This is a genomic window from Modestobacter sp. VKM Ac-2984 (assembly GCF_026967985.1).
Lineage (GTDB): Bacteria > Actinomycetota > Actinomycetes > Mycobacteriales > Geodermatophilaceae > Modestobacter.
The window spans coordinates 57672-114883 of record NZ_JAPVBJ010000009.1 but is presented as its reverse complement, the minus strand read 5'-3'; the positions used below and the strand labels follow the sequence as shown (position 1 = coordinate 114883).

Below are 57212 nucleotides of genomic sequence, written 5' to 3'. Positions count from 1 at the left end.
GCGACGAACTTCGCCGTCCGCGACTTCGCCGGTGGCGGCGGACCGCACGACGTCCCGGCGACGCCGGCCGACGACGACCCGCCACCGCCGGTCGAGCACCCCTCCGTCGTGCTGCTGGGCACCGCGGCCGACGACCGGGCGGCCTGGGTGCAGGCCGGGACGGCGCTGGGCCGGCTGCTGTTGTCGATCACCGACGCGGGGCTGGCTGCCTCACCGCTGACCCAGGCCCTGGACCAGGGCTGGGTGCGCAACCGGCTGACCGCCCGGCTCGACCTGGTCGGTCACCCGCAGATGATGCTGCGGCTGGGGCGCCCGTCGGGCGAGCAGGTGACCACCGGACGGCGGCCGGTGGCCGAGGTCCTCCAGGTCGGCTGACCCGGCTCAGACCTGCGCCTCGTCCCGCTGGGGCTCGGTCAGCCGGTCCAGCTCGCGGGGCAGCTCGCCGGGGTGCAGCACGGTCAGCCGCTGGGTGGGCCGGGTCAGCGCCACGTACAGGTCGCTGTGCCCGCGCACGCCCTCGGCCAGCACCGCCGCCGGGTCGACGAGCAGCACGGAGTCGAACTCCAGGCCCTTGGCGTCGGCGGGCACCAGCACGACCGGCCCGGCGGAGGAGTCCGCGGCCGGGCCGCTGGAGACGGCCGGCCAGCGGGTCCGCAGGCAGTCGACCGCGTCGTCGACGCGGCTCGGCGGCACGATCACCGCGACCGTGCCCCCGGCGGCGGCCAGCTCGGCGGTCACGTCGGCGAGCCGGGGCAGCAGCGTCGCCTCGGTCACCCGCTCGGCGACCGGCGGCACCCCGGTGCTGCGCACCGACCGGGGTGCGGTGGTGCCGGCCCCGCCGGCGGCCAGCACGTCGGCGGCGACCGCCATGACCTCCGCCGGGGTCCGGTAGTTCACCGTCAGCTGGGCCAGCCGCCACTGCACGCCGGCGTGCGGCGTGAGCACCGCGCCCCAGTCGGTGGCGCCGGCCAGGCTGCCGGTCTGGGCCAGGTCGCCGACGACGGTCATCGACCGGGTGGGGCACTTGCGGGCCAGCAGCCGCCAGGTCATCGCCGACAGCTCCTGCGCCTCGTCGACCACCACGTGCCCGAAGGTCCAGGTGCGGTCGGTCGCGGCCCGTTCGGCCGCGGACCGGACGTCGACCTCGGCCTCGCGGTCGGCGAGCATCTCGGCGTCCAGCAGGTCGCCGGCGGTCAGCTCCTCGCCATCCTCGTCGTCGTCGAGGTCGGTGGACCGGGAGCCGTACAGGAGGTCGAGGGTCTCCTGCGCCTCGTCCCGGGCCTGCCGGCGGCGGCGCGCCTCCTGAGCCCGCTCGGCGCTGTCGTCGTGACCGAGGAGCTCGTCGGCCTCCTCCAGCAGCGGCACGTCCGCCGGGGTCCACGGTGCCCCGGCCGGGCGGGCGAGCAGCGCGCGGTCCTCGTCGGTCCAGCCCTTGGTCGCCCGCTGGATGCGCTCGGGGGAGGACAGCAGGTCGCCGAGCAGCTGCTCGGCGGTGAGCACCGGCCACATCTCGTCCACCAGCGCCCGGACGGCGGTCTCCCCGGCGATCTCCTGCCGCAGCGCGTCCAGGTCGCGGGAGTCCAGCAGGCTGCCGCCGCCGCGCACGTCGGCGCCGATCCGGTCGGCGTAGCGCTGGGCCACCAGGTCGACCAGTGCCCGGCGGAACGCCGGCCGGCCCAGGTTGTGCAGCCGGGACGCCCGCCGGCCGGCGGTGCGGCAGCGGGTGAGGTCGACCGAGCGCAGCTTGATCGACACCCCGTCGATGCGCAGCTCCCGGACGCCGCGGGGCACCGTCTCCCGGTCGCGGACGGCGGCCTTGAGCACGTCGACCATCGCCAGCCGGCCCTTCACCTCCGCCACCTGCTGGCTCTCCTGGCCGCGGGCGTCCAGGCCGGGGCGCAGCTGGCCGAGCCCGGCGAGCAGCACCCCGGTCTCACCGAGCGCAGGCAGCACGTCGGCGATGTAGCGGAGGAAGGTGGGCGTGGGCCCGACGACGAGCAGTCCGCTGCGGGCCAGCCGGTCGCGGTGCGTGTAGAGCAGGTAGGCGGCGCGGTGCAGGGCGACCGCCGTCTTCCCGGTCCCCGGGCCGCCCTGCACGACCAGCACCCCGCGCGCGTCGCTGCGGATGATCGCGTCCTGCTCGGCCTGGATGGTGGCCACGATGTCGGCCATCCGGCCGGTGCGCTGCGCGGTGAGCGCGGCCATCAGCGCCGCCTCGCCGGTCAGCGCCGGCCCGTCGGTCTCCTCGGGGCGCACGGTGAGCACCTCGTCGTTGACCGCGGTGACCGCGCGGCTGCGGGTGCGGATGTGCCGGCGGCGCACCACGCCCTCGGGCCGGAACGGCGTCGCGGTGTAGAAGGGCCGGGACGCCGGGGCGCGCCAGTCGACCAGCGCCGGGTCGCCCGCGGGGTCGTCGGCGGGCAGCCCGACCCGGCCGATGTAGAGCGGGGCCGGCTGCTCCTCCCGGTCCAGCCGGCCGATCACCAGCCCGTGGTCGGCGGCGTCCAGCGCGGTGATCCGCTGCGAGTGGAAACGCGCGGCGGCCTCCCGCTCGCCGAGGGACTGCGGGTTGATCACCGGGCTGGCCAGCGCCTGCCGGAACCGGGTCACGGCGAGCTCCCGAGCGGCGTCCAGCCGTCGGTAGAGGTCGGTGACGGCGGCCTGCTCGGCGGAGACGGCCGGCTCGGGGGCGGCGTCCTGGGACGGGCTCGACAACTTCGGCTGCTCCTCGGACGGGGTGGCACGCGGACGGGGCGCTGCGGCGACTGGCAACCGTACGTGCTTCAGGGGTCTTCCCCGACCCCGCGGGCGACTGGACTGCGGGTGGACTGGTCCGCACCCGGCCCGTGGCGGGCAGGATGCCGGCATGGCCGCTGCGCACGCCGGACACACCCACCGCCTCGACCTCGCCGACGCCACCGTGCGGGAGTGGGACGCCACCGTGGTCGCCGCCGACCCCGAGCAGGGGATCGTGCTGGACCGCTCCGCGTTCTACCCGGGCGGCGGCGGGCAGCCCCCGGACCAGGGGGTGCTGCTGTGGGGCGGGGTGCGCACCCGGATCGCCGGCACCCGCCGTGGCGACGAGCTCTACCTGCTCCCGGTCGAGGGCGACCCGCTGCCACCGGCCGGGACGGCGGTGCGCGGCGCGCTGGACGACGAACGCCGCACCGCGCTGATGCGCACCCACTCCGGGCTGCACGTGCTCACCGGCGTCGTCTTCCGTGACTTCGGCGCGCTCGTCACCGGCGGCACCATGGAGCCGCTGACCGCCCGGATGGACTTCGACCTCGCCGAGGTGCCGGCCGACTTCAAGGACCGGGTGGCCGAGTCGGTGAACGCCGAGCTGGCCGCCGACCGCCGGATCGAGGTCCGGGAGCTGCCGCGGGAGAAGGCGTTCGCGATCCCGGACATCATCCGGACCGCGACCAATCTGCTCCCGCCGGACATCGAGGTGGTGCGGATCGTGGACATCGTCGGGCTGGACACCCAGGCCGACGGCGGCACCCACGTGGCGTCGACGGCGATGGTCGGCCGGGTCGAGGTGGTGAAGGTGGAGAACAAGGGCCGCGGCTTCCGCCGCCTCCGCGTCCGGATCGTGTGACCACCACGATGGCCATTTTGGTGGCTGCGGGGTGGGTCAGCCGACCGGGCGGTGGCCGACCCGGGGGTGCCAGCCGGGTGGGGGGTCCTCACCGACCAGGCCGTCGACGGCCTCACGGAGCAGGTCGGCGTGCCCGGTGTGCCGGCCGTACTCCTCGATGAGGTCGCACAGCAGGCGGCGCAGACCGGCGTGCTCGCCGTCCGGGCCGGTCAGCTCGACCCGCTGGTCCATCCCGCCGGCGGCCAGGGCGGCGTCCCACCGGGCGCGGGAGCGCGCGACGGCGTCGTCCCACAGCGCGTAGAGCCGCTCGGGGGAGTCGTCCGCGGCGGAGGTGAAGGCCCAGTCGCCGCCGCCCCACTCCGACTCCCACGGCTCACCGATCGGCGCGCCGCTCAGCCGTCCGGTGGAGCAGTCGTCCTCCACCAGCGCCAGGTGCTTGAGCAGGCCGCCGAGGGTGAGGGCGGAGGCGCCGATCCGGGTCTGCAGCCCGGCGGTGTCCAGGTCGGCGGCCTTCCAGCGGAAGGTGGTGCGCAGCCGGCCCAGCGCCCCGAGCAGGTGCTCGGCCTCGGTGCCGGCGAAGGGCGGTTCCCAGGGCGTGTCCTCGCTCATGGCGGCACCGTAGGGCCAGCGGTCGTCCTACAGCCGGGACGTCGTCGCGGCGTCCTCGGCGCCGGCGAAGTACTGGTCCAGGACCTGGCCGAACAGCGGCTCGTCGGGCGCGGCCCGGGCGAACAACGTCATCGACGAGCGCAGCTTCTGCGCGTCGATCGACCCCAGGACGGCGACCGGGTCGTCGGTGTCCAGCGCGGTGAGCGCCCGGGCGCACTCGCGCAGTCGGGGGTCGAGCACTGGGTGGGCCAGGTACGCGCGGGCCTCGTCGAGCCCGCTGATCGCGTACCGCTGGGCCATCGCGCTGCTGCCGAGACCGGTGAGCTGCGGGAGCACGAACCACATCCAGTGGCTGGTCTTGCGCCCGGCGCGCAGCTCGGCCAGCGCCTGGTCGTAGGTGCCGCCGGAGTCCTGCGCGTCGACGAACCGGGACAGGGAGAAGGGATCGGTCACCCGGCCACCCTGCCCCCCCAGCGGGCCGGGACACACCGCACCCGGTAGAACCGACACCGGACCCAGCACGACCGGGCACCACATCGACGTGGGGAGCACTGCATGGGCAGCAACTCGTTGACGCTGGCGCCTGCGCCGCGATCGGCCGCCGCGGAGGAGGTGCGGGTCGAGGTGCGCGAGTTCCTCGCCGCCGAACTGGCCGCCGGCAGCTTCACCACCCACGTGGACACCTGGCTCTCCGGTGTCGACCCGGCGTTCTCCCGCAAGCTCGGTGAGCGCGGCTGGCTGGGCATGACGTGGCCGAAGCAGTACGGCGGGCACGAGCGGACGGCGATGGAGCGGTACGCGGTCACCGAGGAGCTGCTGGCCGCCGGCGCCCCGGTCGCGGCGCACTGGATCGCCGACCGGCAGTCCGGGCCCAACCTGCTGCGCTACGGCACCGAGGCCCAGCGCGCGGAGATCCTGCCGCGGATCGCGGCGGGGGAGTGCTACTTCGTGATCGGGATGAGCGAGCCGGACAGCGGCTCCGACCTCGCCTCGATCCGCACCCGGGCCACCCGCAACGGCGACGGCGACTGGGTGGTCAACGGCGCGAAGGTGTGGACGTCGAACGCGCACCACTCGCACTACGCGATCACCCTGGTCCGCACCGCGCCGGCCGACCCGGCCAACCGGCACGCGGGGCTCTCCCAGCTGCTGGTCGACCTGTCGCTGCCCGGGATCACCGTCAACCCGATCCGGATCCTGGACGGCGGCCACCACTTCAACGAGGTGGTCTTCGACGACGCGGTCGTCCCCGGCGACATGCTGCTGGGGGAGGAGGGCGCGGGCTGGCACCAGGTGACCGCCGAGCTGGCGTTCGAGCGGTCCGGGCCGGAGCGGTTCCTGTCGACCTACCCGCTGATCGCCGAGTTCGCCCGACGCGCGGCCGAGGACCAGGACCCCGCGCAGCTGGCCACCCTGGGCCGGCTGTCGGCCCGGCTGCTCGCGCTGCGCCAGCTGTCGCTGCGGATCGCCGGCGCGCTGGACCGCGGCGAGCTCCCCGACATCCCGGCCGCCCTGGTCAAGGACGTGGGGACGACGTTCGAGGCCGACGTGATCGACGAGGTGCGCCGGGTGGTCGACGTCCCGGCGTCCCTGGACTCACCCGACCCGCTGGGCCGGGCACTGGCCGAGGCGCAGCTGCACGCGCCGGGCTACACGCTGCGGGGCGGCACCAACGAGATCCTGCGCGGGATCGTGGCACGAGGGCTGGGACTGCGATGACCTCCTCCGACGTGGACCTGGTCGTCGAGACCGTCCGGGACATCCTGACGAAGTTCGAGCCGTTCGTGCTCACCGCCGAACGGCCGTGGGACGCCGGGTTGTGGTCGGCGCTGGCCGAGGCCGGGCTGACCGGGGTGGGGCTGCCCGAGGAGGCCGGTGGCTCCGGCGGTGAGCTCGCCGACGCGGTGGCGGTCGTGGGGGCGCTGGCCGCTGGGGCCGCGGCGGTGCCGGTGGCCGAGCAGCTGCTGGTCGCCGGCCCCGCCGTCCTGGCCGCCGGCCTCGACCTGCCCTCCCCGGACGAGCCGTTGTCCATCGCGGTCGACGGCGCGGTCACCGCCGAACCGCGGGACGACGGCGACGGTCCGGGGAGCTGGACGCTGACCGGCACGGCGACCGACGTCGCGTGGGCCGGGGTCGCCCGGCACCTCGCCGTCCTGGCCACCAGCCCGGTCGGGCCGGTGCTCGCGCTGGTCGACGTCACCGGTCGGGAGACCACGCACGCGGCCAACCTGGCCGGGGAGCCGCGCGGCTCGCTGGTGCTGCAGGAGGTGACCGCGGCCGGGGCGCTGCTGACCGACGCGCAGGCCCAGCAGCTGCGGGCGCGGTACGCGCTGGCCCGGGCGGTGCAGCTGTCGGCGGCGCTGCAGCAGGTGCTGGCCTGGACGGTGCAGTACGCGGGCGAGCGGCAGCAGTTCGGCCGGCCGCTGGGCCGGTTCCAGGCGATCCAGATGGAGCTGGCCGAGATGGCCGGCGAGGTGACCGCGGTGGCGGCGCTGGTCGACGCCGCGGTCCAGGCGGTCGAGCGCGGGGAGTCGCTGGTGCTGGCCGCGGCCGCGGCGAAGGTGCGCGCCGGGGCAGCCGTGGAGGTGGTGGCCCGGCTGGCCCACCAGGTGCACGGCGCGATCGGCTTCACCCAGGAGCACCGGCTGCACCACCTCACCCGGCGCTGCTGGTCGTGGCGGGACGAGGCCGGCACCGAGACGGCGTGGGCCCGGGTGCTCGGGGCCGGGCTGCTCGCCGACGGCCCCGACGCCCTCTGGCCGGCCCTGACCCGCGCGGTCTGACACCGGGCGCCGCGACCCAGGGACGTGCCGGAGCGGCCACCTCGCAGGGGGCGAGGTGGCCCGTCGTCAGACGGTCTCGGGGATGCGCAGGTGGGCGACGACCAGGTCGAGCTCGGCGACCTCGGTGATCCGGCCGCCCATCGCCCGGCCGTACTCCGTGCGCAGCGCGTCGGCGCGCTGGCCGGCGACCAGCATCGCCTCCCGGTCGGCGTAGGCGATGGCCAGCACGGTGTTGCCGGACACCCGGTCGATCATCAGGTTGGCGCTGCAGAAGCCGGTGAGCTCCTCGATCCGGGGCAGCAGGGCCATCCGGAAGGTGGCGACGTCGTCGTCGAGCGCGGCCGGGTTCGGGCGGGAGCTCCAGATGAGCCGGCAGACGGCGTCCTCGCCGGTGGGCTGCACCCGGTGCATGACGGCGACCTCCCACTGCGCGACCACCGGCACGGCCCCGAGCACCTGGCCGAGGCGGGCGCGGTCGCGGCGCATGCCCTCGGCGCTGCCGAGCATCGCCTGCTCGTCCGCCCAGCCGCTGGCGACGATGCACCGACCGGTGCGGCGGCCGACGAGCATCGACAGCCCGGTGCAGCCCGGCAGGTCGGTCGTCGCCGGGAGCCACTCCTCCCGGACGAACGCGATCGCGTCGTCGAGGGCGCGCGGGTTGCCGCGGAGGGTGGTCGTCCGTGCGTACATGGGTGCCTCCTCGCCTCCGGCGCCGCCCCCGGCGGCACCGCCGTGCAGGGAACTGTGCTCGTCTGCCCGGGCCGCGGTCAGCCGGGGAGCGGGCCCTGGTCCCGGACTCCGGCGTTGCGTCACGGGCTGCTCAGCGACGGCGCACCCTCCGCTCCGGGACGGGATCGGGCCCGGCTGGTCCGGTCCGCCGGCCGGTCAGTGGATCGCGCTGGGCGCACGCCGCCACTCCTCGGTGGCCTCGCCCAGCGCCACCGCGGTGCACAGCCGCAACGTGCCGCTGAGCCACACCAGCACGTCGTGCAGCCGCAGCCGGGTCAGCGGGGCGTCGAGCAGCTCGGCAGCCGCCTCCTCGAGCGCGGCGAAGGCGGCCTCGTTCGCCCGGAGCTCGCGGTGCACGACCGCCGCCGTCCCGCTGTCGCCCTCGCGCAGGTGCGGCACCGTCTGCAGCCAGGTGGCGCGGTGCAGCACCGGCACCAGGTCGGGACGGCGGTGGTGCAGCGCGGCCGACACGTGCCGCCGCTGGGGTTCGGCCAGCTCGCCCAGACCGCGCAGGGCGGCGCCGACGGTGCCCGGTTCCCCGAGCACCGAGAACTCGTCGTCCGGCAGCTCCCAGAAGGTGCGCCCGGCGGCGCGTCCGGCGAGCGCATCGGCCACGGGCTGGGCCGCGTCGAGGGCCGCGCGGACCACCGACCACCCGCCGGGGTCGAGCCGGCCGTGCAGCCCCTCGGCCACCAGCACGTCCTCGTCGCCCAGCGGCCCCGTCCGGACCGGCCGGGCGTCGTACCGGTCGTAGCCGAAGGCCGGCACCTGCACCCACCGGCCGTCGCGCTCGTTGGGGGAGCGGTACCGCAGCGGCCGCCGTCCCCGGGCGTACCCGAGGACGGCGGCCAGCGCGGTGCTCCACGGCAGCGGGTCGGGCCCGGCGCTGGGGAGCACCAGGTCCGGCCGGCCGGTCAGCACGTCGGTGGGGTCAGCCCGCCGGGCTGAGGTCGTCGAGGTCGAGGCTCGACATGGAGGCCCCGCCGGTGGCGAAGGTGGCCACGTCGGCACCGGCGGCCCGGCCGGCCTCGGAGCCCATGCCGGCCCCCATCGCGTCGGCGGACTCGAAGTCCAGCTCGGCGATCAGGTAGGGGCCGGCGGCGGTGGGGTCCATCGACCGGGGGTGCCCGACGGTGAACCGGAGCAGGCCGGGGATGGCCTGCGCCAGCCCGACGTGCACGTCCCGGTAGTGCCGGTCGAACTCCGCCGGGTCGGTCGGCTGGCCGTACTGGACGATCAGTCTGTGCACCACTGCGCCACCTCTCCTCGGTCCGCGGGCTCCGCTGCCCGGGACGCCGTGGTCAGCCAACCAGGGGTCCCGGGCCGCGGCGCGCTCAGCGGTGGCCGATGCCGCCGGGGCCGTGCTCGGGCGGGATGACCTCACCCGCGACCGGCGGGCCGGGCGGGGTGCCGTCGCCGAAGGGGCTGCCACCCATCTCCTCGCGGCCGTGCGGGGTCAGCCAGACCGACGTGTCCGGGCCCATCGGGATGATCTGGGTCGGGTTGATGTCGGCGTGCACCACGTAGTAGTGCTCCTTGATCTGCGGGAAGTCGGTGGTGTCACCGAAGCCCGGTGTCTGGAACAGGTCGCGGGCGTAGCCCCACACCGCCGGCAGCTCGGTCAGCTTGTTGCGGTTGGCCTTGAAGTGGCCGTGGTAGACGGCGTCGAACCGGGCCAGCGTGGTGAACAGCCGGACGTCGGCCTCGGTGATGGTGTCGCCCATCAGGAACCGGCGGGTGGTGAGCCGCTCCTCCAGCCAGTCCATCGCCGTCCAGAGCCGCTCGTAGGCCTTGTCGTAGGCGTTCTGCGACCCGGCGAAGCCGCAGCGGTAGACCCCGTTGTTCACCTCGGTGAAGATCCGCTCGATCACCTCGTCCATCTCCGCCCGCAGGTGCTCGGGGTAGAGGTCGGGGGCGCCGTCGCGGTGGAACGCGGTCCACTCGGAGGAGAAGTCCAGCGTCATCTGCTTGAAGTCGTTGGTGACGACGGCCCCGGTCGGGATGTCGACCATCGCGGGCACGGTGATGCCGCGCGGGTACTCCGGGTCGCGGGCGAAGAACGCCTCCTGCAGCCGCTCGTACCCCAGCACCGGGTCGCGGCCGCCGGGGTCGAGGTCGAAGGTCCAGCTGCGCTCGTCGTGCGTGGGCCCGCAGATGCCCATGCTGATGGCCTGCTCGAGGCCGAGCAGGCGCCGGACGATCGCCGCGCGGTTGGCCCACGGGCACGCCCGGGCGATGACCAGCCGGTACCGACCGGCCTCCACCGGCCACCGGCTGTCGCCGTCGGCGGTGATCCGGTCGGTGATGTAGTTCTCGTCCCGCTGGTAGTCCTGGCCGGGTTCGACGTAGCCGCTGCCGCTCTGCTTCTTGGTGCTCACCCCTCCAGCCTCCTCGACCGGACGCGCCACCGCAGGGTGTGGCGCGCGGTGCCAGGCGATCCACCGTCGCCGGGCGCCCGGGCCGGGCTAGCCTCTGGGCATGGCCGCCCCCTTCCGCCCGCCCTGGTTCGGCAACCGGGGAGTGCAGCTGCTGGCGGGCGTGGCGGTGGCCTACAACCTGGTCGCGCTGGTGCTGCGGCTGGTCGACGGCGAGTGGGGCGAGGCCTTCCTGAGCTTCGCGTGGACCGTCGTGTTCGGTTACGTGCTGGTGGAGTCGCTGCGCTTCCGCACGCAGCAGGACGCCACCCGGGACGACGCTCCAGTGGACCCCACCGACTGACCCGGTTCCCGGCGTCCGTTGGGCGTCGTGGGTGCAGGGGATCGGGACCCCGAGCCGGCCGGCGAGGGCAGCGGCGCGGGCCGGTCGCGCGACACCCGGGCGCCGCGCCGGGGTGGGGCAGCGCAGTGCGGCGTGTCACTGCGTTGACACATACCGTCAGCGTGTCGTTCACGGTGCGAGCCCACGCTGTGCCCGCTGACCGCTCGTCCCCCTCCGAGAGGAACCTCCGTGCCCCTCCCTCCAGGCACTGCCCGCACGTCTGCGAGGCGCGCCGCCCTGGGCGCCGCCGCAGCCTCCGCGGCGGTCCTCGGCGTCGTCGCCGTCCCGGCCGTCGCGGCCGCGGCACCGCCCACCGCGCCGTTCGTCTCCGAGGTGCACTACGACAACACGGGCACCGACGCCGGTGAGTTCGTCGAGGTCCAGCTCCCTGCCGGCACCACCTCGGCCGGGCTGAGCGTGGTCCTCTACAACGGGAGCAACTCCTCGGCCTACGACACCGACGCGCTCCCGGTCGTGACGGCGCCGGCTGACGCCCCCGCCGTGGCCGTCGTCGACTACCCGGCCAACGGCGTGCAGAACGGGTCACCGGATGCGATCGCCCTGGTCCGCGGCACGGAGGTGCTGGAGTTCCTCTCCTACGAGGGGACGCTGACCGCCGCCGGCGGCCCGGCCGCCGGCTTGACCAGCACCGACATCGGCGTGAGCGAGGCAGGCACCGAGCCGGTCGGGCAGTCGCTGTCGCGCAGCTACGACGCCGCCACCGACGCGCTCGTCTGGTCCGGCCCGGCCACGGCCACCAGGGGCGCGGTCAACTCCGCAGCCCCCGGCCCGGTGGACCCACCGCCGGCTGCCGGTGAGGTCTGCGACGTCCCCGTCACCCACGAGATCGGTGACGTCCAGGGCACCGGCGCCACCACTCCGCTGGACGGCTCCATGGTCACCGTGCGGGGCGTCGTCGTCGGCGACACCCCCGGTCTGTCCGGCTTCTACCTGCAGGACGTCGACGGTGACGGGAACGCCGCCACCTCCGACGGGGTCTTCGTCTTCTCCGCCGTCGAGGTGGACCTCGGCGACACGGTCGCGGTGACCGGCCAGGCCCAGGAGTACTTCGAGCAGACCCAGGTCCGGGGCGAGGGGAACGTCGGCATCTGCGCCGACGGGACCATCGCCGACCTCCCGGCGGCGACACCGCTGGACCTGCCGGCCGACGACGCCGCGCGTGAGCAGGTCGAGGGCATGCTGATCGCCCCGGTCGACGCCCTGACCGTCAGCGAGGTCTACGCCCTCACCAGCTACGGCGAGCTGACCTTGTCCGAGGGGGGCCTGCTGGTGCAGCCCACCGAGCTGGCCCGCCCCGGCGCCGGCGCGGACGCGATCGCAGCGGACAATGCGCTGCGCCGGATCGTCCTCGACGACGCGCAGAGCGGCCGGGTCAACGTCACCACCGCCCCCTACCTGACGCCGGAGACCCCGGTGCGGGTCGGCGACACGCTGACCTTCACCGAGCCGCTGGTGCTCGGCTACGGGTTCGGCGCCTGGCGGCTGCAGCCTGCCGACGGCACCGCGGAGGGCGTGTTCGCCCCGCAGGACACCCGGCCGGCCACGCCGGGCGAGGTGGGCGGCGACGTCCAGCTGGGCGCGTTCAACGTGCTCAACTACTTCCTCACCCAGGGCGGCGTCGGCCGGGGTGCCACCAGCGACGCGGAGTTCGCCGAGCAGGCCGGCAAGATCGTGCCGGCGGTCAACGCCCTGGACGCCGACGTGGTCACCCTGATGGAGATCGAGGACACCGACTCCACCGGCTACACCCCGGGCAACGCCGACACCGCGCTGGCGGACCTGGTGGCCCGGCTCAACGCCGACGCCGGCTCGGAGAAGTGGGCGTTCGTGCCGTTCCCGGCGGAGCTGTACACGGTCGACCGGGACGTGATCCGCAACGCGATCATCTACCAGCCCGCCGTCGTCACCCCGGTCGGTCCGTCGGTCGGTCTGGTCGACGAGACCGTGTGGTCGAACGCCCGCGAGCCGATCGCCCAGACCTTCACCGCGGACGGCGACGCCTTCACCGTGGTCGCCAACCACTTCAAGTCCAAGGGCGGCACCGGCACCGGGGACAACGCCGAGACCGACGGGCAGGGGAACTTCAACGGCGACCGGGTGCGGCAGGCGGAGTCGCTGGTGGCCTTCGCCGAGCAGCTGGAGGCGCAGACCGGCGACCCGGACGTGATCCTCATGGGCGACTTCAACGCCTACACCCAGGAGGACCCGATCGAGGCCCTGCGAACGGCCGGCTACGTCGACCTGGGCGAGCAGTTCGACCCGGGCCGGTACAGCTACGTGTTCAACGCACTGTCCGGCTCGCTGGACCATGCGCTGGCCACGACCGAGCTCACCGCGAAGGTGACCGACGTCGTGCACTGGAACATCAACTCGGTGGAGTCCTTCGCCTACCAGTACGCCGGCGACCCGGCGCTGTACGCGGCTGACCCGTACCGCTCCAGCGACCACGACCCGCTGCTGCTCGGCATCGACCTCCAGGAGACCGCTGTGGAGCCGGAGCCGGAGCCGCTGCTCTGCCAGGGCCTGGAGCCCACGCTCGTCGGCACCGATGGCGACGACGTGCTGCGCGGCGGGAACGGCGTCGACGTGATCATGGGGCTGGGCGGCGACGACGTCCTCACCGGTGGCAACGGCGCCGACGTCATCTGCGGCGGCGACGGGGACGACGTGCTCCGCGGCGGCAACGGGGACGACGTCCTGCTCGGTGGCGCCGGGGACGACGAGCTGCGCGGGGACAACGGCGGCGACACGCTGATCGGCGGCCCGGGCACCGACGTCCTCGACCAGGGCAGGGGCACGGGACGCGCGGAGCAGGAGGGTGCGGGGTCCTGACCCCGGGCTGATCGGCCCCGGAACAGCACGACGGCGGCGTCCCACCGAGGTGGGGCGCCGCCGTCGGCGTTCGGCGGAGGGATCAGCCCCGTTCCGCGGGCTCGACCGGCTCCTCGGTCCGCTCCTCCTCGTCCTCCGGCTGGTCCTTCAGGAACAGGTACCAGTAGGACGTCGAGACGAAGACGACCGCGCCGATGAGGTTGCCCGCTCCGGCCAGCAGCCAGTTGAGCGCCGCATCGTCCCAGCCGATGTCGACGCCGGCGAAGATCGCCGCCGGCAGGAAGAACATGTTGGCGATGACGTGGTCGAAGCCCATCGCCACGAAGGCCATGATCGGGAAGAAGATCGCCAGGATCTTGCCCGAGACGGTGGTGGCCGCCAGCGACATCCAGACCGCCAGGCAGACCAGCCAGTTGCACCCCACCGCGCGGAGGAACGTCTGCCACGCGGTCTCCTCCAGCGCCTTGCCCTCCGCGATGGAGGCCAGCCGCTCGTAGGTGAGCCCGCCCGTGCCGGTGGCGTCGGCGTCGCCGATCACCCCGGTCTGCACGGCGAGGAAGAACGCCACGAACATGGCCCCGACCAGGTTGCCGAGCAGCACCAGGGTCAGGTTCTTGACCACGTCGCCGACGTCGATCTTGCCGCGCATCGCGCCGAGCGGGACCAGTGCCATGTTGCCCGTGGCCAGGTCGGAGCCGGCGACGAGCACGAGCACCAGGCCGAGGGTGAAGGTCGCGCCGGTGAACAGCGTCGGCAGCGTCCCCCAGGTCTCCGGGTCCAGGCCGGAGGAGACGACGATGGCGACGAGCCCACCGAAGGCGATGTAGGCACCGGCCAGAAAGCCGCTGACCAGGACCTTGTCCCAGGTGCGGCGGGTCTTCTTCGCCCCGGTCGCGGCGGCGACCTGGGCGATCTCCTTGGGTGCGCGTGCGGGCAAGGCGTACCTCCAGGGTGAACGGGACGGCCCGTGATCTCAGGCCCGGGGGCACCAGCCTCCCGAACACCGCGCCGTCCCGCTCGGTGAGCCCGGCAGCGATCGACTATTCGCCGCTCCCGCGCGGACGGGCCCGCACGTGCATCCGCTCGCCCTGCGGACCGAACAGGGCCAGCAGCTCGACCGGGGCCGGGCCGGGGTTGGTCAGCGCGTGCGGCACGTGGGTGTCGAACTCCACCACCTCGCCCGGGGTGAGCTCCAGCCGCTGGTCGCCGAGGAAGAGCACGAACCGGCCGTTGAGCACGTACAGCCACTCGTAGCCCTCGTGGGTCTTGAGCTCCACGTCGCCGGCGGGGTGACCCGGCGGCATGATCATCTTGTAGGCCTGCAGCCCGCCGGGCCGGCGGGTGAGCGGCAGCATCGTCATGCCGTGCCGCTCGACCGGCCGCAGCTGGACCCGGGGGTCCCGCGAGGCCGGTTCGTCGAGCAGCTGGTCCAGCGGGACCTGCAGGGCGCGGGTGAGCGGGAGCAGCAGCTCCAGCGTCGCGCGCCGCTGCCCGGACTCCAGGCGGGACAGGGTGCTGACCGAGATGCCGGTGGTCTCCGACAGCTGGGTCAGCGTGGTGTCCCGCTGCTGGCGCAGGGCGCGCAGCCGCGGCCCCACGGCCTGGACCACCGCATCGACGTCGTCGCTCATGCCGCACAGTTTGCTGGTGTGGCAAGGTCCTTTGTCAAGCGGCGTCGCGCGGGAGCTCGCCGTCGGGTGGGGCGGCTCCGTCGGTCAGGCCATCTCGGGCACCCGCAGGTGCGCCATCGCCAGGTCGAACTCGGCGACCTCGGTGACCTGCACCCGGGTCGCCGCGACGAACTCCCGGCGCATCGCCGAGCCCATCTGCCGGGACCGCTCCAGCGCGCCGCGGTCGGCGTAGGTGACGGCCGCGGCGGCGCGGCCGCTGTCCCGGTCGACCAGCAGGCTCGTGCTGCAGAAGCCGGCGAGCTCCGTCATCCACGGGATCAGGCTCATCCGGAAGGCGTCGACCATGCCGTCCAGGCCTGCCGGGTCCGCCTTCGCCCAGACGACCCGGGTGCAGGCCCCGTCGTCGGTGGGGTGCTCCCGGTGCAGGACGGCGATCTCCCACTCGGCGACCTCCATGGACTCCGCCCGCATCACCCCGGCGGCGTGGTCACGGAGCTCGCCGACGGCGACCGCGCTGGCGCGCATGGCCTCGTCGGTGGCCCAGGCGGCGGTGACGATGCAGCGGCCGGCGGCCCGGTCGGCCAGCATCGACATGCCCACGCAGCCGCTCATCCCGCGCAGCATCGGCCAGACGGCGTCGCGGACGTGGTCGATCCCGTCGTCGACGGCCTGCGGGTCACCGCGCACCGTGGTGGTCCTGGCGTGCATCTCCGTGCTCCTCCCTGGCGAGGCCCGGGCGGCACCGCCGCGAGGACCAGGGTCCTCCCGCGCCCTCCCGGTCGCCGGGGCCGCGCCGCCTCTGCGCCAGGACCCGGCGCGTGCACACCCTCCGCACCCCGCCCGGCACGCCGCGCTGCCGAGGCGGGGTCGGCGACCTCGGTGCCGCGCCGGGGCGTCAGGGCGTCGGCATCCCGCCGTTGACGTTCAGGGTCTCGCCGGAGACGTAGCTGGACTCGGCGGAGGCGAGGAAGACGTAGACCGGGCCGAGCTCGGCCGGCTGACCGGCGCGCCCCAGCGGGGTCTCCTGGCCGAACTCCGGCAACGCCGACGGCGGCTGGCCACCGGAGGCCTGCAGCGGCGTCCAGAACGGGCCCGGTGCCACCACGTTGACCCGGATCCCCTTCGGCGCCAGCTGCTGGGCCAGCGCCTTGCTCATCGTGTTGATCGCGGCCTTGGTGGACGCGTAGTCGACCAGGCCGGGGGAGGGCTGGTAGGCCTGGATCGAGCTGGTGTTGATGATCGTCGCGCCGGCCGGCAGGTGCGGCAGCGCCTCCTGCACGATCCAGAACAGCGCGTAGACGTTGGTCTTGAACGTCCGGTCGAACTGCTCGGTGGTGACGTCGGCGAGGTCGTCCACGTGCGTCTGCCGGCCGGCGATGTTGGCGATGAGGTCCAGGCCACCGAGCTGGTCGAGCGCGGTGTGCACCAGCGCCCGGGCGGCGTCCTCGTCGGACACGTCGGCGGGGGCCAGCACGGCCGTGCGACCGGCCTCCTGGACCAGCTCGGCCACCTGCTCGGCGTCGGTCTGCTCGCTGGGCAGGTAGTTGAGGACGACGTCGGCGCCCTCCCGCGCGAAGGCGATCGCGGCGGCGCGGCCGATCCCGGAGTCGGCGCCGGTGACCAGTGCCTTGCGGCCGGTCAGTCGGCCGGTGCCGCGGTAGCTCTGCTCGCCGTGGTCGGCACCGGGCTGCAGGTCCGTGGTCAGGCCCGGGGCGTCCTGGGACTGCTCGGGGAAGCCGTCGGTGCGGTACCGGGTGGTCGGGTCGGTGAACGTGAACTGGTCGGCCATGGTGTCCGGCGTGCCCGATCCGGCGGGACACCACACACGTCGGGTCGGGCGGTCAGTCGTCCCGGTCCCGGCGGCGTTCCCGCCAGCGCTCGACGGCCTCCTCGATGTCCTCCTGGTCCAGCTGGGCGTCCTCGTCCGGCGTGGGCTCGGCCGCCGGCGTCGGCGCAGGTGCCGGGGCGGGCGCCGGCTCCGGGGCAGGCGGCGGTGGCGGTGGTGGGGGTGGCGGTGGCGGGGCGACCGCGTGGGTGAGGGTGACCGCCGCCCCCGGCAGCACCTGGCCGACCGGGTCGAGCGCGATCACCGAGCCGTCGGCGACGTCGCCGGTCTGCAGGGGCCGCAGCGTCGGGACGAGCCCCCGCTCGATCAGCTCTGCCTGCACCTCGGTCACCGGTCGTCCCACGTAGTCCACCGTCGACAGCGAGACCAGCTGGACCACCGGCTCGCTCGGGGGCGCCGGTTCGGCGGCGGGGGTCGGCTGGGCGGCAGGCGGCGGGTCCGCGCGGTCGGTGGCGAGCTGGAGCAGGCCGAAGGTGCTCCCCATCGCGACCAGGAAGGTGAGCAGGGTGGCGACCAGGAACGGCCAGCGACGGCGGCGTTCGGCCTCGTCGCCGAGGTCGTCGTCCTCGTCCTCGGCCGGGGGGAGCGGGTAGCCCTGGGTCGCCGGGAAGGGCGGCAGCGGGGTCGGCGTCCGCACCGCGGGGAGCTCCGCCGTCCGGATGGCGGGCATCACCGCCGTCCGCGGCTCCGCGTCCGGCCCGCCGACCGGCCGGCCGGCCAGGACGTCGTCGATGGCGGCGCGGAGGGCGGCGCCGTCGGCGAACCGTTCCGCGGGGTCCTTGGCGATGGCCCGGTCGATCAGCGCGCGCACCGGCGCCGGGACGTCGTCGGGCAGCGGCGGCGGCACCTCCCGGATCCGCCGGAGCGCCACCTCCACCACGTCCCCACCGTCGAAGCCGCGGTGCCCGGCCAGGCACTCGTAGCCCACCAGCCCGAGGGCGTAGACGTCGCTGGCCGGGGTGGCGCGGGTGCCGGCGGCCTGCTCGGGGGAGAGGTAGTGGGCCGTGCCGACGACCTCGCCGGTGATGGTCAGCGGCACGCTGGTGGCCGAGACCGCCACCCCGAAGTCGGTGAGCTTGACCCCGCCGTCGTCGGCGAGCAGCACGTTGCCCGGCTTCACGTCCCGGTGGACGACGTCGGCGGCGTGCGCGACGGCCAGCCCGGCGGCGCACTGCCGGAGCACCTGCAGCGTGCGGTCAGGGGACAGTCGCCGCTCGCGGCGCAGCAGCGTCGCCAGCGACTCGCCGCGGACGAGCTCCATCACCAGGTAGGCCAGGTGCTCGCCGCGGGTGGAGGCGTCGGGCAGTACCTCGCCGTAGTCGAAGAGCGTGGCGATGTGCGGGTGCACCAGGCCGGCGGAGTGCTGCGCCTCGGCGCGGAACCGGGCGAGGAAGGTGGCGTTGGCCGTGTACTCGCTGCGGAGGATCTTCACCGCGACGTCCCGGCCGAGCACGGTGTCGCGGGCCTGCCAGACCTGGCCCATGCCGCCGGAGGCGATCAGCGTCTGCAATTCGTAGCGCCCGCCGAGGAGCTGACCGTTCGGGTGCACCGGCACATCCTCCCCGTTCGCCCGCTGCGATGTGGGACTCGTGGGGCGGGAGTTCCCGCTCGGCGAGAACTGGGTGCTGCGGTGGTGGTCTGCGGGTCAGCCGTCGCCGCTGCCCTGCCCGTCGTCGTCGTCGCCGTCGTCGTCGCCGCCGTTCCCGTTGCCCTGGTTCCCCTGGTCGCCGTTCCCGCCGCCCTCGGTGCCGTTCCCGCCACCTCCGGTGCCGTTCCCGCCGCCCTCGTCGGTCTCCTCCTCGTCCTCGTCCTCGTCCTCGTCCGCACCGCCGTCGTCGGTCGGGGTGGAGGTGGGGGTCGGTGCGGGCGGGGCGGTGGCGTAGGTGACGGTGACGACGCTGCCCTCGGCCAGCTCGCCGACGGGGGAGACGGCGAGGACCTCGCCCTCGTCGGCGTCGGCCGTCTGCCGCGGGACGGCGCTGACCGACAGGCGGAGGCCGATCAGGTCCTCCTCGACGTCGGCGAGCCGCCGGCCCAGGTAGTCGTCGGCGTCCACCTCGACCAGCACCGCGCTCGGGGTGGTGGTCTCCTCGGTGGTGGGCGCGGTCGAGGAGGTCTGCTCGGCGCTCGTCGTCGGCGTCGTGGTGGGGGTGTCCGTCTCGTCGTCGCCGAGCAGCTGGAACCCGGCGACGGCGACGGCGGCCACGATGAGCACCCCGAGCAGCGGCAGCAGCAGCCGGCGGCGCCTGCCCTCCCGTTCCCGTTCCGGTCCCGGCCCGGCCGCGCCGGCACCGACGGCCACCCCGGCAGCGCCCACCCCGGCGGCCGTCGCGGCGCCGCCGACGGCGGGCATGATCCGCGTGCTCGGCGACGATGCGGCGCCACCGGCCGCCGGGAGCACGGTCGTCCGGTCGGTCGCCTGCAGCGGACGGCCGGCGCGCACGTCGTCGATCGCGGCGCCGAAGGCGGCGGCGTCGGGGAAGCGCTGGGCCGGGTCCTTGACCATGGCCGCGGCGACCAGCTGGCGCACCGGCGCGGGGACGTCGGCGGGCAGGGGTGCCGCGGTGTCCCGGATCTGCATGAGCGCGACCTGCACCGAGCTCTCGGCGTCGAACGCATGGTGGCCGGCCAGGCACTCGTAGCCGACGACGCCGAGCGCGTAGACGTCGCTGGCCGCGGTGGCCCGCTCGCCCTGGGCCTGCTCGGGGGAGAGGTAGTGCGGGGTGCCGATGACCTGACCGGCCTGGGTGAGCGGCACGGTGGAACCGGAGACGGCGACCCCGAAGTCGGTGATCTTGACGGTGCCGTCGGCGCCGATGAGCACGTTGCCGGGCTTGATGTCGCGGTGCACGACCCCGGTGGCGTGCGCGGCGGCCAGGCCGGCGGCGCTCTGCCGCAGCACGTCCAGCGTCCGTTCCGGACTGAGCCGGCCGTCGCGGCGCAACAGCGCCGACAGCGACTCACCGCGCACCAGCTCCATCACCAGGTAGGCGAGGTGCTCGTCGCGCGGGCCGGCGGGTGGGATCTCGCCGTAGTCGAACAGGGTGGCGATGTTGGGGTGCACCAGGCGGGCGGCGAGCTGGGCCTCGGCCCGGAAGCGGGCCAGGAACGTCGGGTCGCCGGTGTACTCGCTGCGCAGCACCTTCACCGCGACGTCCCGCTCGAGCACGGTGTCCCGGGCCTGCCAGACCTGTCCCATGCCGCCGGTGGCGATCAGCGAGGTGAGCTCGTAGCGCCCGCCCAGGAGCTGACCGTCCGGGTGCATGTGTCTCCTCCCTGGTGCGGTGCCCGGGGGGTCCGGACGCCCCATCCCACCAAGTCGGTCCAGCCATGGCGACCCCACCCCACCCACCCGGGGCCAAAATCGCGACTTTGGCCCCTCAGGAGGTGAGGGCGGTCTCTCCGGATCAGGCCGCGGCGGGCACCGTGTGCACCAGCTCGGCGATCTCGCGCTTGACCGCGTTGAAGGCCGGGCTGGTCACGTCGCGGTCGGCCAGGTCGACCGGGACGATCCGGCGGACGGAGCCGGGCACGCCGTGCGAGGCGCCGCCGGTCATCACCACGACCCGGTCGGCGAGGTAGACCGCCTCCTCGATCGAGTGGGTCACGAAGACCACCGTCGTCCGGGTGTCGACGTGGATCCGCTTGAGCTCGGTCTGCAGGTCGGCCCGGGTGAGCGCGTCCAGCGCGCCGAACGGCTCGTCCATCAACAGCAGCGACGGGTCGTTGGCCAGCACCCGGGCGATCGCCACCCGCTGCTGCATGCCACCGGACAGCTGCGCGGGGTACTTCCCGGCGAACCGGGTCAGCCCCACCGCGGCGATGAACCGGTCGGTGACCGCGGCGACCTCCGCCTTGGGCAGCTTCTTGCGGGCCGGGCCGTAGGCGACGTTCTCCCGCACCGACAGCCAGGGGAACAGGCCGTAGTCCTGGAAGACGACGCCGCGGTCGGGGCCGGGGCCGGTGACCGGCGTCCCGCCGACCTCGACGACGCCGGCGCTGGGCCGCTCGAAGCCGGCCAGGATGCGCAGCAGCGTGCTCTTGCCGCAGCCGCTGGCGCCGACCACGGCGACGAACTCACCGGAGGCGATGGTCAGGTCGACGTCGGCCATGGCGGCGACGCCGCCGGCGTAGACCTTGCTCAGCCCGGCGATCCGGACGTCGGCGGTGCGGCCGGCGGCGAGGTGTTGGGTGTCCATCGTCGGCTCCTACTTGATCAGCGGGCGGTCGCGGAACAGGACGCGGAAGAAGAGCGTCAGCAACCGGTCGGAGAGGAAGCCGGCGACGGCGATGCAGATCATCCCGACGACGATCTGGTCGGTCTGCACCACGTCGCGGGCCAGGAAGATCGTCGAGCCCAGACCGGTCGGGACGCCGGTGGTCTCGCTGAGCACCAGGATCACCCAGGCCAGGCCGAGGCCGACCCGCATGCCGTTGACGATCGCGGGCGCGGCGGCCGGCAGCACCACCCGCAGCAGCGTGCCGACGCCGGAGGTGCCCAGCATCCGGGCGGCCTCCAGCAGGCGCTCGGGCACCTGGCGGGCGCCGCTGATGGTGCCCAGCACGATCGGGAAGAAGGCGGACAGCGTGATCAGGAAGATCGAGGCCTGGTCGCCGTAGCCGATGAGCAGCGCGACCAGCGGCACCCAGGCGGTCGCCGGGATCGGCCGGAACAGGTTGATCATCGGGTCGAACAGCGAGTTCGCAGTGCGGAACCGGCCCATCAGCACGCCGAGCGGCACGGCGATCAGCGTGGCCAGGGCGAAGCCGGAGACGACGCGCAGCGCGCTGGCCGGCAGGTCCTCCCAGAGCAGGCTGCTGAAGGCGTCGTCCCGGGTGCCGGCGACGTAGTTGACCAGCCCGGCGGCGACGTCGGCGGGGTAGGGCAGGAAGCCCATCCGGAGGCCCAGCGGCAGCTCCCACTCCTGCGCCCGGCCCAGGTGCCAGAGCACCAGGAACAGAACCGGGACGGGCAGGCCGAGCAGCACGGTGCGCAGCCGGCCGCGGCCCCGCCGGCGCGGGGCGTCGGGGACCGTGGGGGCGGCGGCCGCGACGGGGACGGTCGCGACGTCGGTGGTGGTCATGGGGGTCCTCTCCTCCCGCAGGGCGGGAGGGGCGCCGGCGCGGCTGCGCCGGCGCCCCGGGGGGCTCAGGCGGACGGGGCGAAGGAGGTGTCGACGAGGTCGGCCGCGGTGGGGGCGGTGTCGATGACCCCGAGTCCGACCATCGCCTCGGCCAGCGCCTCGACCTGGGTCTGGTACTCCTCGCTCAGGTCGGCGCGCAGCCAGAAGTTGTCCAGCGCCGACTCGAAGACGCCCTGGTCGCCACCGAACTCGGCGACCATCTCCGGCAGCCACTCCTCGACGTTGTCGGCCATGTACTCGGTGGTCTCCGCGTGGGTGTCGACGACCTGCTGCACCAGTTCCGGGTCCTCATCGATCAGCGCACCGGTGGTGGTGAGGCCGAGGTTCACCCGGCCGATCGGGGTGGCGTAGGGGTCGGTGAGCTCGTTCCCGCCGGCGGCGGTGGCGAGCGAGACGGCGATCTCGGTGCCGAAGAAGGCGTCGATCGAGCCGCTGCCCAGGGCCGACGCCATCTCCGGCGGCGGGACGGCGATCAGCTCCAGGCTGCTCGGGTCGATGCCGTTCTCCTCCAGGATCAGCCGCATCGCGATCTCCGGGGCGCTGCCCTGGATGTAGCCGACCGTCTTGCCGGTCAGGTCGGCCACGGTCTCGATGCCCTCGCCGCCGATGAAGCCGAAGCCGCCGTCGGCCGCGGAGGCGACCACGGTGATGTCGCGGTCCTGGGCGACCGAGGCGACCGTCGCGACGACGCCGGTGATCGCGAAGTCGACGGCGCCGGAGATGACGGCGTCGGTCAGCGACGGGGCCGTGTCCAGGACGACGACCTCGAACTCCACCCCCTCGGGGGCGTACTCGTCGTAGAGGAACGGGGCGTAGAAGTGCGGCTGGCCGCGCAGGGTCCCGATCGTGACGGTCTCGGTGCCCCCGTCGCCGCTGCCGCTGGCCTCCGCGGAGTCGGACGAGCAGGCAGCCAGCGCCAGGACGGTGGTGGCTGCGACGGTGCCGGCGATCGCGCGCCGGACGAGCTGGGGGCTCATGGGTCTCCTTCGAGGCCGACGTGGCCGGCCGCCGAACGTGGGCGGCGGACGGACGGAGAGCGCGCTGTGCGTTCTCGAGGGAGACCTCACCTTCCGCGTGTGCGGCAGCGGTGTCCGAGACGTGACGGTGCCGTTACGTGGTGTCCCGGCGGTCGGAGATGTCTCACAGTCGCTGACCGGTACCGGCTCGGTCGTGGGCGACCGATACCTCCCTTGGTCGTTCTGCGAGAGGAATCCACGGATGAGGTCCCGCCCCCGTTCTGCCGGCGATCGGTTGGCCGTGCTGGCCGGCGCCCGGCTCGATCTGCTGCGGGTCGCCCCCGGCGCGCGCGCCAAGTACGTCGCCCTCGGTGGCGTGCTGGTCAGCACCGGTGCACTGGCTGCGCTGTCGATGGCGTTCGCCGTGCACATGGCACTGGGCGCCTGGTGGGCGGTCGCCGTCCTGATCGGCCTCGGCTGGGGGCTGGTGATCCTCAACCTGGACCGGATGCTGCTGGTCGGGATGGGTCACGACCCGTCCTGGCGGCGCAACCTCGGGCTGGCCCTGCCGCGGCTGGCGCTGGCCGTCGTCCTCGGCACGGTCATCTCGACGCCGCTGACGCTGCAGGTGTTCAGCAAGGAGGTCGACGCCACGATCGTGACGCTGCAGGCGGAGGCGGCCGAGCAGTTCACCGACGAGCTGGACGCCGACGCCCGCTACGCGCAGATCCCGGTGCTCACCCAGTCGATCGCCGAGGACCAGGCCGTCGTCGCCAGCGGCGGCGCGACCGACCCGAACGCCGACCCGCGGGTGGCCGCGGCGCAGGCCGAGCGGGACAGCAAGAAGGCCGTGTACGACGCGGCGACCGGCCGGTTCGACGAGCTGCAGGCCAAGGCGCAGTGCGAGCTCGACGGCACCTGCGGCTCCGGTGACGAGGGCCAGGGGGCGGCGTACTTCGCCGCCGCGGCGGCGGCCGGGCAGCAGGCAGCGGTGCGGGAGACGGCGAAGGCCGAGCTCGACGCCGCCGAGGCCGCGCTGCAGCAGACCCGCACCACCGCCGAGAAGGACGCCGTCGGTGCCGCCGCCCGCAGCGTGGCGCTGGCCAAGGCCGCGCTGGTGAGCGACCAGGCCGAGCTGAGCCGGCTGACCGGGGCGCGGCTGGCCGAGCAGGCGGCGTTCGAGGCGGAGAACAGCCAGAGCGACGGCATCCTGGCCCGGCTGGAGGCGATCGACCGGCTGTCGGAGGAGCGGCCGATGGCGCACCTGGCCCACGTGATGCTGTTCCTGCTGTTCCTCAGCGTGGAGATCCTGCCGGTGCTGATGAAGACGCTGATGAACTTCGCCCCGCCGACGGCCTACGACCGGTTGCTGAAGGTGCGCGACGACGAGGAGGTCGAGGCCGAGGAGATCCGCCGCGACGGCCGGCAGCGGGCCCAGCAGGCCCGGGCCGACCTGATCGTCGCCGCCGAGACCGACCGGATGGCGCGGGAGATCCTGGACCGCGAGCTCGCCGCCCGCGAGGAGGCCGCCCGGGCGGCCGAGCGCAAGGCCCGGCGCAAGGAGGCCCGCTCGCTGCGCGGCCTGGCCCGGCGGATCGCCGGTCGCCGTCCCGCCGTGGCGGAGCCGGAGCTCATCGAGCCGACACTGGAGACGATCGAGCCGACGCTGGACACCGGCGAGCTCGAGGCGATGATGGCCGCGCCGTCCGGCGTCAGCCTGTACGGGACGTCGTCGGTGCCCGCCCCCCGGCCGGCCGCCGAGCTGCTGCAGCCGCTGACCGAGGACCGCTGACCCGTCAGCACTGCTCGACCTGACCGCCGATCCGGGCTCTCGCCCCGGGTCGGCGGTCGGCGTCTCCGTGCAGGTCAGAGGCTCACTCCTTCGGGTGAAGGTTGTTTGAACGATAAAGTTGTGCGCTATTGATCAGGGGGTGATGAACAGCGTCGTTCCACCACCGGGCCGCACCGCACCGGCCTCCATCGCCGAGCTCCTCGACGAGCACACCGCCCCGGCGCTGGCGCTGGCCCGGCGGATCCTGGTCGACGAGCGCCTCGCCGAGGACGTCGTCCAGGAGGCGTTCGTGGCCTACTGGCGCGACCCGGCTGCCTATGACCGGGCGCGCGGCTCGTTCCGCTCCTGGTTCCTGGCGCTGGTGCACCACAAGGCGGTGGACGTCGTCCGGCACGAGGCCTCGCAGCAGCGCCGGTCCGACGCCGTGGCAGAACGGTTCCGGGAGGCCTCCTCGCTCGACGTCGCCGAGCTGGTCGCCGGCCGGATGGCCGACGCGCGGGTTCGCACGGCCTTGGCAGAGCTGCCCGCCGCACAGCGGGAGGCGCTGGTGCTGGCCTACTGGGGCGGGTACACGCAGCGGGAGATCGCCCAGCGCACTGGTGCGCCGCTGGGCACGGTGAAGACCCGGATGATGGTGGGCATGCGGCGGCTGCAGAACGGGCTGACCGCCGTCGTCCCGGGGCTGGCGGTTCGGCCCGGCACCCCGCCGGTCGCCACCGCACTGCCGGCGATCGAGGCCTGAGCCCGGTCTGGTGTGATCGCGGCATGCCATCGCCCGGGGTGCCGCTGGAGAAGCTGGGTTTCCTGACCATCGGCCTGTTCGACGAGGCCGATCCGCGCAGCGGGCACGAGTCGACGCTGCGGGTGATCGAGCTGGGGGAGCAGCTCGGCTTCGACAGCGCCTGGCTGCGCAACCGGCACCTGCAGTACGGCATCTCCTCCCCGGTCGCGGTGCTGGCGGCCGCCACCCAGCGCACGTCCCGGATCGAGCTGGGCACGGCGGTGATCCCGCTGGCGTGGGAGAACCCGCTCCGGCTGGCCGAGGACCTCGCCACGGTCGACGTGCTCAGCGGTGGCCGGCTGAACCCCGGCTTCTCCGTCGGCCCACCGATGCACTGGGACGACGTCCGCGCCGCGCTCTACCCCGACACCGCCGACGTCGAGGACTTCTCCTACGAGCGGGTGGCCCGGCTGCTGCGCTTCGTCGAGGGCGCGCCGGCGTCGACGTTCGCCGGCCGGGAGGGCGTGGTGGAGGAGTGGTCGGACCGGGTGCAGCCGCACTCGCCGGGGCTGCGGTCCCGGCTCTGGTACGGCGGGGCGTCGTTGAGGTCGGCGGTCTGGGCCGGGGAGAACGGGTTGCACTTCCTGAGCTCGTCGGTGGTGAAGGCGGAGTCGTCCGAGGACTTCGCCACCGAGCAGGCCGCCCAGCTCCAGGCGTTCAGGGCCGCCAACCCGGCCGGGCGGGCGTCGCAGGGTCTCGTGGTCATCCCGACCGACTCGGCGTCGGCGGAGCAGCGCGCGAAGTACGCCGCCTACGTCGAGGCGCGGCTGCCGCGGACGGCGACCCCGCAGGGCCCGGCCCGGCTGATGTTCGCCGCGGACCTGGTCGGGACCTCGGAGCAGATCGCCGAGCAGCTCTACGCCCACGCCGGGTTCCGCGAGGTGACCGAGGTGGTCTTCGCGCTGCCGTTCAGCTTCGAGCACGCCGACCACGTGCAGATCCTGAGCGACATGGCCCAGCACCTCGGCCCGGCGCTGGGCTGGTCGCCGCTCACCCCCGGGAGGGAGTCCGGGCCGCTCCCGACCGGCTGACCGTCCAGTTCCGGAACCCGGTGTTCGATGATGTGGCATGCAGATCAGCGGGATGGCGCCGGAGCTGGCCACGCCCCGCGTGGTCGCCCGGGTCGCCGGGCTGCTGACCGCCGTCGGCGGGCTGGCGGCGGTCGCCCTGGTGCTCGGCACCCCGAGTGGGTTGACCGGTTTCGACCCCACCGCCGTCACCCTCGGGCCGGTCACCACGCTGCTCGGCCTGGCGGTCATGCGGTGGGGCAGCCGGGTGCCGATGGCCTCCTACCGGTGGCTGCTGGCCGTGGGCTCCGTCGGCATCGGGGTGTTCGCGCTGGCCTCGCCGTCGGCGACCGGTGCGGTGGCCGTGCTGGCGCTGATGGCGTTCGCGTCGATGAACTCCTTCCTCTTCTTCCCGCTGGCCTGGGCCGTGGGCTTCCTCGGCGAGCTGCTGGTGATCGGCACGGTCGTCGTCGTGCTGCGCGGGGACGTGCCGGCCGGGGCCGCCGCCGTCCTCGGTCTGCTCGTGCTCGGCTCGGCGGGGGCGATCGCCGTCCTGGCGCGCCGGGCCGCCAGCGCGCACGAGGACGCGCTGACCGGGCTGGTGAACCGGCGGGGCTTCGACGAGGCCCTGGAGCTCGCCGTGCGCGGCGCGCTGCGCAGCGGCGAGCCGCTGTCGGCGGCGCTGTTCGACCTGGACCACTTCAAGGCGGTCAACGACTCGCGTGGGCACGCGGCCGGCGACGAGCTGCTGCGGACGGTGGCGGCCACCTGGACGCCGATGCTGCCCGCCGGCGCCGTCCTCGCCCGGCACGGTGGCGATGAGTTCTCGTTGCTGCTGCCCGGGCTGGACGGCGAGGCGGCGCTCCTCGTCGCGGAGCAGCTGCGGGCGGCGCTGCCCCGGATCGGCACGTCCGTCGGGGTGGCGGGCATGGAGCCGGAGGACTCCCCGGCCGCACTGATGCGGCGGGCGGACTCGGCGCTGTACCGGGTCAAGTCGCTGGGCCGCGGGCGCAGCGAGCTGGACGCCGGCGGCCGGAGCCCGCTGGGCCGGGACCTGGCGGCCGCGCTGGCCGACCCCGCCTCCGGCGCGCTGCACGTGCACCTCCAGCCGATCGTGACCCTGGCGGACGGCGAGATCGCGGGCATCGAGGCGCTGGTGCGCTGGGACCACGCCGAGCGAGGGCCGGTGATGCCGGCGGAGTTCGTCCCGGTCGCCGAGCGGGAGGGGTTGATCGGCGAGCTGGGTGCGGTGGTCTGGGCGGCGGCGTGCCGGGACGCGCGGGCACTGTGCGCGGCGACCGGCCGCCGGCTGTTCCTGACGGTCAACGTGTCCGGTCGGGAGCTGGACGACGAGGAGTTCCCGGCCCGGGTGCTCGCCACGCTGGCCGAGACCGGCTGGCCGGCCGAGCGGACCGTGGTCGAGGTGACCGAGAGCCTGGTCGAGGCGGAGTCCACCCGTTCGGTGCGTGCGCTGCACGTTCTCCGGGAGCACGGGCTGAGGGTGGCCATCGACGACTTCGGCACCGGCTACTCGTCGCTGTCCCGGCTGGACACGCTGCCGACCGATTACCTCAAGCTGGACAACTCGTTCGTCTCGACGATCACCACGTCCAGCCGGCGGGGTCGGCTGCTGCGCAGCGTGATGGCGCTGACCGACGCGCTGGAGCTGGTGCTGATCGCCGAGGGCGTCGAGACGGCCGAGCAGGCCCGGACGCTCACCGACCTGGGCTGCCCGCTGGCGCAGGGCTGGCTGTTCGGCCGGCCGCAGCCGGTGGCGGAGCTGGTCGCGGCGCTCCGGCCGGTCGCGGCCTGACCGGGTCGGGAGGCCCGGTCCGCGCCGTCTACTGTCGACCCGATAAGCGGACAAGCTGATCCGTTTCCTTGGTCGAGGAGACCCGCATGACCACAGTCCTGCTCGCCGGCGCCAGTGGTGACCTCGGTGCCCGCACGATCCGGGCCCTGGTCGCGAGAGGAGCCGACGTCCGGGCGCTGACCCGCACCGGCGCCGGCCCGGAGAAGACCGCGCGGCTGGCGGGGCTCGGCGCCACCGTCGTCGAGGCCGACCACGACGACCCGGCCGACCTGCGGCGGGCGAGTGAGGGCGCCGACGTCGTCGTCTCCACCCTCAACGGGCTGCGCGAGGTGGTGGTCGGACTGCAGACCCGGCTGCTGGAGGCCGCGGTGGCGGCCGGCGTCCCGCGGTTCATCCCCTCGGACTTCTCCGCCGACTACCGGCGCGTGGCCCCCGGGTCCAACCGGAACTTCGAGCTCCGCCGGGACTTCGCCCGGGTGCTCGACCGCGCGCCGATCCGGGCGACCTCGGTGCTCAACGGCGCCTTCACCGACCTGCTCACCGGCCAGGCCCCGATCGTGCTGTCCGGCCGGGACCGGGTCCTGTACTGGGGTGACGCCGACCAGCCGCTGGACTTCACCACCAAGGACGACACCGCCGCGTTCACCGCCGACGCCGCCCTGGACGACGCCGCCCCGCGGTACCTGGAGGTCGCCGGCGACACCGTCACCGCCCGGCAGCTGGCCGCGACGATGTCCGAGCTGACCGGGCGGCGGTTCCGGCCGACCTGGGCCGGCACGCCCGGTCTGATCGCCGGAATGGCGAAGGTGGGGCGTGCGGTGTCCCGGGACGACGAGGCGCCGTTCCCGGTGTGGCAGGGGATGCAGTACCTGCACAGCATGTTCAGCGGGGACGCCGAGCTGGGTCCGCTGGACAACGACCGCTACGGTCCGCGGAACTGGACGACGGCACGGGAAGTGCTCGCCGCGCGATGACCGGGTCGACGCCGCTGCGCCGGGACGCCGCACGCAACCGTGAGCGCGTGCTCGCCGCCGCGCGGCGGCTGTTCGCCGAGACCGGCCGGGCGGTCACGCACAACGAGGTGGCCCGCGCTGCCGACGTCGGCGTGGGCACGGTCTACCGGCGCTTCCCGACCCGCGAAGACCTGATGCTGGCCTTGTTCGAGGACCAGCTCGCCCTCGTCGGCCGGCTCGCCGACGAGGCCCTCGGGGCCGACGACCCGGAGGAGGGGCTGCGGCGGTTCCTGGTGCAGGTGGTCGAGCTGCAGGCCGGCGACCGGGGGTTGCAGGAGTTCATGCTCGGGCCGCAGGCGCGGGCCCGGGCCGGTGCGGCGACGTCCCGGATCGCGCCGGTGGTCGGGGCGCTGCTCGACCGGGCGAAGGAGCGCGGGCAGGTGCGGCCGGAGGTGACCGCGCTGGACGTCGCGCTGATCCCGGTGATGGTCGGCGCGGTCACCGCCCGGTCGCGGGACGTCGCCCCGGAGATCTGGCGGCGGGTGGTGACGATGGCGCTGGACGGCCTGCGCCCGACCGACGGCGAGCTGCCCGGCCCGCCGCTGACGCCGGCGCAGTTCGAGGAGGTCGTCAGCCGGGGTCGCTGAACCTGCTCAGCTGACGGGCTCGGCGACCTGGTGGCCGGTGTGCGCGAGGTCCGCGACGGCCGGGTGCTCGCAGGTGGGGCACGGCTCGGTGGTCAGCGTGCCCTCCTCGGTCAGCCGCTTGCGGAGTCGGCGCATCGAGGTCTCGCCGCCGGTCAGGTCGGCGAGCCAGCTGTTGAGCGCGTCGTCGGTTCGGGTGCTCATGGAACCGGTTCTCGGCAGTCCGGGCTCCGGCCGTGACCGTGCGACGCGCCACGGGAGCCCGCCGCGACGCTGCCGGACCCGCATCGGTTAGACAGTGACCCATGACGGAGGCGACGACGAGGAACGACGCTGGCTGGCTCTCCGGGGAGGAGATGGACGCCGCGCGCGAGCGGCTGCCCATCCTCTACGTCGATGCGGTGCCGGTGCGGGTCGACGACCAGGGCGTGGTCATCGCGGTCGGTCTGCTGCTGCGGGCCGGCAGCGACGGGCTGGTGAAGCGGGCGCTGGTGTCGGGCCGGGTGCTCTACCACGAGCGGGTGCGCGCGGCGCTGCTCCGGCACCTGGAGAAGGACCTCGGCCCGCTGGCGTTGCCGCGGGTGCCGCCCGCACCGCAGCCGTTCACCATCGCCGAGTACTTCCCGACGCCGGGGGTGACGCCGTTCCACGACCCGCGGCAGCACGCGGTGTCGCTGGCCTACGTCGTCCCGGTCGAGGGCGACTGCGCGCCGCAGCAGGACGCGCTGGAGCTGACCTGGTTCACCCCGGCGGAGGTCCGGGAGCCCACGCTGCTGGCCGAGCTGGCGAACGGGCAGAGCCACCTGCTGCTGCAGGCCCTGGCCCACCTCGGCGTCTGACCGCTTGTTCTCACTTCGCCCGGCAAGTGAGAACAAGGCGGCGGGCTCTCCTCGGTTCAGCGTTCGCGGACGAGCAGCGGCTGGGAGACCTGGCCGATCTCGCCGGCGGCGTCGGACAGCGTGCCCAGACACAACCCGATGCCGTCGGCGGCGATCGAGCTGCGGGCGGACAGGTGCACCCACTCGCCGTCCGGCTCGCGGGTCAGGTGGGTTGTCATGCCCGGCGGGATGGACAGCCAGGTGCTGATCGGCAGCTCGGCGGAGATGCCGTTGGCGGCGTCGGCGGCGACCAGCGTGCGGTCCAGGCCGGTGAGCTCCTGGCCGGCGATGAGCGGGACCAGGACCCGGGTCCAGACGTCGGCGGGACCCTGCTGGTCGGCTGAGCCGGCGGTGTAGCGCCAGTCGAGGGCCTGCCCGAAGCCCCAGTCGGGCAGGTGCGGCAGGAAGTGGCTGGAGACCTCGGGGACGGCGGGCGGCGGGGTGAGCTCGGTGACCACCGGCGGCGTCGGGCCGGTGGCGATCGACCAGACCCGGGCGACGGCGACGGTGCGGCCCTCGACGGTCATCGCCGCTTCGGTGAGGTCGATCCGCCGGCCCGGGCGGACGGGGGAGACCTCGACGGTCAGCTCCCGGCGCGGGATGGCGCCGAAGAAGTCGACGCTGACCCGCGCGGCCCGCAGGTGCTCACCCGCGGTGGCGGTCGCCAGGTGCGCCAGCAGCGCGGACGGCGGCCCGCCGTGCTGGGCGCTGGTCTCCCAGGGGCTCTCGGTGGCCCGGGTGGGGGAGAAGCGGTTGTCACCGAGCGGCAGGTAGAAGGCCTCGAGGTCCACGCCCGGCAGTCTCGCCGGTCCGGTCAGCCGCGCGGTCCGCGGGCCCCGGGCGTCGTCGTGGTGTCGACGCCGACCGGGAGGGAGACGGTCCAGCCGCGGGACGCGTCTCCGCTGGCGGTGGCCAGCTGGCTGGCGCCGCCGTCCTCGCCGAAGACGTTGTCGCTGGTCAGGCTGATCTGGGCGAGGGTCCGCACGGATTCCGAGTAGCCGGCGGTCGCGTAGGCGGCGTCGCAGACGTCCTCCGGCAGTGCCACCTGGGAGGTGGCGAGGGTGGTGGTCGCGTCGGTGATGCTGGCCTGGTCGGGGTAGACCTCGAAGTGCACGTGCGGCCATCGCCCGGGATAGCAGGCGGGGACGATGCTGGTGAAGCTGACCGTGCCGGTGGCGTCGGCGATCTGCACGCCGCGCAGGTAGTTCTGGTCGGTGACGCCGTCGGAGTACATCGAGTACCTGCCGTCGCGGTCGCAGTGCCACACGTAAACGGCGACGCCGGCGAAGGGCACACCGCCGTTGGCCAGGTCGCGGACGGTCAGCTCGAGGGTCATCGGGACGCCAGCGGCGGTGCCGCTGGCCTCCCCGAAGCTGGAGCGGATGTCGCTGCGGACGATGCCGCTCTGCTCCAGCACGTCCGGCCCGTTGGACCCGTCGCCGGGGAAGGGGCCGGCCGTCTCGTCCGGGATCTCGGTCAGGGCGCCGGCCGTCGTCCCGCTCGCCGACGACGTCGCGCTCGAGGTGCTGCTCGTCCCGCCGCAGGCGGCGAGGCCGACGCCGGCCGCGCCGACGCCCAGGAAGGCGAGCACCCGCCGGCGGGTGAGCAGGGTGCCCAGGTCGAAGCCGAGGCCCTGGTCGACGACCTCGTCCCCGGGCCGGGGCAGCGGGCGCCCCTCGTAGCTGGGGCTCTGCTGGTGCGCGGGCACGGCGGCTCCTGTCGTTCGACGTCCGGTACGCAGCACCTTCGGCCGTGGTCCGGTGAACTGGACGTGCGCCCACTGTGGCACCGCTGTGCCTCCGGGGGAGCCCGCCGTCGCGCCCTCAGGCGGGGACCAGTTCCGGCTCCGACTGGTAGACGACGTCCGGTGTCGAGGTGGCGTGGGCGATCCCGGCGGCGAGCACGATCGCGGCGGCGACGGCGGGGAGCACGAGCGCGGTGTCGGCGCCGAGCCGGTCGACGACGATGCCGGTGACGGCGGAGGAGACCGCCTGCCCGACGACGACGGCGGACCCGAGCAGCGTCATCGTGGTCGCCGAGCGGCCGAGCGGGCTGAACTTCGCGGCGAGGCTGTACTGGCTGACCAGCGTCGGCCCGATGCCACAGCCGAGGACGGCGAGGGCCACGATCAGCATCAGCTCCGACCGGGCGGAGGCGTAGGCGATCGCGGCGGCGAGCATCAGCGACCCGAACACCAGCCATCGCGCCCGCAGGCTGAACCGCTCCGGGAACGCCGCCGACCCCAGGGCGAGCGCGGCCGAGCCGATGCCCATGACGCCGTAGAGCAGCCCGGCGCGGTCACCGCTGCCGTCGGCGGCGAGGAAGCCGGTGAGCGAGGTGAGGGTGGCGCCGAAGAAGAGGCCGATGCCGAGCGTGCCGACGACCACGGTGACCAGCGAGAAGCGGGCCAGCTCCCGGGCGGGTGCCTGCTCGTGGCGGGCATCCTGCGCCCCGGGGTGGAGCCGCCCGGTGGGGTGCAGCGCGAACCAGGTGACGAAGACGAACGTCAGCGCCGAGGCGCCGGCGATGGCCAGCCAGGGGGCGACGGCGGTGGCGAGCAGCCCGACGAGGAAGGGGCCGACGATGAAGACGGTCTCGTCGGCGGCGGACTCGTAGGCCATCGTCCCGTTCAGCACCCGCTCACGCTGGTTGCGCTGGACCGACCGCTTGATGATGGCGACCAGCCGGGTGCGCGACATCGGCGCGATCTGCGGCGCCGAGGCGCCGATCAGCACCGACATGGCGAGCAGGGCCAGCGCCGGGGTGCTGCTGGCGACGACGAACGGGAAGGCGCCGAGCAGGGTGCCGTTGACCAGCCCGACCGGGACGAGCACCCGGCGCTGGCCGAGCCGGTCTGCGGCTGCGCCGAGCAGCGGCCCGGCGAGCGCGGTGCCGATGCCGGCCGCGGCGGAGTTGAGCCCGCCGAGGGTGACCGAGCCGCGTTCGGCGACGACGAGGGTCAGGACGCCGACCACCATCATGGCGAAGGGGAGCCGCGCGATGAAGGCGAGCGGGAAGTAGGAGAACCCGGCGTGCCGGATGAGCTGGGTGCTGGAAGCGCGCGTGTGGAACATGACCTCTGCTGGCGGATCGGGCGTGCCGCCTTGCTTCGCCAGCAGGTAGTTACACACGGGTTTCAGGAACTGCACAACGGTAACCGACGCCGCCTGTCTTGCAGGTCGGCCGGCGAGGGGTGCACCCCGGTGGGGTGCCCGGGCGTCGCTGATCCCGAGCCGGGGGACGGCCCCGGTCAGCCCTGCAGGAGACCGAGGACGAGCTGCGGTGTCTGGTTGGCCTGCGCGAGCATCGCGGTACCGGCCTGCAACAGGATCTGGTGGCGGGCCAGGGCGGTCGTCTCCAGCGCGATGTCGGCGTCGCGGATCCGGGACAGCGACGCGACGGTGTTCTCGGTTGCGACGCCGAGCGCGGCGATGGTGTGCTCGAACCGGTTCTGGACGGCGCCCAGCTCGGCCCGCTGGGTCGACACGGTCCGGATCGCCGCGTCGATCCTGGTGATCAGGTCCCGGCCGGGGGTGAACGTCGGGCTGAGTCGGCTGAGCTCCTCGGGGCTCGAGCCTTCCGTGGGGGTGGCGCCGGTGAAGTACAGGCTCACGCCGTGGTCCACGTAGTCGTCCCCGCTGAACGTGATGAAGCTGTTCACGACGAAGGCGTGGTCGTCGGCCGTGATGCCGGCGAGCTTCGCCGCCGCGTTCAGTTGCGCCAGGGCCTCGTCGCCGCTGACAGTGCCGTCCCCGTCGGTGTCGGTGTAGCCGACCGCGCCCAGCTCGAGGCTGTGCCCATTGGCGGAGACGGTGCCTCGGAGGGTGGGGAGGGCGTCGGCCAGCGTCCCGGGGAAGCCCAGCAGGCCGGCAGACGGCGGGGTGGAGGTCTGGGCCGCGATGACCCGGACGTCGGGACCCGGGGTGTCGTACGCGGGGGTGAGGGCGTCGAGCTCGGCGTCCGTTGCGCCGGCGGTGGGCTCGAGACCTCGGAAGATCAGGTCGTCGCCGTCATCGACGAACGGGTCGGGCCGGTGGGTGAAGCCCTGGGCCAGGGCGGCGGCGTTCAACAGGTCGACCATTTCACCGGTGCTGGTCGCACCGGTGAAGTCGACGGCATCCAGGTCCAGCTGGTGGCCCTCGTAGGTGATGATGCCGGTCAGGTCGGCGACCACCCCGGGGTCGGCGGTGGTGCCGAGGAAGACGACCCCACCAGCCCGCAGGTGTTCGATCCGTCCCTGCGCCGGGATCGCGGTCACCGAGGCGGGATCGTCGACCGCGGCGATGTTGAGGGCGTCGACGCCCAGGCCCTGGGAGGTCATGGCACCGCCGATCCCCACCGCGAGGCTGTCGCCGGCATCGGCGCCCACCTGGAACCTGCGGTGGTAGCTGCCGTCCAGCAGCGGGATGCCGTTGAAGGTGGTCGTGTCCGCGATCCGGTTCAACTCGTCCTTGAGCTGGTTCAGCTCTCGCTGGACGGCGGCGGTGGCGTTGCCGTCCAGTGCTCCCTCGTTCGCGACCTGGACGGCGAGGTCGCGCATGCGCTGCAGGACCGCGGTCGTCTCGGCCAGCGCGCCCTCCGCGACCTGGACGAGGCTGACGCCGTCCCGGGTGTTCCGGATGGCCTGGGTGAGCCCGCCGGCCTGCGACCGCAGCCCCTCGGAGATGCCCAGCCCCGCCGCGTCGTCCGCGGCTCGGTTGATCCGATAGCCGGAAGACAGCCGCTCCAGCGACCGGGTCAGCGCGGTGCTCGTCAGCGACAGGTGGCGGTGGGTGTTCACCGCCGCGAGGTTGCTGACGACGCTGAGACCCACGGGCCCTTCCTCGACGCTCGTACGCGGTGATCGGCACAGGTGACGCACCAGCAACTACGGCCACGGCCGCCGGTAGTTGAGCCGAGCACCCATGTCCGGTCGGGACTGTGCGTTCCATGTCGGTTCGGCTCGGGGAACCGGCACCGAGCCGACAACGGCTCAGGGGCGGCGGAGGTGGCTCAGCGCACGCACCGGTCGCGTTCTGTCCCGTCACAGCGGTCGCTCATCAGCTGACACGACGGTGACCGGGCAGGCGGCTCCTGGCGCCTCAGGCTCTCCCAGGACTCGGAGCGGAGCTGGTCGGCGCTCGGGGCAGTGGTGGGGCGGGCCGCGGTCGTCATGCTTCGAACACCAGTTCGGCTGAAGCACAGATTGCCCGGCACGAACTGATGGCTGAGGAACGCTAGCGAACTGCGGCTGACCTGAGCCGAGTGGTGCGGTGTCCGTCCGGATGCCGGTGCGGGCCGGCCGAGGTGACGACGTCGGCCGGCCCGCCGGGATCAGACGCTGACCGGCACCTCGCCGAACTCGGCGATCGGGACGTCGGCCGTGGCGGCCGCGCGCACCTCGGCCGGGGTGGGCGGCAGCCCGATGCTCGGGGCGTGGCCGCGGAAGTTCGACAGCCACCACCGCCAGTCCGCCGGCAGCAGGTCGAAGGGGGCCTCGACGCCGAGCTCGCGGGCGGCCCAGACCGGCCAGTGCGGGTTGGACAGCGCCGGCCGACCGATCATCGCCACGTCGATGAGCTCGGAGCGGATGACCGAGTCGGCGGTCTGTGGCACGCCGAGGTTCCAGCTGGTGGCGACCGGGATGCCGACCTCGCGGCGGACCCGGGTGGCGCGGGGGACGAAGCCGGCGGGCTCGTTGAAGAAGTGCGGGTCGACCATCTCGTCGGTGTTGCCGCCCATGGACAGGTCGGCGAGGTCGAGGCCGTGCTCCTTCATCCAACCGATCGCCTCGATGGAGTCCTCGAACTGGACGCCGCCGGGGTGGAAGTCGTCCGAGCCCAGCCGCATGGTCAGGGGCAGGTGCTCGGGCCACACCTCCCGGACGGCGTCGAGGGCCTCCAGCAGGAAGCGGGCCCGGTTGCGGTTGCTGCCGCCGTACTCATCCGTGCGCTGGTTGGCCAGCGGGGAGAAGAAGCTGGCGGCGAGGTAGCCGTGCGCGAAGTGCATCTCCAGCCACTCGTAGCCGGCGTCGGCGGCGCGGCGGGCGGCATCGGCGTAGCTGCAGTGCAGGCCCTTGATCTCCTCGACCGTCAGCTCGTGCACCGGGAAGGAGTGGTCGCCGCCGGCGGGGATGGCCGAGGGGCCGACGGTCTGCCAGCCGTCCGGGTGGTCCGGCGGGAGGGCTTTCCAGCTGCCCTGGGCGTTGGTCTCCTTGTGCGGCGGGACCTCACTGCCCTTGCGGCCCGTGTGGCCGAGCTGGATGCCCGGGACGGCGCCGAACCGCTTGATGATCGCGGTGACCCGGGCGTGGCCGGCGATCTGGTCGTCGTCCCAGATTCCGGCGCAGGAGGTGGTGGTGCGGCCGTCGGGGGTGATGGCGATCTGCTCGGGGAAGACCAGCCCGAAGCCGCCGGCGGCGCGGGCCCCGAGGTACATGACGTGGTAGTCGTCCATCTGGCCGTCGACCGAGCCGTACATGGTCATCGGCGACATGGCGATGCGGTTGCGCAGCGTCATGCCCTTGAGCGTGAAGGGGGAGAACAGGTCGGGCACGGGCGGTCCTCTCGACGTCGGTGCCCACACGACACCTCCCGCTCGCTCCGGCCCGGTTACGGACGTCGGGGACGTCGGTCAACTTCTCCGCACGGTGCTCTGCGGCGGCCGTGCGGATTGGGTCCGGCATGTTCCGGGCGTTTGACTGTCGGCATGGACTCCGTGGTCGCCGCGCTGCGCTCGCTCCCCGTGTCGCTGGACGAGGCCCGAACCGGTGTGCCTTCCGCACCGGGGGTCTACGCGTGGTGGGGGCGGTTCGGTGCGCTGCCCGGCATCTCCGGACCGCGGCACGATGCCGCTGATCTCCAGCTGCTGTACGTGGGCATCGCGCCTAACGGAGCGGAGTCGAAGGCGACGCTGCGCAGCCGGGTGGTGGGTGACCACATCCGCGGGACGACCGGCTCGTCGACGCTGCGCCGGTCGCTGGCTGCACTGCTGAGCGAGCAGCAGGGCTGGCAGAGCCGGTGGACGACGCGGCCGGTGCTGGTCAACGCCGACGAGCTGCGGCTGTCGGAGTGGATGGGGGAGAATCTCCGGCTGACCTGGGCGGAGCACCCGGAGCCGTGGACGGTCGAGGCCCAGCTGATCGCCGAGCTGGAACCACCCCTCAACCAGGCCGACAACGCTGCCCACCCGCTGCACGGGTTCGTGCGCGATGCGCGGACGCGTTGGCGTGAGGCGGCGCGATCCGGCCGGTGATCCCGACGCCGTTGTGCGCTCGACGGGGCTCCGACCGGGGTCGGACCCCATCGAGCACACAACGGCGCACGGTTCAGGGACGGCGAACGGCGGCGGCGCCGGCGAGGGCGAGCTGCCCGCCGACCAGGGCGAGGCCCAGCCACATCAGCGACGGCGACGCCCCGCCGTGGTGCGCGTGGCCCGATGACTCGCCCAGCATCTGTGCGTGCAGGACCAGCATCGCGGCGTCCACCAGGGCGGTGAACCGCCACACCGGCCCGGTCGGGTTGCGCCACAGGTGCCACGCGCAGGGCAGGCAGGCCGCCGCCATGCCGAGCATCGCCACCGACCCGAGCGAGGAATCCAGCAGCAGCAGGTGGACCAGCGCCGACGCCAGCGCCAGGCCGGCGGCCACCCGGCCGAGGGCGAGCGCCCTCGGCCGGGTGGTCAGGACCGCCGCCGTCACGAGCAGTGGCCCTCAGCCGCCGCGCAGTGCGAGGAGGTGGACTTCGGAACGCCGAGCGCCGGGTTCTTGTCGAAGAAGCCGACCGGCTTGAGCGTGAAGCCGGAGTAGTCGGTGGGCATGACCGGCCAGTCCTCCGGGCGCGGGAAGTGGGTCAGCCCGAAGGTGTGCCACAGCACGACGTCGGTGTTCTCCACCGGGGCGTCGTCGGCGATGAACGCCGGCAGGCCGCCGTCCCCGGGGTGCTGGTTGACGAAGTCGCCGGCCGGATACCGCTCGGCCGGGTCGTAGGCGGTCACCCACAGGCTCTTGGTCGAGAAGGTGGCGCGGGCGGCCACCGACGACGACTCGTCGGCGAGCAGCACCGGCGAGGCCTCCGGGTGCAGCGCGTACCCGACCGGCTGGCCGAGCCGGTTGGTCTTGCCCGGGTTGACGATGTGCCAGGTCCGCCCGACGGTCGCGTCGGTCAGCCGGGCGGCGTCCTTCTCGGTCGTCAGCGGGGTCAGCTTGCGGGTGAAGGCGTTGCCGTAGGGGTTGGTCTCGCTGATCGGCACCCGGACGGCGTCCACCTCGTGCACCGTGTTGGCCACGCCGTCCACGGCCATGTCCAACCGGGCGGAGAACAGGTGCTGGTGGAACGGCGCACCCAGGCCCGGGGCGATCTCGGTGGCGTACGGGTGCTCCTCGCCGCGGTAGGCGGAGGTGAAGACAATTCCGGTGGCCTTGGACTCCAGCTGGATCGTGCCGTCGGTGTAGAGGTACCAGTAGAAGCCGTAGTCGTAGTTGCCGATCGTGGTGAAGAAGCTGATCACCAGCCGCCGCGACCGCCGCGTCTCCAGCATCCCGTTGAACATGTCGGTGTGCTTCCAGGCGACGCCGTAGTCCTCCTCGTGCAGGCAGATGGCGTTCTTGATGGTGCGCGGGTTGCCGCCCTCGTCGGACAGCACGCCGTCGAAGTAGTGGATCTCGCCGAGGCAGTCGCAGCCGAGCTCGAGTGAGTTGGTGTAGCGGGCGAAGAGGTACTCGCCGGTGTCGAAGTAGTTCTGCCAGAACCGCACCGGGGAGGGGTCGGCGTAGGGCACCACCATCTCGGCGATCGAGGCGCGGTGGACGACCGAGCGGCCGTCGATAGAGACCTGGTTGAGAGTGAGCCCCTCGCGGGCGTCGAAGCCGACCCGCACCTCCCAGCCGGCCCAGCGGATGACGTCGTCCTCGACGGTGAAGCTGCGGCCCTCGGGCTGGGTGATCTGGATCGGCTTGAGGTCGCGGACGACGTCCGGGGTGAGGTCGGCGCGCTCGGCCGGGACCGGCAGGTCGAAGTGGTCCTGGACGTCGAGGGCCACGCCCCGGGTGACGTCGACGAACGCGACGACGCCGTCCACCGGGTGCGCCCAGGGCAGGTCCTCGGGGTCGGCCTGGTGGAAGCCGAGCACCCGGACGACGCGGGAACCGAACTCGTCGGGAAAGTAGGACCCGGCCGACAGCGGCACGCTGCGCACGTTCGCCACGTCCAGGCCGCGCTTGGCCATCGCGGCGACCCAGCGCTCGTCGGCGGCGAGGATCGGCTCGATCGCCTCGAACTCGCCGTCCAGGATCGGCACCTGCCCGTCGACCAACGCGTCGATCGGGGTGTTGCTCTCGACGGTGCCTGCGGTGATCGACACGGTGAGGTCGGCGCCGTTGCCGGTGGCGCGGTCGAGCAGCAGTACGCGCGCCTTGCGCTCGATCGGGTCACCGGGGGACCAGGCCAGGACGACGGACTTGTGCGGCTCGTCCAGGCCGACATAGACGAACTTCGTCTGCTCACCGACCAGGCCGGCTTCGGTGACGATCGACCGGATCGCGGTGAACTCCTCGGCGCTCAGCCGGGACAGCGGGTGGGTGGCGGTGGTGACGGGTGCGGTGAGGGTCATGGTTCAGGCCTCCAGGTTCGAGTCGGTCAGGGCAACGGTGGCGGGGCGGGACCGGGCGAGGACGGGGCCGGCGACGAGGGTGGCCAGCAGCAGGACGCCGGCGGCCACACCCAGGGTGGTCGACTCGCCCATCAGCAGCGGCAGGTTCTGCACCAGGACGACGAGGATCGCGGCCAGCCCGAGGAACCCGAGGCCCGGCGCGATCAGCGTCTGCCAGGGGCGGGTGTCGACCTGGGTGCGGCGGAAGAAGACCAGCACCGCCGCGCAGGTCAGCAGCATCAGGGCCACGATCCCCACGGTGGCGATCCCGGACAGCCAGGTGAAGACCTCGAGGACGGGGTCGAGCCCGGCCAGCGCGCACACCACCATGAGCGCCGCGCTGATCACCGTCTGCGTCAGCGAGGCGGAGGCAGGGGAGGCGTGCCGGACGTGCGCGTTGCCGAGCTTGCTGTGCAGCACCCCGGTGTTGCCGAGGTTGAAGTAGTAGCGGCTCAGCACGTTGTGGAAGCTCAGCGCGCAGGCGAACAGGCTGGTGACGAGCAGGACGTTGAGGACGTCGGCGGCCAGGGTGCCGAGGTAGATGTCCGTCGTCTCCACGACCATCGAGCCCGGGTCGGCGGCGGCCCGCTCGACGACCCCGCCGTCGCCCCAAGCGGTGACGATCGCCCAGCTGGAGATCGCGTAGAAGACGCCGATGATCGCCAGTGCCAGGTAGGTGGCACGGGGGATGGTGCGCTCGGGATCGCGGGCCTCGTCGCGGAAGACGGCGGTCGCCTCGAAGCCGATGAACCCGGCGATGGCGAACATCAGGCCGAGCGCGGGGGAGCCGCTGGTGATCGTCGACAGGCTGAAGACGCCGGTCGAGTAGCCCTCCGGCCCGCCCTGCCCGACCACCGCGATGTCGAGGACGACGACGATCGCGACCTCGGCGATCAGCAGCAGCCCGAGCACCTTGCTGGACAGGTCGATGTGCCGGAAGCCGAGCACGCCGATGCCGCCGATGCCGCCGATGACCACGAGCGTCCACACCCACCAGGGCGGGGAGGCGACGCCGTAGCGGCGAGCAAGTCGACCATGGCCTGACCGATGTAGCCGAGCACCGCGCCCTGGATGGTGACGTAGGTGAGCAGCGCGAGCATGGCCGCGCCCAGGCCGAGCTCGCGGTTCAGTCCGCGGGAGACGTAGCTGTAGAAGGCGCCGGCCTGCGGCACGTGCGGGGTCATCGCGACGAAGCCGACGGCGAAGAACAGCAGGATGACCGCGCTGACAACGAAGCTCGCCGGGTAGCCGGCGCCGTTGCCGACGAGGACGCCGATCGGCACCGCCCCGGCGATGACGGTGAGCGGCGCGGCGGGGCGGCGACCACCATGAAGATGGTTGCATCAACGCCGAGCGAGCCAGAGAGCCTGCGGGCCTTTCGATGACTGCGCTGTGCTGGCGGCCCGGTCGGGGTGAGCCACCGGATACTTGTTCGGCGCTATGGTGGCTTACCCCGACGCGAACCTCATGTGGACCCTCAGAGTACTTGCTCGCGGCTACATGACCGCTACCAACCGATGGTCGCTGTCTCTCGATGCTGTGGGTGTCGGGTTTCCGCAGTTGGCCTACACGCGCTGTCCCAAAATTGAGCGCAGGTCCCCGGTTCCATCGCACAATCGCCAGAACTTTCGACCGTTCGTCTCGGGGTTGACTCGTTCAGGAGTAAAATTCTTGACAACAGCGACTGCAGCCGCCGTAGGTGATTCAAACGTGCGGCCGGACAGCGGTCCCGTTGTAACGCGTAGGGTCAACGACCCAAGATCGAATGTGCCATCCACATGGTGGCCCTTGTACTCGGCGAACACCTTGATTGGGTCGGATGGCATCTTGGGCTCCTTCCCAGCCGTGCTTGCGGCTACGGGCGCGGATCGAATGCCGGGATCAGAAGCCGCGTCCAAGCGCTCTAAAACCGAGCGGACAATTGATGCGTGGGACATCCCGGTTGCGCGCCGAATGAAGTCGATGCGGGCGAACGACCAGTCGTCGATGGTCACCGTTGTCATGAAGCCCCCTCCGTCGAAGTCTGGGCGTGACTCTAAAGACTAACTCTAAAGTTTGTCAAGACCATGGTCCGCGGCGATCGACTTGTTGCCGGCGCGTGCTTGGCTGTGGACGCCGGCGTGGCCGGGGTGCTGTTCCTGGTCGGCGCGGTGGCGCAGGTGGTGCTGCTGCGCCGGGCACCGCTGGAGGTGCTGATGAGCCCGGTGCCGGTGTCGGCGCTGGCCGGGGACATCGGCTGGCTGGTGGGCCTGCTGGACGTCCGGATCGCGGCGTCCTTCTTCGCCTGCGTGACGGGTTCGGTGAACGCGCTGGCCCGGGTGCTGTTCTCCATGGGCCGGGAGGGCGTGCTGCCCGCGGCGCTCGGGCGGGTGCACGCCCGACGCGGCACCCCCGTGCAGGCGTTGTCGCTGTGCCTGCCGCTGGTCGTCGGGGTGCCGTTCGTGGCGCTGCTGGCTGGCTCCCCGGGGCGTTCGGTGCTGACCGGGACGATCACGGTGTCGGCGTTCGGGTACGTGCTGGTGTGTGCGGCGGTGCCGCTGTTCCTGCGCCGGATCGGTGAGCTGACCGTCTGGCCGGTGGTCGGCGGGCTGGTGGCGTCGGGGCTGTGGTTGCTCGTGCTGCTGGTGGCGCTGGGCGGGGAGTCCTGGCAGGGCGGCCGGGCGATGTCCTGGGTGTACCTGGCGGTGCTGCTGCCCGGCGCGGCGTGGGCTGTGTGGCTGGCGCTGCGCCGGCCGTCGCGGCTGGCGCGGGTGGGGGTCTACGACGAGCCGGCGGTGGCGAGCGTGCTGCCCGGGTCGATGGCGGCCTGATGGCGGCGGACGGCGGGCTGTCCGGGCGGCAGCCGAAGGCGGTGCAGAGCGCGCTGGCGGTGCTGGAGTGCGTGGCGCGGCTGGGGGCGGGGGTGGCGGCGAAGGAGGTGGCCGAGTCGCTGGGCATGCCGCCGGCGACGGTGTATCGACTGCTGAACCTGCTGGTGGGAGAGGAGTACCTGGTCCGGCTGCCGGACCTGAGCGGGTTCGCGTTGGGCCGGAAGGTGGCCGGCCTCGCCGGGGCGATCGCGCCGGTGCGGGTGTCGACGGCGGCCCGGGAGGTGCTGGCCGAGCTGCGCCGCGAGGTGCGGGCCGGGATGAACCTGATCCTGTACACGGCGACGACGCTTCGGGTGGCCGACATGGATCCCGACCTGCCTCTGCAGGACCCGGCGCTGGTGGAGCGCCACCTGCACGCGACCGGGGCCGGCAAGCTGCTGCTGGCGGAGCAACCCGAGTGGCGCGACCTGCTGCCGCCCTCGCGATTGGCTCGGTTCACCAACAAGACGATCACCAAGTCTGACCAGCTCGACGCCTGCTTCACGGAGATTCGAGCTCAGGACTGGGCTGCCCAGTCAGGCGAGCTCCACGAGGGCTCCGGTTGTCTCGTGGCGCCGGTGCGGTCACGCGTCGGTGAGCTCGTCGCCGGGGTCACGATCAGCTCGGGCCGTGGCTTCCCGCCCGTCGAAGCGCGGGACGTCGCCCGAAGCCGCGCGGACCAGCTCGTTGACCTGCTGACCTGAAGGCCAGCCGCTCGGGGCCCGAGCCGGCGGGTCAGACGTTGTCCAGCCGCTCAGCGATTCCATCGTGCCCGGCGGCGTCGATGAGTTGGGCGCCGAAATCCGGGCCGGAGTGCTCGGCCCACAACTGGGGTGGCCCACCCCGCTCGAGCACCTGCGAAATCAGCTCGTCGGCGAACGAGGGGTTGCCAACCACCATGCCCGGAAGTCGAGGATGACGGTGGCGTCGCGATCCGTCCCTCGATCTGATCGACTAGGGCAGGGGCGCGTCGGCGACCGCCGCTTTGCTGCGGGACCTAGAGAATGAGCTGCGGTCATCGGCCATCCTCCCGACATGCTGAGTTGTACGGTGGCGAATGTTCCGGGGAACGGTACGGCGAAGCCATGAAAACCAGACGGGGGTCGCCGCCTAGGAGAGTGCCTTATCTGGTGCCGCTCGCGGGCGGAAGCTGCTCTGGCGAACGCAGGTGGGGGAGCAATGTTGATCCGACAGAACGGTGGCACCTGGCAGTCGCCGACGGTGACGAACTACACCGACGAGGCGGCCCTCGAGACACTGCTGCTCGAGTCGCCGGACCTGCTGCCGGGTGCCGACGGGTCGCCGCTCGCGGTGGTCAGCCAGCTGTACGTGCCGCAGACCGGCCCGGTCGATCTGTTCGCCATCAGCCTGTCCGGCGAACTGACGGTCGTCGAGTGCAAGCTCAAGGCGAACCCGGAGATCCGGCGCAGTGTCGTCGGCCAGGTACTGGCCTACGCCGCCGGGCTGTGGCGCCTGTCGTACGAGGAACTCGACGCAGCCTTTGCCGCGCGTGCCGGCAAGCCGATGATCGAGGTGCTCGCTGCCCGGGCCGACAGTCAGGGTGGGGAGTTCTCGGCGGAGACGTTCCGTTCCGAGGTGAGCAGGAACCTTGCGACCGGGTCGATGCGCCTGGTCATCGCCGTCGACGCGATCACCGAGGAGCTCAAGCGCGTCGTCGAGTTCCTCAACGACCGGACAGTCGTAGCCCTGGACGTCCTGGCCCTGGAGTTGGGCTACGTCCGCCACGGCGAAATGGAGATCCTTGCGCCCACTGTCTACGGACAGGAGGCCGTGCGCCGGAAGGCGGCTGAGGGTCCCCGCAGCCGATGGGACGAACAGAGCTTGCTCGCGGCGATTCACGAACACAGCACCCCCGAGGCCGCGGCCACTCTGGTGACGATCTACCAGCACGGACAGCAGCACCCCAGGTGGACCAACTTCTACTGGGGTGAGGGCAAGTACCCATCGGTCGTCGCCTGGTTCGACGTCGGCGACCAGAACGTCGCTGTCTGGGGGATCTACACGGGGCCCCAGGGAAGGACGGTGTTGGCCGTGAACTTCGAGTGGATGTTCCGCAAGGGGATCGGCGTTCCGGCAGCGCAGTTGGACGTTCTGGCGGATCGACTGCGGACCCTTTCGGGGGTGGAGCCGTTGCTGTCCGACCTGGTCGACAAGCGCTACGCCCGTCGGCCGTCCATCCCGGAAGCAGCGCTGCAGAGTCCGGCCGCTGCGGGCGTCATCACGGGTGCGCTCGACGAGCTGTTCGCCGAGCGGTGAGTAGCGGCGAACTCACTGGCTCGTTCCCGGTCAGTCGATGAGGCTGTCCAGTAGCTGCTGGGTCTCCGGATCGGTCGAGTGCAGGTAGACGCCCCGCAGACCGCGCGTCAGCAGCACCTTGTAGACGTTGCGCACGAGCACGTCGAAGTCCGCATCACTGACCCGCTGCCTGTTGCGGAAGTCCGGGTCCCGGTTGGCGCTGCGGACGGCGACCCACCGATCTGTGCGCCACACCAGGTCGGGGCCGAGCAGGACGCCGTTCCACTCATACTCGAAGCCCTGTGCCGTGTGGACGCAGCCGACCTGGCCAAAGCCGCGGTCGTCACTGGCCCACAGGGCGGCAGGCGGGGCGTCACCCACGGAGCGCTCACCCTTGAGGTTCCACGGGCGGGACCAGTCGCCGATCGTCACGTCCGGGACCAGTGACCCGTCGGACCTGGGGTCGCTCCACGGCCAGCAGTACTCAGCGGCCATCCGGGCGTTCTGGTGCTGCGCCAGCTTCTCCGCCAGCGCTGCCTCCATGGCGGACGGTGACGGCGCCGTCCGGACCTCGAAGCGTTCGTCCCCGGACCACTTCTCCGGACCCCCCGGAGCCAGACCAAGCAGCTGTTCGACCCATTCGACGCACTCAGCGCTGCCACCGCTGCGGTACTGGGTCGACAGGTCGATCTCGTGAACGCCGATGCCGCGTTTGCGCGCGTGTTTCTCGATGTCCTGGACCGTGCCCATCTCCCCAGGGCGCACGACCTGGTTCTGATCGAGCAGGAAAACTGATACAAAAGCTGCGTCGATCAGCTCGTCGATCTGCCGCTTGTCGCTGCGCAGCTCGGCCTTCGTCCAACGGTTGGCCGAGGCCTCCCGCAGTCGGTGCGCCTCGTCGGCGATGAGGACGTCGAGGCTGTTCTTGGCGACGTCCATGAACTGGTTGAAGTACCGGAACAGAGCGGCCGTGCGCGGAGCTCGGCGACCGGCCACCTTGCGGAGCGTCTGAATGAACGACCGTGACCCGGTGGCGTGCGCGACGCGGACGCCGCGCCGACTGAGTTCCCCGAGGAGGGACAGGGCGATGACGCTCTTCCCGCTGCCCGGCCCGCCCGAGACGATGACGACCGACTTGTGGTCACCTCCGCGGGCCTTCTCCACCTCATGGAGTACCCGATCGAAGGCGACCCGCTGCTCGTCGAGGAGCACGAACTGCTCGCGTGTACGGATCTCCTCCGCCGCGACGGCGAGCAGCTGCTTGCTCGGGGCGACAGACGACCGCAGCAACCGGTCGGCGCAGACCGAGGCGTGGGCGGGGGAGATACCGTACCGGAGGAAGTCGTGGAAGTCCCCACCTGTTCTAGCAGTTTGTTGCGCTGCCGCAGCTGCCACAGCTGCCACAGCTCCCGCAGCTCCGCGGAGTCGGTCTTCTCACCGCTACCGAGATCACCGGCCGCCGGCGGGGCCAGGCCGTCGTCTCGGTCAGCGATCTTCAGCCAGCGCTGCAGGCAGGACTCTGAGATTCCGAAGTCCCGGGCGATCTGAGCGATCGGCGCCTCCCCCTTGTGGGCCACGGCGATGACGTCACGTCGGAACTCCGGCGGGAACGGCTTGGGCACGACGCTGATCCTTCCAGTGAGGCCACAGCCTCACAGGCAAGGATTCAACCGAACCGGGGGCAGTCCCAGGGGTCTACGTAGAAGCTGAGGAGAATCTGCCCGTTCGGGACTGTCCAGCGCTGGGTGGTAGGGGAGTTGGCCCCATTGGTCCGTCGATCAAGGTGACACTTCAGCAGGCTGGCGTCCATACCTCGGCTGACTTCGACTCGGACTACCTGTTGGTGATGTGGCCGACCATGTCAGCAGCTCGCAGCGCTCTGGGGCGAGCCGTAGCCGCGACCCATGACCGAGAGGCATGGAAGGCGATGGTCGCCAAAGGTGGCCCCAGGTACCTTGGCATCGGCTTTGGAGATGCCCAAGCAAAGGCGCCCGGCTCCTGCATGTTCGGCGCACGCTTCCAGCTACCCCCGGACGTGACGGTGGCTGAGGCCTTACTGGCGACGACGGACGTCATGCTCGCTATGGCCACCATCCCGCATGGGTCGTGGTAGGCGGAGACGACTAATGGGGCTTACCGAGCCTTCCGGTCTCTGGCAGGTTCGGTGCCGGTAGCGGCCGGTGGGTCAGCACTCTCGTCGACTGGAACGCTGGATTCCTAGCCTCAGATCGTGCGCCCACCGGTCGTGAGGGGGCGTGACCGCTGATGGGATGACGTGCCCCGGCCGAGTGCCGGTGAGTACTTGACCATTAGTCCGCTGGCTGTCTCCCTCCGCGCTGCCGACCGCAGTGAGCCGACCGGAGGGGGCGCGATGTTGTTCGTTGGGGATGACTGGGCCGAGGACCACCACGACATCGAGGTCCAAGGCGATGACGGGCGCCGGCTGGCCCGGGCCCGGCTGCCGGAGGGCATCGCCGGGTTGACCCGGCTGCACGAGCTGATCGCCGAGCACCTGACCGATGACGACGTGGACCCGGAGACCGGGTTCGTCGCACAGAACGTGGTGATCGGCATCGAGACCGACCGCGGCACGTGGGTGTCTGCGCTGGTCGCCGCCGGCTACCAGGTGTTCCCGCTCAACCCCGTGCAGGTGGCCCGCTACCGGGAACGCCACGGTGCCTCCGGGGCGAACTCCGACCGCGGTGACGCCCATGTGCTGGCCGAAATCGTCCGCCTGGACCGGGCCCATCACCGGCCGATGGCCGGTGACAGCCCGGCGGTGGAGGGGCTGAAGATGGTGGCCCGGGTGCATCAGAGCGCGATCTGGGACCGCACCCGCCACCTGCAGCGGCTCCGTTCAGCGCTGCGGGAGTTCTTCCCCGCCGCGCTGGAGGCCTTCCCCGAGCTGGCCGCCGCCGACGCCCTGGAGCTGCTCGGACGAGCCCCGGATCCGGCGCGGGCGGCGCGGCTGTCCAGGTCGAAGATCACCGCCGCCCTGGCCCGGGCCCACCGTCGCGATGCCGAGGCCAAGGCCGAGGTGATCCAGGCGGCGTTGCGGGCGCCGGCGCTGCGCCTGGCACCGGAGATCGAGGCCGCCTACGCGGCGATCGTGGCCAGCCACGTCCGGCTCCTCGCCGGGCTCAACAGCGAGATCGCCTCCCTGCAGGCGGTGGTGGCCGAGGGTTTTGGCCGGCACCCGGACGCTGACATCGTGACCAGCCAACCCGGGCTGGGACCGATCCTCGGCGCCCGGGTGCTCGCCGAGTTCGGCGACGACCACGCCCGCTACGCCGACGCCAAGGCCCGCAAGAACTACGCCGGCACCTCACCGATCACCCGCGCCTCCGGCACCCGCCGGATCGTGCTGGCCCGCTACGCCCGCAACAAGCACCTCGCCGACGCCACCCACCAGTGGGCCTTCTGCGCCCTCACCGCCTCACCCGGCGCCCGCACCTACTACGACACCCTCCGCACCCGCGGCACCGGACACCACGCCGCCCTGTCGACAACTCGGCAACCGGCTCGTCGGCATCCTCCACGGCTGCCTCAAGACCAGGACCCACTACGACGAACACACCGCCTGGCCCGCCATCACCGCAGCCGCCGCTTGACCACTCGAACCATGGGATGTCTGAGGTCAGCTCAGTTTGCACCTCCAGGCGTAGATGCCGACATCCACCGCGAGCTCGCTACTGCCCTTCTCAGAGCAGCCTCTCCTGCACCGGAGCATCGGCGCGCCTTAGTCGCGCGTACTCCAATAGTTCCGTGGCTCGAACGTTCTTGGAATACCACTCTCGAACAATCGATTCGCCTAGTAGGACGTAATGCCAGGACAGGTCGGCACGCTGGTGACTCGGGAGCTCGTTGAGCTGCTCACACCAGGCTAGGGCGGCGCGTTGCTTGCGCTTGACGTTTTCGTCGCTGAGGGCGGACTGTGCCTTGGTCTCAACCACGTAGACGTCAGTGTCCGTGCGTACGACGAAGTCCGGCGAGTACTGCGCCGGCATCCCGTCAGCCTTGAGGTACGGACGCCGGAGGAAGTCGTGTCGATACTCGTGAACTTTGAGAAGCGCCTCGATCCGAGAATCCCGATCGGCCCACTCGATAAACAAGCGTTCCAAGCCGCCACCCCTGGAGGGCACTGGCAGCTTCGGATAGATGCACTTCTTTACCTCGACACTGGCGCTGGCCCTGATCGGGAGAGCTTTTACCTCGGATGGCTGCCGGTACTGGACGGTCGCCTCCGCCACAGATTGGTTCTCCTGCAACTCGGTGAGCTTGCTAGCAAAAACGCCCGCTATGTCGTGAGCGACATCGTCGAGCAGTAGGACGCGCCAATTCTCGCCCTCCAGCGGGTCGAAATCGGGCCCGAACATGCGGTGCCTAATGTAGGTATCGAGCCAGCCGGTCAGCAGCGGCTTGTACGCCTGCAGGATCGGGTACTGGCTGATTTCCTTGTACTTGCCCGCACTACTGGTCAAACCCCGCCCGAGCGCCTCGGTGATACGGGTGGTCATACGGGAGAGGTAGTCGTTGTAGCCGGTCGCGGTCAGGATGCCGCCGTCAACTCGGTAATCGCCGTACTGCGTGCCTGTCTGGGCGTCTTGAGAGACGAACCGGTCGCCCTTACCGATCTGATTGATGAGCCAGTCGATCTGGTACTTACTCGGGGTGAGTAGTAGTGGATCGACACTTGGCTGCTTAAGTTCTTCATCCGCGTCGCGGATGATGATCGGCACCTCGAAGTCGTACGCTTGGTAGCCGGGACGCAGGTCAACGTGCTCTAGGTCGCCGGTGGCGTCTGTCGAGTCGGCGTCGTCCCCAACCTCACCGACGAGTTCGCCGCCGAGCAACTCTTCGTAGAATCGAGAGAAGGCTGGGTGCTCAACAATGAACAGCACGTCGAAGTAGTTGGTGGGTTCCTCGCGATTGGCGATCCGCTCCCGGGTATCGCGCTTTAGGTCGTCGATTGCGTCATTCCCGCGCCACATCAGCCGCAGGCCGCGGCCAATGGTTTGCTCCAACAGGATGGACGCCTCAGAAGACCGCAAGGGGACAACAACGCAGATGTTGTTGACGTCGAAGCCTTCTCGGAGCATGAGCACCGAGACGATGACTTTCGGCTGCTTGTGCCGGTCGACATCGAAGAGGCGTTCCCGGATCGGCTCCCAGTCCTTGGCGCCTAGCTCCTGCTTACGACCGGAGTCCACGCGCAGGATGTCGTCCTCCGCGAGGCCGGTGCTCTGCAGGAATTCGACGACATGCGGCGTGACTGAGGTGTCCTCACAGATCACCATCAGCTTCGGGTGCTTGTCCGGATCCGCAGTGGTGAACTGCTCCTCCAGGATCTGCAGCTTCCTCAGGCCAGCCCTCAGCATTACCCGCTGGCCCTGCGACAGCCCGGTGACGCGATTCTGCTCGTCACGCTCAGCCTTGAAGTCCAGCGGCAGAGAAGCAACGTCTTTGCGTTTGTCTAGCGCGAGAGCTTTGACGAGACCCGCCCGCATGGCCGAGGACAAATCGAAGTCGACAATGATGTGCGGGAAGTATTGGCGTCCTCTCTTGCTCCCCGAACCAACTTCGTTGTATGGAGTCGCGGAGAAGTCGATCTGTATGAAACAGGAGCCTTTGGTGGAGGCAATCTCCGTCAGGGACTTCTGCCACTCGACGTCGGTGACCTCGTCGGCCTTACGGACCTCGTGGATGTGGTGTGCCTCATCGTTGAACACCATCAGGTCTGGCAGGTCCTTCAAGGCCTCAAGCGGACCACCGCGCAAGAAGCGACGATCCAGCACATCAAGGGCGTTGCCGGCTGCTGTGCCCGGGGTGAGCGGGAAGAAGCTCTCCACCGCTGCCTTGGCATCGATTTCGCGACCAGGAGCCTCCACGTCCTCGGCAGCGACAAAGTCCGGATCTTCCTGGCCGGCCAGCAGGTGCCAGTTAGTGATCGCCACCAGGCCGGAGCCGGTGACCTTACGACCGATCTCCGCTTTGGTAACCACGGAGGATTGCAGGAAGCCGAAGACCTGAGTGCGGTAGTTCTCTGGGACGAACAAGTCCCGCTGCTGGTAGATGTCGCTGGTGATGAAGTCTCGCTCACCTCCCACGGCTTTGCCCTGGAACGAATCAAGCAGGCGGTCATAGACGATCAGACCTGGCGCGACGAGCAGAAAGTTGCTGGTGAAGCGCTCGTCGCTTGGGCTGGCCAGCTTGTTGAGGTACTGCCAGACCAATAGTGCATTCAAGACCCACGTCTTGCCGGTGCCGGTCGCCATCTTCGCGGCGTACTTCGGATGCGCGTGGCGGTCACGGGTCACCTCCCCAAGCACGCCCCCATTAAGCATGGCATCGCCGGCGACTGCCTCGTATAGCTCACGCAAGCTGCGCGCCCCGATGACCTCGTGGGCGTAGATGATGTGCAGGATCGCGGCGCGTTGTCCCTCGTGGAAGTTCAGGACACGCAGGTCGCAGTAGTCCTGTTGAAACCAGAACTTGAGCAGCTCCGCTGTGGTTGGCGTCACTCCCTCCAACAAGTCTGGCGAGAGGCCCATAACGAGATCCGGAATCTGGCCGTCGACCCGCTTAGCCAGACCAGTGGCTAATGGAAAAAGGTCACGAGGCTGAGTCATGAGTTGACCTCCACGCCGGGGATGACGACCTCGGACTCGAACCCGAATACATCTACGGCCCTGATGCAGACGCGACGGGCGCTGTCCTTGCGAGACAGTTGCAACTGCGCGGACGTCATCACGCGCAGGGGGTCGTCATCGTTGTCGGCGTTTCCCCTATAGTCCTGCCAGACGGAACGGAACACTTCGCCGTCATAGTCGGGATCGATCGCCCAATACTCGATCAGGGCGAGAGGCTCAGCATTCATAACTTGCCGCAGTAGCTCACGATTCTTGTCGTCCAGGCTGATTGCCTCCGGAGACAGGAGCACGTAGTTCTGCAGATCGACCCGCAGCTCTTCGCCGTCACCGACTTCCTTGCGCGAGGCGACCGTGGCCTGAAGGTACTGGAGGCTGGCGAACCGAATCTCGCTGGCGAGCTTGTCGGCACCCTTCTTCTTCAGCCGGTCCAGCAAGTCTGGAGGGATAACCAAGACTTCGAGGTTGGGGTCATTGAGTGCTGCGATGTCCTGCCCGATTCCGGCCGAGAAGTTCCAACCGAGGACGGTGACCTTGTCGAAGCCTCCGAGCTTGCTGTCCCGGTATCCTTGGGCACGGCGCAGGCTCGACACGGTGGTCAACTTCGAGGGACTGTCGGCGAACACCAATGTCCGGGTGTTCGGAAGGCGTCCCAAGCTTCCATTGACGTTGTCTTCCGGCGGAAGGGGGAGTGCTCCAAAGAGGTCGAGAACAACCTTGGCGAGATCGGCGACACGGAAGGATCGGCCTAAAGTGGAACGGGCCTGTTCAACCTGGTAGTCACCAATGGCTTGATACAGAAACGGCTTAGCATCCTGATCGATCAGGCGCTTGCGGGTGATCATGGCGGCAGGTTTGCCGAGGTCGGAGACAACCCACTGCCGCCCAAGCTTCTCGGCTACGGCTGCTGTGGTTCCCGAGCCGACGAAGAAGTCAGCTACGGTCCCGCCCTCGGGACATGAGGCCTCGATGATGCGCTCGAGTAGGATGGCTGGCTTTTGGGTGGCGTAGCCAACACGTTCATCCACCTTCGCCCCGAGTCCACCGAGACTCTTCAGGTCGTCCCAGATGTCCTGGACAGGACGACCAGGCATCTCGTCCAGGTAGCGCACGTACTTGGGGACAGTTCCAGGATTGGTCTGGACCACCCGGCCTTCATCAATGAGTTGCTTCATGCGCTGCTCGCTGTAGCGCCAATAGCGTTTGACGCCCATGACCTCGTAGTACGGATTACCCTTGGCGGCTCCGCCGGGACCTTGGAGGTTATCAAGCCAGTACCGGCGCCCCGTCTCAGGCTCGACGTTCTTGTAGTACTTGTCGATGTACTCCCGGGTGTATGGGTCGTACTGCATCTTGAAGTAGTAATCCTCCTCTCTCTTTGCGTAGAGAAAGAGGACGTCGTGCAGCCGACCAAAATGCGCGGACCCTTGCTTTGAATCGCTGTGGGCGTGTCCGCGCTTCCAGACCAACTCGTTGACTAGGTTGTCCTTGCCAAAGAGTTCGTCCAGGACGATCTTGACGTAGTGGGCTACGTGCCAATCGAGATGCACGTAGATCGAACCACGATCGGAAAGTAGTTCTCTCATAAGGGCGAGACGCGGCGTAATCATCGCGAGGTATGACGCGGTGCCGTCTGCCCAAGTGTCTGAGTATGCGAACTGTTCCATGACCGTCGGCTTCTGGTCGATGGTCACGCCCGGCAGTGTGATCCTGGTGCGGTAGTCCATCTTCGAGTCGAAAGGCGGGTCGATGTAAATCAGGTCGATCTTCCCGCGAAGGCTCGGCGTGTCGTCGTCGCCAGCGAGCAGGGCGGCCATGGCGAGCAGGTTGTCACCGTAAACGAGCCGGTTTAGTTGATCGCCGTTGGTGCCATCCCCGTTGCCCCTCTCCTGCGTCACCCGTCGAAAGAGATCAAGGCTTGCGGTGTCCTTGGACGGGATCACGAGCTCGCGGGTCTGCAGCGTCACGCGGTTGCGTCCATCCAGCTGCTCCAAGATCTGCGCAGCCTGCCGCTTACCAGCTGCGACGATGCCCGGCAGTTGCTCCAGTAGTGACTTGCTCATACGTCCCGTCCGCTCCGTCCTACTTCGTCAGCTGCCCTCAGGCACAGCAGGCTTGGGGACAGCCATGGGCATGACTCTAGGAGCAGCGCGCGACCGCGCGGTAACGCCCCGCGGGGACTGCCCCGACTTCAGTTGACTCGTCGGGTGGGGTTGGTCAGGCCGCAGTAGCGGCGAGGTTGAGTGTCTCGTACTGGACTGGGGTGAGCCGTCCGAGTCGGCGTTGCCGGCGTCGGTGGTGGTAGGTGCGTTCGATCCAGGTGATGATCGCCAGCGTAGTTCTTCCCGAGTTGCCCAGCGCTGCCGGTCGGGCACGTTCTTCTGGAGCAGCGCGAAGAACGACTACATCGCGGCGTTGTCCCCGCACGCGCCGACCCGGCCCATCGAGCCGACCAGCCCGTTGTTCTCGATCGTGCGGACGAAGGTGTTCGACCGGAATTGACTGCCGCGGTCGGAGTCGAAGTGAGCCGGTCTCCTCGGCGTCCGCAGAACTGCGCATGCGCCTCCGCTAACGTCTCAAGGTGGAATCGGGACACCAGGGCCGCATAGGTGATGGCCCGGAGGTGGACGTCCCCGCCAGAGTCCTCACGTTTCAGCTCTGCGACCACCAGCCGACCTGACGAATCCAAGCCCAGTACGTCTAGTCGATCTCGTGCGCGCGTGCCGTCCTGAGCGGACCAGCGATCGAACTCGGACGTAACGACCAGGACATCGTCACCCCGGACTTGTGGTTGGGCCAGCACCCACTCCTGGAGGTGCGCACGCTCCTGGAGGCCAAGTTGAGACAGCAACTGCGTTCGAGCCGGCTTGGCTGAGCTTCCTTCAACCTCGAACAACAGAGTCACGCGGCCATATTCGGCCTACAGCCGACCATCGCTTGATCCGGCGCGCGTAGGACAGTGCCGCGTGAGGCGCATGTGCCCAGAGCGCCACCCGACAGGATGACTCGCAGCCGGTGTGCGGTGATCCTAGTCGCACCATGTGATGTCCTGGCGCTAGTCGGCAGCGGGGGAGCGAAAAGGTTGTTCGGGTACACGGCGGAACAGATCAGGATGAGTTACGGGTACCACCCCGAAGCTCAGGACGCGTCAGATCTCGCAAAAATCGTTCGTAGCGTCGACGCCTTATTCGTCGGGCCGCCCCGGTTGGAGCACCGAGACCTCTTCAAGGAGGTCCGCCACCTAGGACAGTCAGAGGTTGAGCTCCCCGAAGGCGTGTACTGGTTTTCGCTGCCTACGCAGACTCGGGTCATGGTCGTGTCGCGCGGCGCGCCGCCCGGCGAGAGCCAGCGCGTCGACACCGGTGTGCTTCCGGACGCGCATCCTCTACGCGATGCGGAGGGGTGGATGCATCACTTTTGGCCAGACGGAGTTGACGTCTCTGCGCCTAGGTTTCGAATCAACGACGACGTCATGGTTCTCAGCTCCGGTCGTGACCACCCTGTGAGATCCCGTCGGTTTTCCGCCGGGCGATGGCTGTACGACCTCCGGGTGGATGGACGGCAGGTCACGTTCGGCGAGGACATGCTGGCTGAGCTTCAGTCCAGTGACACGGTCCACGATTGGATCAAACAGTCACCCGACACCGCTCGTCGGTTGAGCGCGACGCTGACACGAGAGAAGCTGGCCGGCGCGTTCACGGACACTTTGTTTTCGTTCCGGGCGACGAGAACTCTCTTCCGCGCCTACCAGTTCCGCCCGGTCATCCGCATGCTTGAATCGGGCAAATCCCGGATCCTCATCGCCGACGAGGTCGGGCTGGGCAAGACCATCGAGGCTGGCCTCGTGTGGACTGAGCTCGAGGCTCGCAAGTCCGCTGATCGAGTGCTGGTGGTATGCCCGGCAGCGTTGGTCGCGAAGTGGCGCCGTGAGATGGAGGACCGGTTCGGCTTTCAGTTGGTCGAGCTGTCGGGGCCGGCGGCCAGCGACTTTGAGCAACGGGCTCGGGAAAATCGCCTGCCGCGGCGATTCTCGTATGTTGTCAGCCTCGAACGGTTCCGCACGTGGGAGTCAATAGAAGAGCTGGCCACCTTGGCCGGCCCGCTGAGCCTCGCCATCGTCGACGAAGCGCACAACATGAGGAACGCGAGCACGGCGTCTCATCAGGCTGGAGCTCTGCTGAGCGAGTGGGCCGAGGCGCTGGTCCTGCTGACGGCGACGCCCATCAACCTGCGCAATGAGGACCTCTACAACTTGCTGGACCTGCTCGCCCCGGGCGACTTCGGCGGTATCGGGTCCATGGAGCTGCAACTCGAACCGAACGTCGTCCTGAACCAGGTGGGTGGCCTGCTTTCATCACCAGCTGTCGATGGCGGGACTCGCCTGAAGGTCCTGGACGGGATGCGCTCGCTCGCCATGGGACGCCCTCTCGTCAGGCGACGTGAGTTTGCGGCACTACGGGAGGTCGTGGGACGGGACGTCTTGAGTCCGCGAGAGATCGTGCAGGCGCGGCGCCACCTGGCCGAGCTCAACGTGCTGTCCTCCGTGTTCACGCGCACCCGCCGCGTCGAGGTGGACGAGAAGAAGGCAGTACGGCAAGCCATGGACACCGAGGTCCACTGGACCGCAGGGGAGCAACGGTTCTACGACGAGTACGTGACGTGGTGCCGTAATCGAGCTGCGGCAGCTGGTCAGCCGCCGGGGTTCGCCATGCAGATGCCGCTGCGCCTGGCATCCGCATGTCTGCCGGCTGCTCGGGCCGCAGTTCTGCGGTGGAGTGTCGAGGATGACGACCTGGCGGACGAGGACTCGACAGGGTCGCCGACGACGGCGAGGCCTCCGTTGTTGCGGCCTCATGCCGAGCTCTTGCACGCTGCCGATGCGATTGCTGACGTTGACAGCAAGTTCGACGCCATCGCACCCAAGCTACTCGACGTGATCCGCAGGGGACGTCGAGCGTTGCTCTTCACGTTCTCGCGTCCGACGCTCGCATACCTCGAACGTCGACTGCAGGGGCACTGTCGTGTGGCCGTTCTGCACGGCGGCGTCGATCGCGAC

At 71.4% G+C, this 57212-nt stretch carries 48 protein-coding genes and 4 pseudogenes (2 of these 52 cut by a window edge); 19 read left to right on the top strand and 33 right to left on the bottom strand.

All coding sequences use genetic code 11. The features are described 5' to 3' along the window. Positions 1-375, top strand: a pseudogene (locus O2W16_RS17780) (Acg family FMN-binding oxidoreductase); its annotated part reaches 633 nt to the left of the window's first position; the annotation flags it as partial. A gap of 6 nt (positions 376-381) precedes the next feature. Here O2W16_RS17780 and O2W16_RS17775 read toward each other — a convergent pair. After that, positions 382-2715: a HelD family protein gene (locus tag O2W16_RS17775; RefSeq protein WP_269160149.1), complete on the bottom strand. Its 2334-nt coding sequence runs from the start codon at positions 2713-2715 to the stop codon at positions 382-384. A gap of 151 nt (positions 2716-2866) precedes the next feature. Here O2W16_RS17775 and O2W16_RS17770 point away from each other — a divergent pair, with 151 nt between their 5' ends. Beyond that, positions 2867-3601, top strand: coding sequence for an alanyl-tRNA editing protein (locus O2W16_RS17770; protein ID WP_269160148.1), 735 nt, complete (start codon positions 2867-2869; stop codon positions 3599-3601). A 36-nt stretch (positions 3602-3637) separates the two neighbouring features. Here the strand turns inward: O2W16_RS17770 and O2W16_RS17765 are convergent, their stop codons facing one another. Both O2W16_RS17765 and O2W16_RS17760 read right to left on the bottom strand, forming a co-directional pair. After that, a complete protein-coding gene (locus tag O2W16_RS17765) occupies positions 3638-4210 on the bottom strand; it encodes a mycothiol transferase (protein ID WP_269160147.1) in 573 nt (190 codons plus the stop codon). A 27-nt stretch (positions 4211-4237) separates the two neighbouring features. Then, a complete protein-coding gene (locus O2W16_RS17760; RefSeq protein WP_269160146.1) occupies positions 4238-4663 on the bottom strand; it encodes a DUF1810 domain-containing protein in 426 nt (141 codons plus the stop codon). A 102-nt stretch (positions 4664-4765) separates the two neighbouring features. Between O2W16_RS17760 and O2W16_RS17755 the strand changes: the two genes are divergently transcribed. Next, entirely contained in the window at positions 4766-5929 is a 1164-nt protein-coding gene (locus O2W16_RS17755; RefSeq protein WP_269160145.1) for an acyl-CoA dehydrogenase family protein, read from the top strand. After that, positions 5926-6993 (top strand): acyl-CoA dehydrogenase family protein, encoded by a 1068-nt coding sequence (locus O2W16_RS17750; protein WP_269160144.1) that lies wholly within the window; start codon positions 5926-5928, stop codon positions 6991-6993. The genes O2W16_RS17755 and O2W16_RS17750 overlap by 4 nt, the downstream gene beginning before the upstream one ends. A gap of 66 nt (positions 6994-7059) precedes the next feature. Here O2W16_RS17750 and O2W16_RS17745 read toward each other — a convergent pair whose 3' ends face one another. From O2W16_RS17745 to O2W16_RS17730, 4 genes are all read right to left on the bottom strand, one after another. Then, a complete protein-coding gene (locus O2W16_RS17745) occupies positions 7060-7683 on the bottom strand; it encodes a hypothetical protein (protein ID WP_269160143.1) in 624 nt (207 codons plus the stop codon). Positions 7684-7878: 195 nt separating this feature from the next. Continuing rightward, positions 7879-8643: a DUF6308 family protein gene (locus O2W16_RS17740; RefSeq protein ID WP_269160142.1), complete on the bottom strand. Its 765-nt coding sequence runs from the start codon at positions 8641-8643 to the stop codon at positions 7879-7881. A 10-nt stretch (positions 8644-8653) separates the two neighbouring features. After that, positions 8654-8974 carry an EthD family reductase gene (locus O2W16_RS17735; protein ID WP_269160141.1) on the bottom strand — a complete coding sequence of 107 codons (321 nt, stop codon included), beginning with the start codon at positions 8972-8974 and terminating at the stop codon, positions 8654-8656. An 82-nt stretch (positions 8975-9056) separates the two neighbouring features. Continuing rightward, positions 9057-10100: a glutathione S-transferase family protein gene (locus O2W16_RS17730; RefSeq protein WP_269160140.1), complete on the bottom strand. Its 1044-nt coding sequence runs from the start codon at positions 10098-10100 to the stop codon at positions 9057-9059. Between the two features lie 100 nt (positions 10101-10200). On the opposite strand from O2W16_RS17730, the gene O2W16_RS17725 reads away from it, so the two are divergent. Together O2W16_RS17725 and O2W16_RS17720 are read left to right on the top strand one after the other, a co-directional pair. Further along, positions 10201-10440, top strand: a complete 240-nt coding sequence (locus O2W16_RS17725; protein ID WP_269160139.1) for a hypothetical protein — start codon at positions 10201-10203, stop codon at positions 10438-10440. Between the two features lie 228 nt (positions 10441-10668). Then, the gene (locus tag O2W16_RS17720) at positions 10669-13332 is read left to right on the top strand and encodes an ExeM/NucH family extracellular endonuclease (protein ID WP_269160138.1); all 2664 of its coding nucleotides are present in this window, start codon (positions 10669-10671) and stop codon (positions 13330-13332) included. Between the two features lie 82 nt (positions 13333-13414). Here the strand turns inward: O2W16_RS17720 and O2W16_RS17715 are convergent, their stop codons facing one another. The 9 genes from O2W16_RS17715 to O2W16_RS17675 form a co-directional block, all read right to left on the bottom strand. Then, positions 13415-14269 (bottom strand): formate/nitrite transporter family protein, encoded by an 855-nt coding sequence (locus O2W16_RS17715; RefSeq protein WP_269160137.1) that lies wholly within the window; start codon positions 14267-14269, stop codon positions 13415-13417. Positions 14270-14372: 103 nt separating this feature from the next. Next, entirely contained in the window at positions 14373-14963 is a 591-nt protein-coding gene (locus O2W16_RS17710) for a helix-turn-helix domain-containing protein (RefSeq protein ID WP_269160136.1), read from the bottom strand. 84 nt (positions 14964-15047) lie between these two features. Next, the gene (locus tag O2W16_RS17705) at positions 15048-15671 is read right to left on the bottom strand and encodes a hypothetical protein (RefSeq protein WP_269160135.1); all 624 of its coding nucleotides are present in this window, start codon (positions 15669-15671) and stop codon (positions 15048-15050) included. Positions 15672-15858: 187 nt separating this feature from the next. Continuing rightward, positions 15859-16752: a glucose 1-dehydrogenase gene (locus O2W16_RS17700; protein WP_269160134.1), complete on the bottom strand. Its 894-nt coding sequence runs from the start codon at positions 16750-16752 to the stop codon at positions 15859-15861. Positions 16753-16804: 52 nt separating this feature from the next. Next, entirely contained in the window at positions 16805-18358 is a 1554-nt protein-coding gene (locus tag O2W16_RS17695; protein ID WP_269160133.1) for a protein kinase domain-containing protein, read from the bottom strand. Between the two features lie 96 nt (positions 18359-18454). Continuing rightward, a complete protein-coding gene (locus O2W16_RS17690; RefSeq protein WP_269160132.1) occupies positions 18455-20074 on the bottom strand; it encodes a protein kinase domain-containing protein in 1620 nt (539 codons plus the stop codon). A gap of 142 nt (positions 20075-20216) precedes the next feature. Continuing rightward, complete coding sequence (locus tag O2W16_RS17685) at positions 20217-21008, bottom strand: ABC transporter ATP-binding protein (RefSeq protein WP_269160131.1); 792 nt, start codon at positions 21006-21008, stop codon at positions 20217-20219. A gap of 9 nt (positions 21009-21017) precedes the next feature. After that, the gene (locus tag O2W16_RS17680) at positions 21018-21893 is read right to left on the bottom strand and encodes an ABC transporter permease (protein ID WP_269160130.1); all 876 of its coding nucleotides are present in this window, start codon (positions 21891-21893) and stop codon (positions 21018-21020) included. Between the two features lie 65 nt (positions 21894-21958). Continuing rightward, positions 21959-22930 (bottom strand): ABC transporter substrate-binding protein, encoded by a 972-nt coding sequence (locus tag O2W16_RS17675; RefSeq protein WP_269160129.1) that lies wholly within the window; start codon positions 22928-22930, stop codon positions 21959-21961. A gap of 241 nt (positions 22931-23171) precedes the next feature. Between O2W16_RS17675 and O2W16_RS17670 the strand changes: the two genes are divergently transcribed. The 6 genes from O2W16_RS17670 (at position 23172) to O2W16_RS17645 (ending at position 29902) form a co-directional block, all read left to right on the top strand. Further along, complete coding sequence (locus O2W16_RS17670; RefSeq protein WP_269160128.1) at positions 23172-24701, top strand: DUF4407 domain-containing protein; 1530 nt, start codon at positions 23172-23174, stop codon at positions 24699-24701. Between the two features lie 142 nt (positions 24702-24843). After that, positions 24844-25443, top strand: a complete 600-nt coding sequence (locus tag O2W16_RS17665) for a sigma-70 family RNA polymerase sigma factor (protein ID WP_269160127.1) — start codon at positions 24844-24846, stop codon at positions 25441-25443. 23 nt (positions 25444-25466) lie between these two features. Beyond that, a complete protein-coding gene (locus O2W16_RS17660) occupies positions 25467-26513 on the top strand; it encodes an LLM class flavin-dependent oxidoreductase (protein WP_269160126.1) in 1047 nt (348 codons plus the stop codon). Positions 26514-26550: 37 nt separating this feature from the next. Beyond that, positions 26551-28302, top strand: coding sequence for a putative bifunctional diguanylate cyclase/phosphodiesterase (locus O2W16_RS17655; protein WP_269160125.1), 1752 nt, complete (start codon positions 26551-26553; stop codon positions 28300-28302). Positions 28303-28388: 86 nt separating this feature from the next. Then, the gene (locus O2W16_RS17650) at positions 28389-29276 is read left to right on the top strand and encodes an NmrA family NAD(P)-binding protein (protein WP_269160124.1); all 888 of its coding nucleotides are present in this window, start codon (positions 28389-28391) and stop codon (positions 29274-29276) included. After that, complete coding sequence (locus tag O2W16_RS17645) at positions 29273-29902, top strand: TetR/AcrR family transcriptional regulator (protein ID WP_269160123.1); 630 nt, start codon at positions 29273-29275, stop codon at positions 29900-29902. Before O2W16_RS17650 ends, O2W16_RS17645 begins: the two co-directional genes overlap by 4 nt. A gap of 6 nt (positions 29903-29908) precedes the next feature. On the opposite strand, the gene O2W16_RS17640 is transcribed toward O2W16_RS17645, so the two are convergent. After that, positions 29909-30103 carry a hypothetical protein gene (locus O2W16_RS17640; protein WP_269160122.1) on the bottom strand — a complete coding sequence of 65 codons (195 nt, stop codon included), beginning with the start codon at positions 30101-30103 and terminating at the stop codon, positions 29909-29911. Positions 30104-30204: 101 nt separating this feature from the next. Between O2W16_RS17640 and O2W16_RS17635 the strand changes: the two genes are divergently transcribed. Further along, complete coding sequence (locus O2W16_RS17635; RefSeq protein WP_269160121.1) at positions 30205-30738, top strand: NUDIX hydrolase family protein; 534 nt, start codon at positions 30205-30207, stop codon at positions 30736-30738. 56 nt (positions 30739-30794) lie between these two features. Here O2W16_RS17635 and O2W16_RS17630 read toward each other — a convergent pair whose 3' ends face one another. From O2W16_RS17630 to O2W16_RS17610, 5 genes are all read right to left on the bottom strand, one after another. Continuing rightward, complete coding sequence (locus O2W16_RS17630) at positions 30795-31568, bottom strand: thioesterase family protein (protein WP_269160120.1); 774 nt, start codon at positions 31566-31568, stop codon at positions 30795-30797. Between the two features lie 23 nt (positions 31569-31591). Continuing rightward, the gene (locus O2W16_RS17625; RefSeq protein WP_269160119.1) at positions 31592-32485 is read right to left on the bottom strand and encodes an intradiol ring-cleavage dioxygenase; all 894 of its coding nucleotides are present in this window, start codon (positions 32483-32485) and stop codon (positions 31592-31594) included. 115 nt (positions 32486-32600) lie between these two features. Continuing rightward, a complete protein-coding gene (locus O2W16_RS17620) occupies positions 32601-33851 on the bottom strand; it encodes an MFS transporter (protein WP_269160118.1) in 1251 nt (416 codons plus the stop codon). A gap of 176 nt (positions 33852-34027) precedes the next feature. Then, positions 34028-35590 carry a flagellin N-terminal helical domain-containing protein gene (locus tag O2W16_RS17615; protein ID WP_269160117.1) on the bottom strand — a complete coding sequence of 521 codons (1563 nt, stop codon included), beginning with the start codon at positions 35588-35590 and terminating at the stop codon, positions 34028-34030. A gap of 500 nt (positions 35591-36090) precedes the next feature. Beyond that, a complete protein-coding gene (locus O2W16_RS17610; RefSeq protein WP_269160116.1) occupies positions 36091-37311 on the bottom strand; it encodes an NADH:flavin oxidoreductase/NADH oxidase in 1221 nt (406 codons plus the stop codon). A gap of 153 nt (positions 37312-37464) precedes the next feature. Between O2W16_RS17610 and O2W16_RS17605 the strand changes: the two genes are divergently transcribed. After that, entirely contained in the window at positions 37465-38010 is a 546-nt protein-coding gene (locus tag O2W16_RS17605; protein ID WP_269160115.1) for a GIY-YIG nuclease family protein, read from the top strand. Positions 38011-38083: 73 nt separating this feature from the next. On the opposite strand, the gene O2W16_RS17600 is transcribed toward O2W16_RS17605, so the two are convergent. From O2W16_RS17600 to O2W16_RS17580, 5 genes are all read right to left on the bottom strand, one after another. Beyond that, a complete protein-coding gene (locus O2W16_RS17600) occupies positions 38084-38455 on the bottom strand; it encodes a hypothetical protein (RefSeq protein WP_269160114.1) in 372 nt (123 codons plus the stop codon). Further along, on the bottom strand, positions 38452-40365 hold the full coding sequence (locus O2W16_RS17595; RefSeq protein ID WP_269160113.1) for a primary-amine oxidase: 1914 nt from the start codon (positions 40363-40365) through the stop codon (positions 38452-38454). The genes O2W16_RS17600 and O2W16_RS17595 overlap by 4 nt, the downstream gene beginning before the upstream one ends. Before the next feature lie 3 nt (positions 40366-40368). Continuing rightward, complete coding sequence (locus O2W16_RS17590) at positions 40369-41382, bottom strand: APC family permease (protein ID WP_269160112.1); 1014 nt, start codon at positions 41380-41382, stop codon at positions 40369-40371. Then, positions 41298-41687 (bottom strand): hypothetical protein, encoded by a 390-nt coding sequence (locus tag O2W16_RS17585; protein ID WP_269160111.1) that lies wholly within the window; start codon positions 41685-41687, stop codon positions 41298-41300. Before O2W16_RS17585 ends, O2W16_RS17590 begins: the two co-directional genes overlap by 85 nt. Positions 41688-41969: 282 nt before the next feature. Beyond that, positions 41970-42398, bottom strand: coding sequence for a hypothetical protein (locus tag O2W16_RS17580; protein WP_269160110.1), 429 nt, complete (start codon positions 42396-42398; stop codon positions 41970-41972). A gap of 126 nt (positions 42399-42524) precedes the next feature. Between O2W16_RS17580 and O2W16_RS17575 the strand changes: the two genes are divergently transcribed. Together O2W16_RS17575 and O2W16_RS17570 are read left to right on the top strand one after the other, a co-directional pair. After that, entirely contained in the window at positions 42525-43214 is a 690-nt protein-coding gene (locus O2W16_RS17575; RefSeq protein WP_269160109.1) for an amino acid permease, read from the top strand. Continuing rightward, complete coding sequence (locus O2W16_RS17570) at positions 43214-43957, top strand: IclR family transcriptional regulator (RefSeq protein WP_269160108.1); 744 nt, start codon at positions 43214-43216, stop codon at positions 43955-43957. The genes O2W16_RS17575 and O2W16_RS17570 overlap by 1 nt, the downstream gene beginning before the upstream one ends. Before the next feature lie 31 nt (positions 43958-43988). On the opposite strand, the gene O2W16_RS17565 is transcribed toward O2W16_RS17570, so the two are convergent. Next, positions 43989-44153, bottom strand: a complete 165-nt coding sequence (locus tag O2W16_RS17565; RefSeq protein ID WP_269160107.1) for a hypothetical protein — start codon at positions 44151-44153, stop codon at positions 43989-43991. A 279-nt stretch (positions 44154-44432) separates the two neighbouring features. Here O2W16_RS17565 and O2W16_RS17560 point away from each other — a divergent pair, with 279 nt between their 5' ends. After that, the gene (locus O2W16_RS17560; RefSeq protein WP_269160106.1) at positions 44433-45530 is read left to right on the top strand and encodes a hypothetical protein; all 1098 of its coding nucleotides are present in this window, start codon (positions 44433-44435) and stop codon (positions 45528-45530) included. A 30-nt stretch (positions 45531-45560) separates the two neighbouring features. On the opposite strand, the gene O2W16_RS17555 is transcribed toward O2W16_RS17560, so the two are convergent. Beyond that, positions 45561-46904 carry a DNA/RNA helicase domain-containing protein gene (locus tag O2W16_RS17555; RefSeq protein ID WP_442928919.1) on the bottom strand — a complete coding sequence of 448 codons (1344 nt, stop codon included), beginning with the start codon at positions 46902-46904 and terminating at the stop codon, positions 45561-45563. A gap of 61 nt (positions 46905-46965) precedes the next feature. Continuing rightward, positions 46966-47131: pseudogene (locus O2W16_RS21725) on the bottom strand (transposase); the annotation flags it as partial. A gap of 749 nt (positions 47132-47880) precedes the next feature. Here O2W16_RS21725 and O2W16_RS17545 point away from each other — a divergent pair. After that, positions 47881-49120, top strand: a pseudogene (locus O2W16_RS17545) (IS110 family transposase). Between the two features lie 90 nt (positions 49121-49210). Here the strand turns inward: O2W16_RS17545 and O2W16_RS17540 are convergent. From O2W16_RS17540 to O2W16_RS17530, 3 genes and pseudogenes are all read right to left on the bottom strand, one after another. Continuing rightward, positions 49211-52138, bottom strand: coding sequence for a DEAD/DEAH box helicase family protein (locus O2W16_RS17540; RefSeq protein ID WP_269160105.1), 2928 nt, complete (start codon positions 52136-52138; stop codon positions 49211-49213). Continuing rightward, on the bottom strand, positions 52135-54219 hold the full coding sequence (locus O2W16_RS17535; protein WP_269160104.1) for a site-specific DNA-methyltransferase: 2085 nt from the start codon (positions 54217-54219) through the stop codon (positions 52135-52137). Before O2W16_RS17535 ends, O2W16_RS17540 begins: the two co-directional genes overlap by 4 nt. 154 nt (positions 54220-54373) lie before the next feature. Next, positions 54374-54672 (bottom strand): annotated as a pseudogene (locus O2W16_RS17530) (IS3 family transposase); the annotation flags it as partial. Positions 54673-55466: 794 nt separating this feature from the next. On the opposite strand from O2W16_RS17530, the gene O2W16_RS17525 reads away from it, so the two are divergent. Then, a protein-coding gene (locus O2W16_RS17525; RefSeq protein WP_269160103.1) for a DEAD/DEAH box helicase crosses the window boundary here: on the top strand, positions 55467-57212 show its 5' portion. The gene runs 1386 nt beyond the window's last position; 1746 of the gene's 3132 nt are visible here — the first part of the coding sequence; it begins with the start codon at positions 55467-55469; its stop codon lies off the right edge, out of view.

What these genes read in the sequence shown, in the direction of transcription:
- O2W16_RS17770 (WP_269160148.1), top strand. Translation starts at nt 2,867, where the DNA reads ATGGCCGCTGCGCACGCCGGACACACCCACCGCCTCGACCTCGCCGAC.
- O2W16_RS17765 (WP_269160147.1), bottom strand. Translation starts at nt 4,210, where the DNA reads ATGAGCGAGGACACGCCCTGGGAACCGCCCTTCGCCGGCACCGAGGCC.
- O2W16_RS17755 (WP_269160145.1), top strand. Translation starts at nt 4,766, where the DNA reads ATGGGCAGCAACTCGTTGACGCTGGCGCCTGCGCCGCGATCGGCCGCC.
- O2W16_RS17750 (WP_269160144.1), top strand. Translation starts at nt 5,926, where the DNA reads ATGACCTCCTCCGACGTGGACCTGGTCGTCGAGACCGTCCGGGACATC.
- O2W16_RS17745 (WP_269160143.1), bottom strand. Translation starts at nt 7,683, where the DNA reads ATGTACGCACGGACGACCACCCTCCGCGGCAACCCGCGCGCCCTCGAC.
- O2W16_RS17725 (WP_269160139.1), top strand. Translation starts at nt 10,201, where the DNA reads ATGGCCGCCCCCTTCCGCCCGCCCTGGTTCGGCAACCGGGGAGTGCAG.
- O2W16_RS17710 (WP_269160136.1), bottom strand. Translation starts at nt 14,963, where the DNA reads ATGAGCGACGACGTCGATGCGGTGGTCCAGGCCGTGGGGCCGCGGCTG.
- O2W16_RS17705 (WP_269160135.1), bottom strand. Translation starts at nt 15,671, where the DNA reads ATGCACGCCAGGACCACCACGGTGCGCGGTGACCCGCAGGCCGTCGAC.
- O2W16_RS17700 (WP_269160134.1), bottom strand. Translation starts at nt 16,752, where the DNA reads ATGGCCGACCAGTTCACGTTCACCGACCCGACCACCCGGTACCGCACC.
- O2W16_RS17690 (WP_269160132.1), bottom strand. Translation starts at nt 20,074, where the DNA reads ATGCACCCGGACGGTCAGCTCCTGGGCGGGCGCTACGAGCTCACCTCG.
- O2W16_RS17685 (WP_269160131.1), bottom strand. Translation starts at nt 21,008, where the DNA reads ATGGACACCCAACACCTCGCCGCCGGCCGCACCGCCGACGTCCGGATC.
- O2W16_RS17680 (WP_269160130.1), bottom strand. Translation starts at nt 21,893, where the DNA reads ATGACCACCACCGACGTCGCGACCGTCCCCGTCGCGGCCGCCGCCCCC.
- O2W16_RS17675 (WP_269160129.1), bottom strand. Translation starts at nt 22,930, where the DNA reads ATGAGCCCCCAGCTCGTCCGGCGCGCGATCGCCGGCACCGTCGCAGCC.
- O2W16_RS17670 (WP_269160128.1), top strand. Translation starts at nt 23,172, where the DNA reads ATGAGGTCCCGCCCCCGTTCTGCCGGCGATCGGTTGGCCGTGCTGGCC.
- O2W16_RS17665 (WP_269160127.1), top strand. Translation starts at nt 24,844, where the DNA reads ATGAACAGCGTCGTTCCACCACCGGGCCGCACCGCACCGGCCTCCATC.
- O2W16_RS17660 (WP_269160126.1), top strand. Translation starts at nt 25,467, where the DNA reads ATGCCATCGCCCGGGGTGCCGCTGGAGAAGCTGGGTTTCCTGACCATC.
- O2W16_RS17655 (WP_269160125.1), top strand. Translation starts at nt 26,551, where the DNA reads ATGCAGATCAGCGGGATGGCGCCGGAGCTGGCCACGCCCCGCGTGGTC.
- O2W16_RS17650 (WP_269160124.1), top strand. Translation starts at nt 28,389, where the DNA reads ATGACCACAGTCCTGCTCGCCGGCGCCAGTGGTGACCTCGGTGCCCGC.
- O2W16_RS17645 (WP_269160123.1), top strand. Translation starts at nt 29,273, where the DNA reads ATGACCGGGTCGACGCCGCTGCGCCGGGACGCCGCACGCAACCGTGAG.
- O2W16_RS17640 (WP_269160122.1), bottom strand. Translation starts at nt 30,103, where the DNA reads ATGAGCACCCGAACCGACGACGCGCTCAACAGCTGGCTCGCCGACCTG.
- O2W16_RS17635 (WP_269160121.1), top strand. Translation starts at nt 30,205, where the DNA reads ATGACGGAGGCGACGACGAGGAACGACGCTGGCTGGCTCTCCGGGGAG.
- O2W16_RS17620 (WP_269160118.1), bottom strand. Translation starts at nt 33,851, where the DNA reads ATGTTCCACACGCGCGCTTCCAGCACCCAGCTCATCCGGCACGCCGGG.
- O2W16_RS17605 (WP_269160115.1), top strand. Translation starts at nt 37,465, where the DNA reads ATGGACTCCGTGGTCGCCGCGCTGCGCTCGCTCCCCGTGTCGCTGGAC.
- O2W16_RS17595 (WP_269160113.1), bottom strand. Translation starts at nt 40,365, where the DNA reads ATGACCCTCACCGCACCCGTCACCACCGCCACCCACCCGCTGTCCCGG.
- O2W16_RS17570 (WP_269160108.1), top strand. Translation starts at nt 43,214, where the DNA reads ATGGCGGCGGACGGCGGGCTGTCCGGGCGGCAGCCGAAGGCGGTGCAG.
- O2W16_RS17565 (WP_269160107.1), bottom strand. Translation starts at nt 44,153, where the DNA reads ATGGTGGTTGGCAACCCCTCGTTCGCCGACGAGCTGATTTCGCAGGTG.
- O2W16_RS17560 (WP_269160106.1), top strand. Translation starts at nt 44,433, where the DNA reads ATGTTGATCCGACAGAACGGTGGCACCTGGCAGTCGCCGACGGTGACG.
- O2W16_RS17540 (WP_269160105.1), bottom strand. Translation starts at nt 52,138, where the DNA reads ATGACTCAGCCTCGTGACCTTTTTCCATTAGCCACTGGTCTGGCTAAG.
- O2W16_RS17535 (WP_269160104.1), bottom strand. Translation starts at nt 54,219, where the DNA reads ATGAGCAAGTCACTACTGGAGCAACTGCCGGGCATCGTCGCAGCTGGT.